Raw genomic sequence first — 56,634 nt, 5'->3', positions numbered from 1 at the left:
GATCGTAGGAGCGGGCAGCGGACGGGGTCATCGGCCCGGAGATGTACGACCTGGGTCGACACCGGCGGGGTGGGTGACCGTCCTTCCTCCGTCCGGTTCCGGGGACGGTTCCGGGGTGCGGTCCGGTTCCGTCGCCTCCCACAGCACGTTGAACCGGTTGATCCGCTCCTCCACGTGCTCGCGCGTCAGCTTCAGTGTCGTCTTGGCCGGCATGACGTGGATGTCCGGCTCGGTCTCGTAACAGAGTTCGCCGTCGAAGACGATGAAGTCGTTCAACGAGTTCATCTGGGCCGTCGGTTCCAGCTGGGCCCGGACCGCGATACGCGCCTCGATCCCGAACTTGTGGTGCCGCTCGCAGAGTTGGCGGAGGCTGCCGGTGACCTCCGCCTCGTCGTCGACGAGGAACACCCGCCGGACCTGCACCCGCCGGGTCTTGATGGCCGTCTCCTGGGCGGCGAGATAGCGGCGTGCGGGCTCGCTCGACCAGAAGTCGCGGTCCACGGACGTGCTGGTGGCGAAGAGTGTCCGCTTGACGCACTTGGTGAGGTCGATCAGCCACTCGTGATTCTCGCCGGGGCAGTCCGCCGTGCCGTTGCCGAGGTTCTCCATCAGCAGCGCGAGGCGGCCCAACTCCTCCTCGGCGAAGGCCTTGACGATGTCCGCGCCCTGCTCGCCGACTTTCGTGTAGCCCAGCACCAGCCGGGTCACCTCGTCGGAGCGCAGCACCGAGCCGTCGACCTTGCTGTACAGCTCCGTCGCGGCGTTGATCTTGGCGAAGCTCTCGTCGACCGCTGCCCGCATCTCCGTGTGATGGCTGGACAGGCTGTCCTTCATGTCCCGGATACGCCGCTTCTGGCTCTCCTGGACGGCCTCCAGTCGCTCGCCGAAGTCCACGAGCAGTTGCACGATCAGGGTCGCGCTGCCGAGGACGATGGACATCGTCCACTGCCACAGGTCCCCGTTGTTCTCGTTCAGAACGTTGGTCACGAAGAAGGCGGCGCCTCCCGCTAAGATCGCGAACAGCGTCTTGAGGAACAGCTTTGATCTGCGCTGCACCTGGTCCTGTTGCGGTACGGACCGCAGTCCGCCCGACCCTGTTGTCGTCACTCCGTTCATGTGAACCTCTCCCCCGTCGGATGTGCGGTTCGTGCCGCCCCGTCAGCGCGTGCTCAGCGCCTGGTGCAGCAACGGGATGGCCTGTATGGCCAGTTGGTCCCGGATACGCTGGCGAAGGTTCTCCCATTGGCGGCTGAAGCCCGGTTCCCGCTCCAGTACGTCCCACAGGTGTCCCAGCGTGCGGTCCACGTGCGCGCGCGGCATCCACAGATGCAGCAGGTGATCCACGGCCGGTCGCAGCGCCAGGACCGCCGCGGGCCCGTCCGCCGCACCGAGCCGGCTGTTCTCCAGCATGTGCACCACCGTCGTCAAAAGCCAGTCGTGCAACGCGAGGTCTTCGCAGAGCCCCGCGACCGCGGTCGCCTCGATGCCTTCCGGCACTCTCAACTCCACTGTCCGCAGGCCGTCTTCGGCCAGCGTGAAGCGGTCCAGTGACGGTCCCTCGCTCTCCGGCGCCCGTCGTGCGGCCCAACGCAGTTGTGTACGGCGGGACTTGAAGGGTGCCTTGTGGTCGAGGAGGGGGTGGCGCACCAACTGCGCCAGTAGGCCCTCGGCGATCATCCCCAGGTCCAGTTCGCCGCGTCCGCCGCCGCGCAACACGCCCTCGGCGGTGGCCTGTTCGGGCAGTTTCCCGAACGGCTCGACCACCCCGGGGCGGACCAGGTAGTGCCCCCACGGCTGGCGTACGTCGGGTCCGGCGGACGGGGTGCTGAAGTAGGCGGTGGACTGGAGGACCCGGCCTTCGGTGAGCGCGGCGCGGGCGGCCACCGTACCGACGGCCCTGACCTTGGCGCCGTTCGAGGTGGGCAGCCGGCAGTCCACGCCCGTGAGGACCTCGGGCGAGAGGGCGTAGAGATTGGGCCGCTCGGAGACCCGGACCTGTTCGTCGGCGCGCAGCCGCAGGAGTTGGGCGGCGGTGCGGCCGTCCAGTGCCTGGAAGGACGGCAGCAGGCCGGTGCGCACCTCGCCGCAGGCGAGGACCGGACGCGGTGTCCTTCCCGGGGTCGCCACGTCAAGTCCCGTCGGGGAGTGCGGAGTTGGCGGGCTCCTCGTAGAAGACGTAGGTGGCGCGCTGGGCCACCGCCTCCGGTACCGCGACGCCCTCGCCCGCGGACCTCTTGGCGACCTGTTCGAGCGCGACGGAGTCCACGTCCACCTGGTCGAGGATGAGCCGCACGGCGTCCTCTACGGCGACGAAGCGGTTCGCCATCAGTGTGCAGGTGCGGTATGCGCTGAACGGGACCCGGGTGTCGCTGAGTTGGAGCAGCGGCGGCAGCCGGTCCCAGTCGCGCGGGAAGTCCCCGCCGGTCCACGGCTTCGGCACCAGCACCGGTTCGCCGAGGTGCCGTAGCAGACCCAGGCGGGCCAACTGCCATACGGCGGCCAGGAACGGGCAGGACCACAGGCGGCCCTTGTCCGTCTCGGACCACAGCTCGACGTCCATGAAGACCGAGTGGTTGCGGGCCGCGGTCTCGTGCGGCGGCTGCCAGGTGACAATCTCCGCAAGCGCGCTGCGAGTTGGGGCAGTACGCTCGCCGTTCGCGAGCCAGCCCGTCTGGCTGACCGGGGGGCGGGAACCGTGGCTGCCGGGCGGCGGCGACTCGACGAGGCGGTGCATGACGGACTCGGCCAGTTCGATCCGGTCGGCGACCGCGCACCCCGACTCGCGGGCGAGGTAGTCGATGACGAGGCCGGCCTTCTCGGCCTCTTCGAGGACCAGCGGGACGAGTTCGGCCGGGGTGGAGAAGCGGCTGAAGTAGTCGTCGATCAGGAAGCAGGTGCTGATGCGGGGGCGTTTGCCGCCGGTGCGGCGGGCGGCGGAGGCGCGGGCCGCGTCCACCCAGATCCGTACCTCGGCGAAGTGCTCGCGCAGCCGCTCGGGGCCCGCCTCGAAATCCTCCATGTAGAGGTGGCCCAGCTCCAGCGAGAGATGGGCCAGCGGCACGGACTGGGTGCGCGGGTCCGCGGCGGTCTCCCGGAAGACGGCCTCCGTCATGCCTCCTCCCAGTACTTGTCGTCGGTCAGCCGCGCGGCGAGGTCGCTCAGCGCCTGCCAGGTCTCCATGGTGGCGATCTGGCTGTCCAACACGTCCTCGTCGGTGATGAGTTGCTCCCGCCACTGGAGCACGGGCTCCAGCGGCACCGAGCCCAGCACCTGGCTGTAGCCGATGCCGTGGTGCGAGGCGAGATGCTTCAACTCGGTGTCGCACTGCTCCATCCACGCCGACTGGGTGGGCGTGGCCTGCGACCACAGCGCCGAGTCGGGATCGGGTACGGCGGCCCGTACGAAGCGGATCGCGCCGCGCAGCGCGTCCTCGTCGTGGCCGCGGGCGACGCCGCCGGCGATGATGCCGCGCTTGCCGTAGACGAGGCTGGCCGCGGCCTCCACGTGCTGCCGGGTCCAGCGGTGGAAGACCAGCCAGCGGGCCAGGACACCGCTCATCGCGCGCTGCGAGGTGGCCGCGAGGACCATGTCGACGGCGTAGCTGCGGCCGGCGCTGAGGTCGACGATGATCAGGTCGAACTCGCCGTTGAGGCGCAGGAGAAGGTCCACGCAGCGGCGCAGGTTGTCGCCGGAGGTGGCGAACTCGCCGCCGCTGAGGTCACCCGGCATGAGGATCAACCGGCCTGCTCCGGGCGGCTGGTTGCGCAGGACGCGGTGTTCGGTGTCCGCCCAGACGTCGATACGGACGGGCTCGCTGATCTCGCCTATCAGGTACGAGTGCAGTCCGCGGTCCTCGGCCGCCTGGCGGGCCTCGGGCACGTCGAAGACGGCCGAGGCGGTGGGCGAGCCGAAGTCGAAGTCCAGGTAGCAGACGTCGTCCCCCGTCAGGGCGCGCTGGTAGGCGAGGTTGGCGCTGGTGACGGAGCGGCCCGTGCCTCCCTTGTCGGAGGCCGCGAAGATCAGCACGGGTCACACTCCCTGGACCGCGGCGGCTTCGCGGGCCCGGGCGAGTGCGTCGAGCTGGCCCAGTACGTCGAGGGTCAACGAGTAGGCGGTGCCCGGCTGTTCGTCGACGAGCGTGCGGGCGCGGCGCAACTTGACCTCGATTCCCCTGAGTTGCATGCCGCGTTTTCCGTCGGCGTTGGGCGCCGGCGCCATCTGCTCGTTGCCCAGGAGGTGCGTGGACTCGCTGAGCAACGCCCGTGCCAGCTCGGTGAGTTCGAGGCTGCGGATCGGGGGCTGCGCGTACATGTTGTGGACCTGGACCATCACCTCGGTGACCCGCTCGGTGATGCTCCAGGACACCGGCCCCTCGGTGAGGGCGGTCTCCGGGTAGATGGCGTGCACGTTGTCCCACAGACCGGCGCCCTCGCCGTCGCCCATCCGGCGCCGCCACACATGGCCGAAGATGTCCTCGGCCAGCCTGAGCAGCCGGTCGTGCGCGGAGAGGTTGCGGGAGAGCGTGCACAACTGGACGGTGCGTTTGAGGAGTTGGGCGGAGAAGTCGCTCATCGTCCAGTCCATCGGCGGGCCGATGGTGCCGCCGCCCTGGAGGGGCAGGGTGACGCCGGGGTTGTGCAGCTGGATCATCGGGTCGTCGCGCGTCATCCGGCTGGTGATACGGCCGCGTTCGGCGAGGCGCTCCATGACGCGGACGGTGCGGGTCAGGTCGTCGTCGGTGGCCCGGCGGCGCATCAGGTCGTGCACGAGGATCGCGGCGACCGAGAGCGAGAAGTACTCGGACTCCAGCCGCTGTCCCGTCGTACGCCAGGGGATGTCCTCCAGGGGCCAGCGGTCGCCGTCGAAGCGGGCGATGCGCGACCAGTACTGCTGCGTGATCTCCCAGCGCAGTCGTAACGCCTCGGCGAGCTTCTGCTGTTCGGCGTTGAGCAGGCCCAGGGTCAGGGTGCGGTCGGAGAACAGGTCCTGGATGCCGTCGAGCGCGACCACCGTGAAGTAGAGGTACGGCACCGGGTTGGCGACGCCGACGGGCTGCGCCCCGATGGTCTCCTCGGTCTCCACCTCGGGCGCGTCCCGCACCAGACTCCAGGCCCAGCCGCACTCGAAGAGCTGGCTCTCGTCCTTGAGTGCCTCCTGGACATCGAGGCCGAGGATGAAGCTCTCGATGATAGCGGCACGCAGCGGCCGGAACCGCCGCTGGAACTGCTCCAGCACCTGCCGCGTCGACAACTGCCCCTGGCCCAGGAGCTCGCAGAGCGTCTGGCCCTGGGAGGAGTCGGTGTCGTAGACGTTGACCGTGAACGACCGCAGCAGACTCACCATGGCGGCGGTGAGCCGGTTGCTGGTCGCGGCCTTCAGCTCTTTGATCGTCTCCTGCATGTCGCCGCGGCGGGTCTTGGACTCGTAGACCTTGAGGAAGCCGAGCAGGGCGAGACAGAGGGTGATCGACATCGAGAACGAGTCGGTGACGCCGAGTTGGCGCTGCTCCTCGGTGAGGTCCTGCTCCTTGTCCCGGGACTGGAAGTAGTAACCGCCCGCGAACGTGGGCCGCTTGTCGTCGGTGTGGGTGCGCATGAACTCGACCGCGGCCGTGACGAGGTTGGCCGGGATCTCCAGCCGACCGCCGGCCCGCTTCAGCGTCTGCTGTACGTCGGTCAGCGTGGTGTCGGGGTCGTCCAGCCGGAACGAGGGCAGCTCGGTCGCCGGATACAGCAGGCAGAGCAGCCGCTCCGCGTCGGCGACGCTGCTCTCACCGCCCCATTTTCCCCACGCCCACTCCCCTCCGTCGAAGGAGTGGCGGGCGATCGCCTGCCAGATGTCCAGCAGGTGCTGCCGCGGCTTGATCTCCATTCCATGCCCCTCACACAGACCGCACTGCCCTCAGCCGAGGAATATCCCTCTTCTGTTGTGAAGACTCACCGGTGGACCGCCCTGTCAGCGCATCGGAACCTGTGCGTCCGAATTTCCGCGCCAGCCATAGGAGAGGATCATTCCGGAATATCCGTCCCGCACCGTGGCCTCGGTTTCCAGGCGGTGCACCTTGAGCCCGTCCGCGAATGCTTCAAGACTCTCCCACACCTCGTTCTCCCCCACGTCGCACGCGGGGAAAAACTGCTCACCCGTGTGATAACCCTTGGAGTGTTCCATAAAAGCGGCGGCAAAAGGGGCCCCGGGGGCCAGGGAGCGCATGAAACGCTCCACACCCAGGGTGAACTCCTGATAGGAGGAGGTCATCGACTCGGCGACGAAGAACATCGTCCCCACGGACCACCGACCGGCGAACCGCTCAAGATCGAAGATATCGCCCTGCTGGACCTTGACGACCCTGCGGAATCTCTCGCGGGGGTCGGCGTCGAGGGCGTCGTACTCCTCGTTCCCGCGCAGGGCGTCCCAGAACTGGTCCCAGTTCTTCGCGTACGAGTCGACCTGGCTCGCCAGGTAGGCCACGTTCGCGGGCGAGCGCTCGTAGAGGGTGATCTCGTCGCACCACGGCAGCATGGACAGCGCGGGATAGAGATTGGCGCCGGCGCCCACGTCGATGCCGTACACCGGGCCGACGCCCGGATTCCGGAAATGGCCCGCGAAATGATCCCGGAGAATGGGCAGGATCTCGGCGTCCTCCGCTTGCAGGTCACGGTAGTTGTGATCCACATATGCGATCGAATCGAACGCGCTCCAGGCGACTTCCGCGTTTTTCACCAGCCCAAATTACATCATCCCGGGCGCGACGTACACCTCGACGTCAATTTCGTAGGGCAATCTACGCCAACTCACAGCTGCCGCCGGGGCGCACAGGGGGCGCATCGTCGCGAATTCGCTCATGCGACCTGATTCGGCCTTGAACTGCCGGATTGCCCCACTCAAGATGTTCGGAACCCTGTCGAACAAACCAAAAAGGAAGATCGTTCGCGTCTCACCCGTACCACCCGTACGAGTGGCAACACGCACTTGGCCCTCTTCCAGCAGGAGGCAGTATGACGGTTTTTCCGGAGGAACGTTTCCCTTCTCGCGGTCACCGCACTGAACAGGCGTTCTTCGCCGACCGCGACGACCGGCCACTGACCCTGAGGGGCATCACCGAGGCCGATCTGCCCGAGCTCCTGCGCGTGGACAGGGAGGCCTTCCCCGAGGAGCCGTACCCCGCCTTCGTGCTCCGGCAGTTCTGCGACATCCTCGGCGACCGCATCCTCGTCCTTGACGACGGCGAAGGCATCCTCGGCTACATCCTCTTCGTCAACACCTCGGACGGCTACGTGAGTTGGATCATGAGCCTTGCCGTCACGCCCCACCAGCAGGGCCAGGGGCTGGGCCGGCGCCTGATGGTCGAGGCCCTGCGCCGGCTGCGCACGGAGAGCGTCCACCAGGTCCGCCTGACCGTGGAACCGACGAACGCCGCCGCGATCATGCTGTACCGCTCGCTGGGGTTCTCGTCCGAGCGGGGAGTGCTCAAGGACTACTTCGGGCCGGGCGAGCACCGCCTCCTCATGACACTCGCCCTGTGACCGTAGTGCCGGGCCAGCGCGCGGAACGCCTCCTTCGGTTCCCAGTGCCAGGGTGAACTCGGGTCGTACGGGCGGTCCTTGACGGTCCTGGTGATGGAGTAACTCGCCATGTCGAGGTCGTGGCGGGGGTCGTGGGCGCGGTGCGGCGCGTCCGGGGTGACGAACTCGAAGGCCATCGCGCCGTAGAGGTTCATCGACTCGAAGACCTCCAACAGGTCGACCACGTACGCCGCTTGGGTGTGCTCGCTGCGGATCAGGTGGCCCTTGATCTCCTCCGGGTCCTTGTCGTAGTCGACGACGTTCCAGCCCATGCCGGCGGTCTTCTCGGCGCCCTTGTACGCGCAGGTGCCGAACTCGGTGATGGTGACGGGCTTGCCCCAGCGCTGATAGGCGCTCAACTCCCGTACATACTCGTCTGGTTGGCGGAAGTAGGAGTAGTAGTCGATGCCCACGATGTCGAAGAGGTCCCAGTCGACCTCGTCGTCCTGGGCGGCGGCGTAGCTGAGGTTGCCGTGGAAGACCGAACGGCCCGTCGCCGCCGCCTTCTTGGTGAAGGCGTTCAGCCTGCGCTGCATCTTGGCCGGATCGAACGTGCCGTTCAAGATGTTCTGGACGCGGTCCAGGACCGTCGCGCCGGGCACGATCCCGGGTACGAACAGCCAGAACTCGCAGCCCACACTGAGGTCGACGCTCGCGCCCTGACGCCGGAGGCGTTCCGCGAACCGGCCCGTCTCCGCGAGGTGTTCGAGGATGTCCCGCTCCGGGACGTCGGCGAGGGTGGGCTGGAGCCAGATGTGCAGGCCCAGTTCGGCGGCCTCGGCGGCCGTCGCGTTGAGGCGGTCGACACCGTCGCCGGTGACGTCGACCGTGTCGGCGTGCAGCTCGTCGCGGATCGCGCGGAGGTCGGCGCGCATCCGGCGCGGGTTCCAGGCGGTGGCGGGGGTCTCGCCCTCGCCGACCGTGTAGACGACGCCGTGGTGGCGCAGGCCGGGGCGGCGGCCATGTGTCGGGTGCGGTCGCGTCCGCGGTCGCGCCGTCGCCTGCCCTGACGGCAGCAGCGCGCCCGCCGCTCCGAGGGCCAGCGCCCCCGTCAGGAACTGGCCCCGAGTGATCCCCTGTGAGTTCGCCATGCGCCCACTGTGCCGAGCGCGGGCCCGTCGCGGTGTCCGCCGATGGTCTAAGGCGGCGCAACCAAGGAATGACGCACTGCGTCGGTCAATGGAGAGATCGTTGACGGAGATCGACCGATCGTCGACGGATACCGAACAAAGGAGAGCACGATCTCAGGCTCCGAACAGTCCCCTACGACCCCTACGACCACCCGCCGCACCCTGCTCACCGCAAGTGCCGCCACCGCCGCGACTCTTCTCGCCGGTGCCTCCTCGGCCCAGGCGACAGACGGCACCGGCACCGACGTCACGACGGGCCTGCGCGCCCTTGAGGAGCAACACAGCGCCCGTGTGGGCGTGTTCGCGCATCACCTCGGTACGAAGAAGACCGTCGTGCACCGTGCCGACGAACTCTTCCCGATGTGCTCGGCGTTCAAGACACTCGCCGCCGCGGCCGTCCTGCGGGACCTGGACCGGCACGGCGAGGTTCTCTACAAGGTCGTGCACTACACGGAGGCCGATCTGGTCGACGGTTCCAACCAGACCCGGGCGCATCTGGCCGACGGCATGACGGTCGAGCAACTCGCCGACGTGGCGATCCGCTACAGCGACAATGGCGCCGGCAACCTGATCCTGCGCGAACTCGGCGGCCCCACCGCCGTCACCCGCTTCGCCCGTTCCCTGGGCGATCGGGTCACCCGGCTCGACCGCTGGGAGACCGAGCTGAACTCGGCCGAGCCGGACCGGATCACCGACACCACCAGCCCGCGCGCGATCGCCGGCCTGTACGGCAAACTCGTCCTCGGCGACGCCCTGCGCCGCCCCGACCGCGACCGGCTCACCGCCTGGCTGCTCAACAACACGACGAGCGCCGCCCGCTTCCGCGCCGGACTCCCCGCGACCTGGACGATCGCCGACAAGACGGGCAGCGGCGCCTACGGCACCGCCAACGACGTCGGCATCGCCTGGACGGAATCCGGTGACCCGGTCGTCCTCGCGGTCCTGACGACCAAGCCGACGCTGCCCGACGCCCCGTACGACAACCAACTGGTCGCGGAAACAGCCAAGTTGGTGGCGGAAGCGGTCAGCTAGTACGGAGCCAATACCACCGCTGGCGCGGGAAGTACTGCCTCGGCGTCACCCCGACCACCCGGTGGAACGCCGCCGTGAAGGAACTCGCCGAGGCGTACCCCACCCGCCGTGCCACGGCTTCCACCGGCAGGCCCTCGGCGAGGAACGGCAACGCGGCCTGCATCCGCAGCCGTTCCCGCCACTGGCCGAACCCGAGGCCCGTCTCCGCGACGAAGAGACGGGCCAACGTCCGGGCGCTTGCGCCGACTTGACCGCCATGCTCCGCCAGGGTCCGCCCGTCCGCCGGGTGGGCCCGGAGCACCTCGGCCACCGACCGCGCCCGGGGATCGCGCAGTTGGGGCACGGACACGCTGGTCACCGGTACCGGACGCAGCTCGTCGAGGAGCACCAGTTCGGCACGCGCGCGGGCGTCCGGTGTCAGGTCCGTGTGGTCCAAGTGTTCGACGAGCGCCCGGAGAAGCGGGGTGACCGCGACGACCGTAGGGTCCCGCCAGTCGATGTGCGGGCAGCTCACCGGGTCGACGTACGCACTCCGCATGACGGCATCACCCTCGGACTCCGTCGCGTGCGGAACGTCCGCCGGAATCCACAGGGCCAGCGACGGCGGCAGCAGCCACGTCCCGTGTTCACTCCGGATGCGCAGCAACCCGCGCTCGGAACAGGCGAGTTGATGGACTGGATGCCAGTGTGTACCGAAGGCCGTCCCGCGCGGCATGGCGAACTGGCCAACGAAGATCGCCGTGTCGAACACGCGGCCCCCGCCACCCCCGTGCCGCCCGCGCTGTCCGTTCTGCGACATGACACGGCAGCCTAGCCCGTGGCGGACAACCACCCGCCCCGCCTAGCGTCGACGTATGCCGATGAACCGAGCCCACCGCAAGCTGTGCAGCTCCGAGGGATGGGCGCAGACGACGAAGGACCGCATCCTCCCCTGGGCCCTCGAACACGTCGAACTCGGCGCGGACGTACTGGAGATCGGCCCCGGCTACGGCGCCAACCTCCGTGTCCTCGTCGAGCAGGTCGAGCACCTCACCGCCGCCGAGATCGACACCGAGACCGCACGGCTGCTCCAGTCCCAGTGGGGCAACCGGGCCACCGTGCTCCACGCGGACGGTGCCGAACTACCGTTGCCCGACGCGTCGTTCGACTCCGTCGTCTGCTTCACGATGCTGCACCACGTGCCCACGACCGATCACCAGGACCGCATCTTCGCCGAGGCGTTCCGCGTGCTGCGGCCCGGCGGCACATTCGCGGGCAGCGACAGCCAACCCAGCTTCCGTTTCCGGGTGTTGCACCTCCGGGACACGATGAACACCCTCGATCCGGCGACGCTCCCGGCCCGGCTGGAGCGGGCCGGTTTCACGGACGCGACGGTCGACCTGCACCCGGAGAGCGGCGGCCTACGCTTCCGGGCCCGCCGCGCCTGACACCGGCCCGAACCCCGCTACGTACCGCCGCTGCCACGGCGTCTCCACCGCGTGCCGGTCGTAGTGGGCGCGGACGTAGCCGACCGCCTCCCCCGGCGGCACCCCGTCGAGGACCGCGAGGCAGGCGAGTGCCGTGCCGGTGCGTCCCCGGCCGCCGCCGCAGGCGAGCTCGACGCGCTCGGTGAGCGACCGCTGCCAGGCCTCCGTCAGGACGGCGCGCGCCTCGACGCGGTCGGCGGGCAGCCGGAAGTCCGGCCAGCGCAACCACCGTGCCGGCCAAGGGACTTCGGGCGGTCGCCTCCCGAGCAGATACACGCCGTACGTCGGGACCGAGCTGTCGGCCGGAAGCGGTCGGCGCAGGCCGCGGCCCCGGACCAGGCGGCCGGAGGGCAGCCGTAGGACGCCGGTGGCGGTCGGGTTCCAGGGCTCGGTCATGCGGCCAGCGTAGAGATGACGGGACGCTCGCCGCCCCCAAAGGTCAGCCCACTCCCCGTGACTCCTGGGCCGCGCGCGCCTCGATGCCGTGGAAGTGGTCCGCCATCGCGTGCTGCGCGCCCTCGACATCGCGGGCGCGCAGTGCGGTGACGATGTCGCGGTGGCGGCGGACGGTGAGTCCGGGGGCCGGGTCGTCGGTCCAGCCGCGGGCGCCGGCGACGCGGCGGAACACCGTCCAGAAGGCGCCGAGGAGTTGGGGGACGAGTTCGTTGCCGAGTGAGGCGTAGAGCAACTCGTGGAATTCGCGGTCGAGTTCGGGGAAGGGGCGGCCGGCGCGGCCCGCCTCCTCCATCCGGTTCACCACCGCTTCCAGTCTGTCCAGTTCTGGTTCGGTGACGGTGGCGGCGACCCGATGAATCAGGCCTTCCTCCAGCACCTCGCGCACCTGGAGGATCTCGGCCAGCGCGTCCGCGTCGTCCTCGTGGCGGGCGAGGGTGCGGAAGGTGAGGCCGTCGACGAGCGGGGTCAGCGAGGCGCGGCCGACGTAGGTGCCGTAGCCGTGTCTGATCTCGACGATGTCCAGGGCCTGGAGCGCCTTGAGGGCCTCGCGGACGGAGTTCCTGCTGATGCCGAGGGCTTCCATCAGCTCGGCCTCGGTGGGCAGCGGCGCACCGGGCGGGAGTCTGCGGTCGAGGATCAGCTGGACGACCTCGCGCTGTATCCGACTGTTCCTCGGCTCCCCGGACATGCGCGCATCGTAGCCGCATCAGAAGTCCCACGTCCCATGTCTGACCTCGGCCGGATCGGAGAGGGCGTCAACTTGCGCCATTCACGGGCGTTTTCGCACGCCTCTTCAAACTGCCATTGGTCCGACCTCTGACGGCTACGCCATTCGTGTGCGATGCCTTGACCGCCCCCACGGCCGCTCTTATGGTCGCGCTGACCGCAGGACGTAGGACGTCGTACCTCCTGGAGTAACCATGCGCGAAGACGTGACCCAGAACGTGCCCGCGCTGCACCGCCGGGCGTTCCTGAAGTACTCCGGCGCGCTGGGCGCGGCCGCCGCGATCTCCTCGTCCCTGACGGCCTGTTCGTCGGGGCCGCAGTCGACGAACGACACCGGCGGCGGGGGCACCGGAAAGAACCGGACGCTGACCGCGGTGATCGGCTACGGCAACGACGGCAGCTGGGATCCGACGCAGACGGCGTCGGCGTTCGCCATGGCCGGCAACAACCACATCTACGAGGGGCTGATCGACACCGACCCGATCACCCGCGCGCCCTACCCGGCGCTGGCGACCGCCGTGCCGAAGGACACCGGCGGCACCTCGTGGAAGTTCACGCTGCGGGCGGGCGCCACGTTCCACGACGGGCAGCCGGTCACCGCCGACGACGTCGTCTTCGTCTTCGACCGCATCCTCGACCCGAAGACGACGACGCTCGCGCAGGGCTTCTTCGCCAGTTGGCTGAAGGAGGTCCGGAAGATCGACGCGCGGAACGTCGAGCTGGTCCTCAAGTTCCCTTTCCCTGACGGGATTTCACGCCTCACTCTCGCGAAGATCATGCCGAAGCACATCTTCTCGAAGCCCGGTGCCTGGGACGACGCGATCCAGGGCAAGGCGGTCGGCTCGGGGCCGTACCGGCAGACCGCGCACCACCCCAAGTCGAACACGACCTTCGCCGCGTTCACCGGCTACAACGGCCCGCGCCCGCCCGCCTTCAAGACCATGAACTGGCTGACGATCGTGGACGCGGCACCGCGCGTCGCCAAGATCTCCGGGTCGAGCGCGGGCGCGCAGATCGCCGACAACATCCCCTACGCCAACATCCAGCGGCTGCGCGGCGGCGGGATGACGGTCGCGGGCGGCGCCGGGATGAACAACCTGTTCCTGATGTTCAACACGCGGCACAAGCCCTTCGACGACGTACGGGTGCGCCAGGCGCTGCACTACGCGATCGACACCGGCAAGATGGTCCAAGTCGCCCTGCGGGGGCACGGAAAGCCGTCCTCGTCGTTCCTCGACACGGGCAACCCCGCCTACCGGCGCGCGAAGACGGTCTACGACTACGACCCCGACAAGGCGAAGGCACTGCTGAAGGCCGCCGGGGTCAGCGGGCTGAAGATCAACATCCTTGCGGTGAACGTGAGTTGGATCGTCGACTGCCTGCCGACCATCAAGGCGTCCTGGGACGCGATCGGCGTCAGGACGACCCTCTCCCCGCAGGAGACCACGGCCGTCTTCACCAAGATGGACCAGAAGCAGGACTACCAGGTCGTCGCCGCAGCCTCCAACCCCAACCAGTTCGGCATCGACGCGGACCTGATCATGCACTACAACTACGGCCCCCAGAACCTCTGGATGGGCTACGCCCGTTGGGCCGGAAACTCCGTCGCCAAACAGCTCTTCAAGGACATGGACCAGGCGACGCGGGAACCGGACGCGGCGAAGAAGAAGACGATGATCCAGGACTACATCGACACCGTCGCCGAACAGGCCGTGCTCTACCCGGTCGTCCACAACGAGCTGATGACCGCCTGGGACCCGCAGAAGCTGACAGGGATAAGGGCACAGCCCTACCCCGGCATCAACGTCCTCCAGGCCAAGTGGGTCTAGCCGTACAGGAGTTGGCCCATGGTCACCGTCGTCAGGATTCTGGCCCGCCGTATCGTCCTGCTCGTGCCGCTGATGCTCGGCATCGTGCTGTTCGTGTTCGTGGTGATGCGCTTCTCGGACGTCGACCCGGCGTCCGCGTTCTTCCAGGGCGCCAACCCGACCCCGCAACAACTGCACGACTTCCGCGAGCGGAACGGCCTGCTCGATCCCCTGCCCCTCCGCTACGTCCATTTCGTGGGCGCCCTCCTCCACGGCGACCTGGGCACCAGCGCGCTGACCCGGGCACCGGTCGTCGAGCAGGTCACCACCGCGCTGCCGCTCACCCTCCAACTCACTTTCCTGGGACTGGTGATCGCGGTGGTGCTGTCGCTGCTCGGCGGGGTGACGGCGGCCATCTACCGTGACCGGCTGCCCGACCAGATCATCCGGGTCGTGTCGCTGACCGGGGTCGCCGCGCCCGGCTTCTGGCTGGCGCTGCTGATGATCCAGTACCTGGCCGTCGACCAGGGCTGGTTCCCGACCGGCGGCTACATCAACCCGGCGGACTCCCTCACCGGTTGGCTCAAGACGATGGCCCTCCCGGCGCTGGCGCTCTCACTCCCGGTGGCGGCCCAACTCACACGCATCGTACGGACGTCGGTGGTCGAGGAGCTGGACAAGGACTACGTCCGGACGGCGATCGGCAGCGGTCTGCCACCACGGGTCGTGGTCGGCCGGAACGTGCTCCGCAACGCCCTCATGAACCCACTGACCGTGCTGGGCCTGCGCGTTGGATACCTGCTCGGCGGTGCGGTCGTCATCGAGACCATCTTCTCCCTCCCCGGGATGGGCAAGTTGATGATCGACGCCGTGCAGAACGGCGACCCGGCCGTCGTCCAGGGCGTGGTGCTCACGACGGCGACCGGGTTCGTCGTCGTGAACCTCGTCATCGACATCCTCTATCTGCTGGTCAACCCGCGCCTGAGGGATGCCTCCTGATGTTCGCTCAGTTCCCCCAGTTCCCCCGGTTCTCCCGCAAGGGCCTCGCCGAGACCCTGTCCCGACCCGGCATCCGGCTGCGCGGCCGGCACCGGCTGCCGCTGCTGTCGAAGGTCGCGGTGTGCTTCCTGGCGGTCGTGGTGCTGGTGGCGTTGCTCGCGCCGCTCATCGCCCCGCACGACCCGCTGGACCAGCAACTGCCCGTCGACGGCACCGGGCACCCGTCCGCCGACCACTGGATGGGCCAGGACAGCCTGGGTCGGGACATCCTCAGCAGGCTGATGTACGGCGCCCGTTGGTCCCTCGCGATCGGGCTCGGGGCGACCGCGCTGGCCCTCGTCGTCGGCGCGCTGATCGGCGCGGTCGCCGCGACCTCCCGCAAGGGCGTCGACGAGACGCTGATGCGCTGCCTGGACGTGGTGATGGCGTTCCCCGGCATCGCGCTGGCGGCCGTACTGGTAGCGGTGTTCGGCGGCGGGATCACCGTGCTGATCTGCGCGATCGCGTTCCTGTTCACCCCGCCGGTGGCAAGGGTCGTACGGGCCAACGTACTTGACCAGTACGGCGAGGACTACGTGACCGCCGAGCGGGTGATCGGCGCCCGCACCCCGCACATCGTGATCCGGCACGTGGCCGTCAACTGCGCTGCTCCGATCCTGGTGTTCTGCACGGTGCAGGTCGCCGAGGCGATCGTCTTCGAGGCGTCGCTGTCCTTCATCGGGGCGGGCGTAAGGCCCCCGGACCCGTCCTGGGGCAGTGTCATCGCGGACGGCAAGAACATGGTGCTGACCGGGGGTTGGTGGGCGACGGTCTTCCCCGGCCTGCTGATGCTGGTCACGGTCCTCTCGCTGAACATACTGTCCGAGGGAGTCTCCGACGCGTGGGCGGCCCCGGCCCCGCGCGAGGTCGACGTACGACACGACGAGGACCCGCTGGACGCGCCCGAGCCCGGCTGCGGCGAGGTGCTCCCGCTCCCCGGCCTGACGGAGGCGGCGCTACGACTCCGGTCCCGCGCACGGCCGTTGCCCGACCCGGACGGCCAACCGGTCCTGGCGGTCGAGAACTTGGCGATCGGCTTCGAGGGCCGGCACCACGGCGTGGACATCGTCGACGGCATCAGTTTCGAGGTGCGGGCGGGTGAAGTCCTGGGCCTGGTGGGCGAGTCGGGCTGCGGCAAGTCGCTGACGGCGCTCGCGGTGATGGGCCTGGAGCCGAAGGGCGCGCGGGTTCGGGGCCATGTCCGTTTCAACCAGCGGCAGTTGGTGGGCGAGCCGATGAGAGCCCGCCGCAAACTGCTGGGCCACGAGATGGCGATGGTGTACCAGGACGCGCTGTCGTCCCTGAACCCGGCGATGACGATCCGCGCCCAGCTCAAGCAGGTGATACGGCGTGGAGGGCACCGTGGGGCGGGCGAGTTGCTGACGATGGTCGGCCTCGACCCGGACCGCACCCTGCGCAGCTACCCGCACGAACTCTCCGGCGGGCAGCGCCAACGCGTCCTGATCGCCATGGCGTTGTCCCGCGACCCGAAACTGATCGTCGCCGACGAACCGACGACCGCCCTGGATGTCACCGTGCAGGCGCAGGTCATAGAGCTACTGCTGCGCCTGCGCGAGGAGTTGGGCTTCGCGCTGATCCTCGTCTCGCACGACCTCGCGCTGATCGCCGACGTCACCGACCGGGTGGTGGTGATGTACGGCGGCCAGATCGTCGAGACGGGCGTGACCGCCGACCTGGTGGAGTCACCGGCCCACCACTACACGCGCGGCCTGCTGGGCAGCGTGCTGTCCCTGGAGTCGGCGGCCGAGCGGATGACCCAGATCAAGGGCGTCGTCCCCTCCCCCGCCGACTTCCCGGCCGGCTGCCGCTTCGCGGACCGCTGCCCGCTGGCGAGCGACCTGTGCCGTATGACGGCGCCGGGGCTGGTGGGCCCGCGTACGCACGCGGCGGCGTGCCACCATCCCGCGGTCGACCTGGTTTCGACGGAGAGGGGGGCGGTCACGTGAGCGGTGCGGGTGGGTTGTGGGGCGGGATGGGGGTGGGTGGTTTGGGTTGTGTGCGGGGTGCGGGTGGGTTGGGGGTGGGTGGTTTGGGTTGTGTGCGGGGTGCGGGTGGGTTGGGGGTGGGTGGTTTGGGTTGTGTGCGGGGTGCGGGTGGGTTGGGGCTGGTCGCGCAGTTCCCCGCGCCCCTTAGGGGGTTGGGGTGGGGCGGGGTGAAGAGTGCGGGTGTCGAGCGGAGGGTGGTCAAGTGAGCGGTGCACTGGTCGAGTTGGCGGATGCCCATGTCGTGCACAAGGCGCGCAGCGGTGGGCTGTTCAGCCGCGATCGGGTCTATGCCCTGACCGGCGCCGATCTCACCATCGCGGCCGGCGAGACGGTCGGCGTGGTCGGCGAGTCGGGCTGCGGAAAGTCCACGCTGGCCAAAGTGTTGGTGGGCGTACAGCGGCCGACGTCCGGCACGGTGTCCTTCCGGGGCCGGGACCTGTGGTCGATGCCGGAGGGCGAACGCCGGGCGGCCGTCGGCACGGGCATCGGCATGATCTTCCAGGACCCGTCGACCGCGCTGAACCGACGTCTGACGATTCGGCAGATACTGCGGGACCCGCTGGACGTGCATCGACGCGGGACGAGGGCCGAACGGGATGACCGGGTAAGGGAGTTGATGTCACTGGTCGGCCTCCCGCGCGCGCTCGCGGACGGCCTCCCCGGGCAGCTCTCGGGCGGCCAGCGCCAACGAGTCGCGATCGCAAGGGCGTTGGCGCTGGACCCCGACCTGGTGGTGGCCGACGAACCGACCAGCGCGCTGGACGTATCGGTCCGGGCCCAGATCCTCAACCTCCTCCTCGACCTGAAGGAACGGCTGGGCCTGGCCCTGGTGTTCGTGTCCCACGACATCCAGACGGTACGGCGGATGAGCGACCGTGTGATCACCATGTACCTGGGCCGGATCGTCGAGGAGACCCCGGCCGACCAGGTGACCGACCGGGCGCGGCACCCGTACACCCGCGCCCTGTTCTCGGCGACACCCGGGCTGCTCCACCCCATCGACCCGATCCCGCTGATCGGACCGGTTCCGTCGGCGACGCGACCGCCGAGCGGCTGCCCGTTCCGCACCCGCTGCTGGAAGGCGGACGAGGTGTGCGCATCCGCCATGCCGGACTTTTCGCCCGCGTCGACGCCGGAACATCGCTACCGCTGCCACCATCCTGTGGAGGAGGACCTGTCGACCCGAGACCTCGTTCGCCAAAGCCGCCCCCTGGAGCCTTCATGACCTTCCCCGCCCCGCTCACCGGTGTCGTACCGCCCGTCTGCACGCCCCTGACACCGGACCGCGAGGTGGACGTCCGTTCGCTTCTCAGGCTTGTCGATCATCTGGTCGAGGCGGGGGTGCACGGGCTGTTTCTGCTCGGGTCGACGTCGGAGGCGGCGTATCTGACGGACCGGCAGCGGAGGTATGTCGTCGAGTCGGTGGTGGCTCATGTCGGCGGCCAACTCCCGGTGCTGGCAGGGGCGATCGACATGACCACGCCTCGGGTTCTGGACCATGTGGCCGCCGTGACGGACGCGGGTGCGGACGCGGTCGTAGTGACCGCGCCCTTCTACACGCGCACCCATCCCGCCGAGATCGCCCGCCACTACCGCCTCATCGCCGCCGCGTCGTCGGTCCCTGTGGTCGCCTACGACCTTCCCGCCTCCGTCCATACGAAGTTGCCGTCCGACCTCGTCCTCGAACTCGCCGCCGAGGGGGTTCTGGCCGGGCTCAAGGACTCCAGCGGAGATCTTGGGGGCTTTCGTACGGTGGTGACCGGCGCGCGTGTCCATCCGGACATCACCGGGTTCAGTGTCCTCACCGGTTCCGAACTGTTCGTCGACTCCGCGTTGGCGCTGGGCGCGGACGGGGCGGTGCCCGGTCTCGCCAACGTCGATCCGCACGGGTACGTCCGTCTCGACGCGCTGTGCCGGGCCGGCGACTGGTCGCGCGCGCGGGCCGAGCAGGAACGGCTGTGCGCGTTGTTCGGGCTGGTGGGTGTCGGTGATCCGGCGCGGATGGGAGGCAGTTCGTCGGCGCTGGGGGCGTTCAAGGCGGCGCTGCATCTGCGGGGCGTGATCGAGTGCGCGGCGACTGCGGAGCCTCAGGTGTCGTTGTCGGCGGGTGAGGTGGAGCGGGTGGGGAAGTTCTTGGCGGGGGCGGGGTTGTTGTGACCGCCGGGGGCTCCGTTCCCAAGCAGTCGCCGCAGCACAGTCCGAGCCCGATCGGTTTTCTGCGCTACTCCGTGGCGACCCCTCTGTGTTCGACCCACGTCTGGCATGCGTCGGCCATGGCCTTCAACCAGTCCACGTCGGGCTTCCGGCCGGCAGCGGCCCGGTACATCCGCAGGTTGGCGGCGGCGAAAGCATCGACCGCCTGCGGGGCCGCCTCACGCCATGCGGGCAACCGCTCCGCCCACTTCTCGGCACTGCCCGGGGTGTGCCCGGCCGCAACAAGCTGGAGGACCAGGAGGGCAGGATCGATGAACCCCGCGCCTCGGGTCGGCCATGCCCAGTCCACGGCCCACACTCGCCGGTTCACCATGATGAAGTTGCTTGGATTGATGTCCGTGTGGAGAAGCGAGTCGCCCCGGAACAACTCGGCCTCAGAGCTGTCCGAGGCGAACCGGTCCCACCGCGTCTCGGTCCAGTCCTGGGCGATCCGGGGGAGGGACAACCGACCGATCTCGCCGATCGCATCAATCACCAGGGCCAGGTCAGTCGAGTCCGGCGCGAAGTCGGACGACCGGCCGTCGACTACTTCGAAGCCCAGGACCAACCAGTCTTCGACTTCCACGTCCCACAGCAGGTGCGGGGAGATGTGCCCGAGGTAGGCGTTGATCCGCCTTTCCCTGATGAGGGACTCCCGCCGGCCACCCGACCGGTTGCGCATGGCCTTGACGAAGAAGGGACCCCTGGCACAGTCGGCCAAGGCCGTCAGGTCCGAGCTGAAGCCGCGCTCGGTCCGGTGGATCCCAGCCACGGGGCCCGTGTGCTCCTCGATCAGGGGGAGGATCGCGGATTCGGGGAGATCGGTGTCCATGGTCCGTTCAGTTCCTCGGGGTGCACTCACTTCCGGGTGTCCCCGGAGAGCACTCGTCGTCGGTGTCGGGAGTACAGGATCGGGCGTCGTCATTGTCCGGGCCGCAGGGGCTGTCGGGGGCACAGCTGCGAGAGCCGCCGAAGTTGCGCCCCGCTCGGATGGTCGCGTTGGCCTGTGCGATCTCGGGGCCGCTGAGGATAGCGCCCAGGGGCGCATCCTGGACGTTTCCCACGTTCAGCCAGGTGGAGAACACGCACGGCGACACCAAGCCGTTCGGACCGACGGACGCGCGCCCGTCCCCGCATCGCCCGCAGAGTCCGTCCGTGCACGGCTCTTGCCCGTTCGCCGCGCGCCCGAAGGGCCGGACGTGATCGACACGAACGTTACGCACGCCCAGGGCCGCCAGCTCCCGCTTCGCCTCCTCTCCGGTGTCAGACGGGGCGGAGACGATCACAGACACACGGATCGGGATGTTGTGCGTCACCGCCTTCACGATGTTCGCCCGGGTGCGGGCGTGACTGTTGCGCTCGGTCACCGCGTTGTGCGCTCCCTCCCGGCCGTAGTACGAAGTGGCCAGACTGACGTGCTCCCGCCGGAGTAAGCCCCACCAACTCTCTTTCAGGTGGACCATGTTGCTGTACACCTCGACAGCCAGGCCGAGCTTCAGTGCGTGCGCGATCAGGGTAGGCGCGTCGGGGTGCATGGTGACCTCACCCCCGGTGAACTGCACGCGGGGGACGCCGGCCGCCGCGGCTTCGTCGAGCACGCGCGTCCAGTCGGCGGTGGTCATCGAGCCGTGCGTTCCGTCCGGGCCGGACTCGTTGTGGCAGTGGCCGCAGGCGAGCTGACACTTCCGGGTGAGGTCCAGCCACACCAGGCCGGGGGTGCCCGTGCCCTGGGTGATCGGCGCCTCTGCAACGACAGTCATGCGCTTCCCTCTCGTTTGTCGTTTCTGATTCGAGGTGTTGCGTATTGCGCCTCGTTCCAGGCGAAGCGTGCGCGGTCTGGCCTGCCAAGATCGGAAGTTCAACTGACAGGCTGCTGGCCCCGGTTGGGACAGGACTTGGGCCTCGTCCGTCCGTCACGGGAGGCGATGGACGGACAACGAATTCAGGAGTCGTTGCGGGAGGCCGGCGCCGAACGGGGACGGGGCATCACAGGCCGTCCCTGCTGTTGGCGTTCTTGATGGCCAGGCGGACGCTCAGTTCCTCGCGCGCGGTCGGCGCCACCACGTTGTCCGGCAGGGCGTCCCACTCGACCCCGCCGCCGACGGGCCTTATCTGCACCCGGGTGCCGACCTCACCCATGACGATGCCGATTCGTCCGCGGGAAGTGTCTTTCGCCAGTTCGCCGATGCCTGGTCTGGTCTGCTGGTTGCTCGCCATACACACGAGGATCCTGCTGCTCATCAGGACGTTGGAACCTCCCACAAACCCCACTTCGGGACGTCCAACGTCGGGTAGAACGTCCCTAGTGCCGTCCCCGAATGTTGGGAGAGATTGAGATGCCGAACGAGAGGCTGCGTGCTGCCATGGCGGCCGGCGGCTGGACGTACAGCGCCCTCGCGAACACAGTCGAAGTCGATCCCAAATCCGTCGAACGATGGGTCAACCTGGGGCGTACGCCGCGCCACGGCCATGTCGGCAGCGGAAACGCTAGGAGAAGATGTGCACGCTCTATGGCCCGCGCTCCGGCAGGCACGCCCTGCCCGCGCCGTCAGTCCGGAACTCGTGGCTCTCTACGACCAGCGGGCGGACATCCCCATGTCCACCTTTGTGGACATGCTGGCCCAGGCCCATGAGCACATCGATGTGTTGGTGTATGCCGCCGTCTTCCTGCACGAGGCGTACCCGCGGCTCAACGACCTGTTGCGGGAACGAGCCGCCGACGGGTGTGCGGTGCGTATCGCGATCGGCGATCCGGACAGCGTGAATGTCCAACAGCGCGGCACGGAAGAGAAGTTCGGCCACGGGATCGAGTCCCGTTGCCGACTTGCCCTCATGCACTACCGCCCCCTTGCCGAGGTATCCGGCATCGAGGTGCGGACCCACGCCACCACCCTCTACAACTCGATCTACCGCGCGGATGACCAAGCCTTGGTCAACGCCCACGTCTGGGGCGTGAACGCCTACGGTGCTCCCGTGTGGCATCTTCGGCGCAGCGGAGAGGGCGGCATGTTCGACACCTACGCCGGCAGTTTCGACGCGGTGTGGGAGACCGCCACGCCGACAACAGAAGGGTGACCATGGCACGGACCGAGTACTACGACGACCCGGCAGCACCGGAGCCGAACAGCCTGGTGGTCGCCGCATCCGCCGTGGTCACCGACGACGAAGGGCGCGTACTCCTTCAGCGCCGCCGGGACAACGATCTCTGGGCGCTCCCCGGTGGCGGCATGGAGATGACCGACTCGCTCCCGGGAACGGCCGTCCGCGAGGTGAAGGAGGAAACAGGTCTGGACGTGGAGATCACCGGGCTCGTGGGCACGTACACCGACCCCCGCCACGTCATCGCCTACTCGGACGGTGAGGTACGCAGACAGTTCAACGTCTGCTTCACCGCCCGCACGGTCGGCGGCGAACTCGCGATCTCGGACGAGTCCACAGAACTGCGGTTCGTCCAGGCGCAGGAGATCGATCAACTGCCGATGCACCACACACAGCGACTCCGGATCCGCCACTTCCTGGAGCAGCGCGATCGGCCATATCTCGGTTGAGCTCGTGGATCAAGGTGACGGCAACAACGAAGGTGAACCTCTAAAACGCCCGAGACGGGCGGGTGGGTGGGAAATGGGGGGTCCTCAGCCCCCACTCAGCCCGTCCACGCCCACCCGCCGGAACTCGATCGTGTCGTACGCACTCGTCCCCCCGGTCTCATAAAGCACCCCAACGGTGTCCTCGTCCACCGCCACCAGATCCGAGTAGCCCGCCCACTCCCCCGACAACGTAACCGCCTTCGCGAAGCTCCCCCCGCCATCCGCACTCCGCCAAATCGCCATCCCCTGACGGACATTGGGCACGGACGGCGCCGAGAAGAGCAACGGAGCGCCCTCACCCGCCAGTTGCAGCACGCTCCCCTCAACCACAGGCACATCGTCCAACGTGTGCTGCACCGCGTAGGGCCGATCCAGACTCACACCCCCGTCACTGGAGTACGTGTCGAGCCGATTCCCCGTGCTCGTCCCCAGCTGATCGCGGGAGCTGAAGTACAGCCTGCCGTCAGGGAGTTCGGCCGCCGACGACTCGTTCGCGTTGTCGACCCCGTCGTACGCGGCATCCACGAACCCCAACCGCCACGTCTCGCCCCCGTCGTCGCTGTACAGGTCGTGCCCGCCGTAGTACTTCGCCTCCTGCCCGGTGTCGGTCGACCCGGCGGCCGGTGCGGCGGAGTGGTTGGCCGGGATCACCAGTCGCCCCGCATGCACGCCCCGCGTGAGCGCGACGGCGTGACCCGGCCCCGTCGCGTACCACCGCCAATCCGGCAGCTTCACCTCCCCCGTGATGTCCCGCGGAGCGGTGAAGCTCCGCCCGTCGTCCCAGCTGCGCTGCACGAACACCCGGCGGCTCTGGTCCGGCGTGACCTCGCCCCGCATGATCTGGCCCTCGGTGACGGCCCCGCTGTTGTAGGAGGTGACCAGCACGATCGCACCGGTGCGCGGGTCGACGACGGGCGCCGGGTTGCCCCGGGTGTCCCCGTCCCCCGCGGCCACCACCGACAACGGACCCCAGGTGCAGCCGCCGTCGCCGGACCGCCGTAGAACGACGTCGATGTTGCCGGTGTCGCCCGCGCTGTTGTGGCGTCCTTCGGCGAAGGCGAGGACCGTGCCCCGGTCAGTGGCGACGGTCGCCGGGATGCGGTAGGTGTCGTAGCCGCCGCTTCCCGAGACGTAGGGCACGGAGGACGTGCAGCCGGAGCGCGCGGAGGCGTGCCCGGCGAAAGTGATCGGGGCGACCAGTACTGCCGTGACAAGAAGCGTGCGGCTCAGGATGGTCATCGCTCTCCCTCATGGAGGTCGCCCCTCGCGGAACGACGCCGACCTGTCTGTCCGTCATCCGTCACAGCCTCCCCGGTGTCACCATCCCGGACTCGTACGCCACGATCACCAATTGCGCCCGGTCGCGCGCCCCCAGTTTCCCCATGATGCGGCTGACGTGCGTCTTCGCGGTGAGCGGACTCAGGCCCAACGCTTCGGCCACCTCGGTGTTGTTGAGGCCGCGCGCGACCAGGGCGAGGACTCCGCGTTCGCGTTCGGAGAGGCACGCGGGGCCGCCGGTGGTGGGCGTCGCGGGACCGCGCAGGAAACGGGCGATCAGCCGGGACGTGGGGCCCGGCGACAGCAGCGCCTCTCCGGCCGCCACCGTGCGGATCGCGTCGAGGAGTTCGGCCGGACGGGTGTCCTTGACCAGGAATCCGGAGGCGCCGGCGCGCAGCGCGTCCACGACGTTCTCGTCGGTGTCGTAGGTCGTCAGGACGAGGATCCGCACCCCGGCGAGGTCCTCGTCGGCCGCGATCAGGCGGGTCGCCTCGATGCCGTCCAGGTCCGGCATGCGGATGTCCATCAGGACGAGGTCGGCGCGGGTCGTGCGGGCGAGCGCGACCGCCTCGCGTCCGGTCGCGGCCTGTCCTACGACCTCCATGTCCTTCGCCGACTCGACGAGCATCGCGAACGCGGCCCGTACGAGGGTCTGGTCGTCGGCGAGCAGCACCCGGATGGCGGTCACCACTCCCCTTCCTCTCCGCGCGCCCGCAGCGGCAGTACGGCGCTCACCGTGAAGCCCGCCCGCTCGCCCAGCTCGTCCAACGGCCCGGCGTCCAGCGTGCCGCCGACGCTGCGGACCCGTTCGCGCATGCCGACCAGACCGAAGCCGGGCGGAGCGGAACCGCTCCCCGCGCCGTCGTCCGTGACGTCCACGCGGAGCGCGCCGTCCCGCTCGTGCACACCGACCCGGACCGTGAGGTCGGCGCGCCCGCCATGTCGTACGGCATTGGTGAGTGCCTCCTGGACTATCCGGTACGCGGCCGCGCCCACCGCCGCCGGGATGCCCGCCCCGGTCCCCACCGACAGGTCGACCTTCGCGCCCCCGGCCCTGGCCGTCGCGGCGAGGTCGGGCAGCGCGTCGAGACCCGGGAGGGGCCCCCGGGTGTCCGCCGTGCCGTGCTCGCGGAGCACCTCCAGCGTGGTGCGCAGTTCGCCGCGTGCGCTGCGGCAGGTGTCGGCGATGTCGTCCAGGGCCTTGGCCACGGCGGCGCGGTCGAGGCGGCCTGGGTCCTCGGCCAGTACGTGCGCGGCCACCGACGTCTGAACGCCGATGAGGGTGATGCTGTGCGCGAGGAGGTCGTGCAGGTCGCGGGCGATGCGCAGGCGTTCCTCGGCGACGCGGCGGCGGGCCTCCTCCTCGCGGGTGCGTTCGGCGCGTTCGGCGCGTTCCAGGGCCGCCTCCGTCAGCTGACGGTGGACGCGGAGGTACCCGCCGAGGACGAGCATCGACACGATCCAGCCGGTGATCTGGAAGCTCACGGCGACCCCCGCCATGCCGTGGCCCGCCTTCAGCACCAGCATCAGCGCGATCACCGCACAGCCGATGGTCACCGTCCGCCGGGTGCTGCCGGTGACGGCCACCGTGTAGAGGAGAACCATCGAGGCGGCGGTCGGCGCCGAGTGGTCGTACTCCTGCTGGTGGTAGAACGCGATCAGCGGGATCATCACGCACAGCACCGTCAGCGGGGCCCGCCGCCGCCACGCCAGCGGGACGTGCAGCGCGAGCAGCAGCGTCCAGCCGAGCGCGTCCGGCCGCCGTCCGCTGCCGAAGCTGACGGCGACGACGGACGCGAGCACGGCGAGCCCGACGGCGAGGAACACGTCCTGCCGCCGGGCACTCAGCCTCATCGCCTGCACGGGGTCATCCTCCACCGGTCCCGTACGAGCACCTCACACCGGCTCCGGCTGCCGCTCCGGACGTACGGCCTCGGGCTCCCTCGACAGCCGCCCCGGCCACCACACCTTCCGCCGCAGCAGCACACTCGCGCTGGTCACCAGGTACGTCCGCACGAGGAAGGTGTCCAGCAGCACGCCCACCGCGATCACGAAGCCCAGCTCGACGAGTTGCACGAGCCCCATGTTCGTCAGCACCGCGAAGGTCGCCGCGAGGACCAGCCCGGCGGAGGCGATGACCCCGCCCGTCGTCCGCAGGGCGGTCAGCGCGGCGGCGACCGGTTCGGCGCCCCGGATCGCCTCCTCCCGCATCCGGTGCATGAGGAAGATGCCGTAGTCGACCCCGAGAGCGACCAGGAAGACGAAGGACAGCAACCCCGTCCCCGGATCGGTCCCGGCGAAGCCGAACACCGGCCCGAACACCAGCCCGCCGATGCCGAGTGCCGCGCCCCACACCGCGATCACGGCGGCCACCAGCATCAACGGCGCGACCAGCGAGCGCAGCAGCACGATCAGGATCAGCAGCACGGACACGAGCACGATCGGCACGACGACCGTCCGGTCCCGCGCGTTGGTGTCCCGCAGGTCCAACTGCTGAGCGCTCGGCCCACCGACGTAGGACCCCTTGAGCGTGTGACGGAGGCCCTCAATGGTGCGCGTCTCGGCTGCCGACTGCGGCGCGCCCACGGCGGTCACGGAGATCTCCGTCCACCCCTTTCCGCTACGGCCCCGCTGGGCGCCCGCGACACCGTGCGTGGCCCGGATCGTGGCGAGGGTCGCGTCGGCGCGGGCGGCCGGGGTGATGACGTCGATGGGCTGCGCGGAGCGTTCGGGGTAGGCCGCGGCGAGGGTGCGCATCGCGGTGACGGAGTCGGGGCGGTCGACGAAGGAGTCGTCCTGCTTGAGGGAGCCGGGGAGGTTCAGGGTGCCCAGGGCGAGTGCGCCCAGTACGGCGGCGCCGGCCACGAGGACGAGCAGCGGGCGGCGTCCGGCGGAACTGCCCATCGCGGTGAACAGGGACCGGCGGGCCTTGGGCGTGGAGCCGTGGGCCGGGACGAGTGGCCAGAAGACGCGGCGGCCCAGGAGGACGAGGAGTGCGGGGAGGAGCGTGAGCATCGCGGCGAGCGCGGACAGGACCCCGACCGTGCCCAACGGGCCCATTCCGCGGCTGGAGTTGAGGTCGGCGGCGAGCAGGCAGAGCAGGCCGGCGGCGACCGTGCCGGAGGAGGCGAGCACGGCGGGGCCGCAGCCGCGCAGGGCGGCGCGCATCGCGTCGTAGGGGCGCTCGATACGGCGGAGTTCCTCGCGGTAGCGGGAGATGAGCAGGAGGGCGTAGTCGGTGCCCGCGCCGAAGACGAGGATCGTCATCACGCCCGTGCTCTGGCCCGAAATGGTCGTCCCGAAGGCGTGGTTGAGGCCGTAGGAGATGCCCATGGAGAGGAAGTCGCCCACTCCCGCGACCGCGAGGGGGACCAGCCAGAGGACCGGGCTGCGGTAGATGATGATCAGGAGGACGGCGACGACGGCGACGGTCGTGTAGAGCAGGGGGCCGCCGAGCGAGTCGAAGACCTTGCCGGAGTCGGTGGCCAGGGCGCCGGGGCCGCCGACGTCGACCGTCAACCCGCCGGCGTCGTGGGCGACTTGGCGGATGTCGTCGACGAGGGCGGTGCGCTTCTTCTCGTCGGTGCCGGGCCAGTTGCTGGTGACCGGGTACATGAGGGTGGTGCCGTCGGCGGAGGGGACGCCTCGCGGGGTCGCGGTGAGCGGGTGCAACGTGCTTATCCGCGTGAGCTGTTGGGCCGCCGTGGCTTTGTCGGTGGCCGTGAGTCCGGTGTCGCGGTGGTAGACGAGGACCAGTTCGGTGGTCTGGCCGCCCGGCAACTCCTGCTGGATCTTGGCGACTTGGGTGGAGTCGGCGCTCGCGGGCAGGTAGTCGGTCACCCGGTCGTGCGTGACGTCGCCGAGCTTCGACGCGAACGGCGAGGCGAGCGCGAGCACCCCGATCCAGAGCGCGAGCATCACCCAGGGGATGGCTCGTCGGCGTGTGCTGTTCCTCTGTTCGGCCCCCATGGAACGGGCCCCCCTCCGGCGCGGATGTCTGGTTGCGCTCTCCAGACTTCCGGCGCGGGAGGGGCGAATCGTCGCGCGGGAGGGCGAGTTCGGGACTACTGCCGGGGGTGTCCGTGCGGCCGTATTACTCCCTGGGGAGTACTGGCCGGGGTCATGAGGGCGTGCGCGCCGCCGCCAGCAGCCGTGTCACGTCGTCCGCGCAGATGGTGAGGGCGGCGCCCACCGTGGCGAGGGCGTCGCGTTCCGCCGGTGTGTAGGGGCCGTCGGCGAGGGCGATGCGGGCGCCCTGGAGCAGGATCGATTCGCGTCCTGCGGGGGCGAGATGGGGAGCGAGCGGGTCCAGGGCCTCGTGCAGCTCTATGGCGAGGCCCGCGCCGCTGGGTTCGCCGTAGACACGGCCGGTGTCGGCGGCCAGGGCCTCGACGAGCGCGCCGAGCTGTTCCTCCGTGCACTCCTGGAAGCCGGCGGCCCGCACGGTGCCCGCGGCGGCCTCCAGGGACGTACGGGCGCAGCTGCCGCCCGCCGCGAGGACCGCGAGGGCGACCGTGTGCACGGCGTCGCGGAGCATCGCGGAGAAGCGGGTGGTGGTGGGGTGGTCGAGGACGTCGGTGCCGTAGTGGCCCTGGCAGGCGGCGCACTCGACGACGGGACCGGTGTCGCCGCGCGGCAGCACGGGCATGCCGAGCAGAGTGAAGCGGCGGCGCCCGGTGAGCCGCTGGTAGTTGCGGTCGCCCCCGCACCCGGGGCAGAAGAACTCGCCGTCTCCGACGCTGGTCCACGCGGTACGGATGCCCAGCACGCGCGCCGCTCGGCCCTCATGGACCACTCGGCCGTCTCGTCCCCGTTCAGGCAGCACGTCGCACCTCCGTAACGCCGCGGCAACATCGCCGCGCTGGCGTGATGTTAGCCACATTGTCGAGCCGGAGTCAGTACCCCGGACGAGACCTCTCCGTGACCTGCACATGGAATGGCCGGGAAACGACGGGGCCCCGGCCGCCGGAGACCGGCGTACGGGGCCCTTCGACGACGAGTAAACCGCCGGTCAGGATGGTTCAGCGGGTAGCGCGGTTGACGGCCGAGACGACCGCCTTCAGGGACGCACGTGTCGTATTCGCGTCAATGCCGATTCCCCACAGGATCTTGTCGTCGATCGCGCATTCGATGTACGAGGCGGCCTGCGAGGAGGCTCCCTCGCTCATCGTGTGCTCCTGGTAGTCCAGGAGCCGTACGTCGATGCCGACGGACCCCAGGGCGTCGAAGAACGCGGAGATCGGGCCGTTGCCGGTGCCCGTCAGGACGGTGTCGACGCCGTCGACGCTCGCCTCCACCTTGAGCGTGTCCACGCCGTCGGTGTCGGTGGTCGACTGGCCGGTCTTCACCTGGATACGGCCCCAGGCGTTGTCCGGGTTCGGCAGGTACTCGTCCTCGAAGGTCGCCCAGATCTGCTTCGGGGTGACCTCGCCGCCCTTGGCGTCCGTCTTGGCCTGAATCAGCTTGGAGAACTCGATCTGCATCCGGCGCGGCAGGTCCAGCTTGTGGTCGTTCTTCAGGACGTACGCGATACCGCCCTTGCCCGACTGCGAGTTGACCCGGATGACGGCCTCGTAGGAGCGCCCGACGTCCTTCGGGTCGATCGGCAGGTACGGGACCGCCCACTCGATGTCGTCGACGGTGACGCCCTTGGCCTTGGCGTCGGCCTCCATGGCGTCGAAGCCCTTCTTGATGGCGTCCTGGTGGGAGCCGGAGAAGGACGTGTAGACCAGGTCGCCCACGTACGGGTGGCGCGGGTGGACCTCCATCTGGTTGCAGTACTCCCACGTACGACGGATCTCGTCGATGTTCGAGAAGTCGATCTGCGGGTCGACGCCCTGGGAGAACAGGTTCATGCCCAGGGTGACCAGGTCGACGTTGCCGGTGCGCTCGCCCTGGCCGAACAGGCAGCCCTCGACGCGGTCGGCGCCGGCCATCAGCGCCAGCTCGGCGGCGGCGACGGCCGTACCGCGGTCGTTGTGCGGGTGGATCGACAGCACCACGTGCTCGCGGCGGGACAGGTGACGGCCCATCCACTCGAAGCGGTCCGCGTGGGTCGAAGGGGTCGAACGCTCAACCGTGGCAGGCAGGTTGAGGATGATCTCGCGGTCCGGGCCGGGCTGCCAGACGTCCATGACCGCCTCGCAGACCTCCAGCGCGAAGTCCAGCTCGGTGTCCGTGAAGATCTCCGGCGAGTACTGGTACCCGAACACGGTCTCGGGGCCCAGCAGCTTCTCGGCGTACTCCATCACCAGGCGGGTGCCGTCGACGGCGATCTGCTTGATGTCGTCCTTGGAGCCGCGGAAGACCACGCGGCGGAAGACGGGCGCGGTCGCGTTGTAGAGGTGCAGGGTCGCGCGCTTGGCGCCCTTCAGGGACTCCACGGTCCGCTCGATCAGGTCCTCGCGGGCCTGCGTCAGCACGGAGATCGTGACGTCGTCCGGGATCGCGCCCTCTTCTTCGATGATCGAGCGCACGAAGTCGAAGTCGGTCTGTCCCGAGGCCGGGAAGCCGACCTCGATCTCCTTGTAGCCCATCGTGACCAGCAGGTCGAACATCGCACGCTTGCGCGCCGGTGACATGGGGTCGATCAGGGCCTGGTTGCCGTCGCGCAGGTCCGTGGAGAGCCAGCGGGGGGCTACGGTGATCCGCTGCGAGGGCCAGGTGCGGTCGGGGATGTCGACCTGCTCGTACCGGCCGTACTTGTGGATCGGCATGGAACTGGGCTGCTGGCGATTGGCACGGCTGTGGCTGGTTGCCATGATGCGGGGGCTCCTCGTGGTGTCCTGAAGGACGGCCGACGGCGCAACGCCAGACTCCGCGGGGAGGGGGTCGGCCTACGACTACAGGCCCTCGCCGCGGCAGCTAAGGAGAAGCAGCCCGAAACGCATGATGCGAAGCATGCTAGCCGAGCCGTACGCCGTGCGGGGGGCCGTATCACTATGCGGGATATTCGCCGTCGTATACCACTCTCCGCTACGAGACTGTGATGAATGTCCGCGTTTTCCACCAATCATGGTTGCCGGTAGTGACATCCGCGTCACTCGGTGCCAGGGTGCCGACCATGACGACTCACGGGGGCTTCGAGCCCGTCTTCTGCACGATCATCCCGCCGCACGTCCTCGACCGACTCGCCCAGCACGAGGACCCCGCGCTCGCCGGTCCCGCCCGCGAGACCCTGGAGCGCGACGCCTACGAGCGCACCCACCGCCGGCTGACCACCGTCATCGGCGCCCCGACCCTCGCCGCGCCGGTCGTGTCCGACAAGCCGCAGCGCACGATCTACGACGCGAAGCACAAGCAGGACCTGCCGGGGAAGAAGGTGCGCGCCGAGGGCTCCGACCCCGGCAAGGACGCCACCGTCAACCGCGCCTTCGCCGGGCTCGGCGCCACCTTCGAGCTGTACCTCAACGCCTTCAACCGCCACTCCATCGACGGCCAGGGCCTGCCGCTCAACGCGTCCGTCCACTACGACGTGAAGTACGACAACGCGTTCTGGAACGGCGAGCAGATGGTGTTCGGCGACGGCGACGGCGAGCTGTTCCTCGACTTCACCATCCCGGTCGACGTCATCGGCCACGAACTCACCCACGGCGTCACGCAGTACACCGCGAACCTGACCTACTTCGGCCAGTCCGGCGCCCTGAACGAGTCGATCTCCGACGTCTTCGGCTCGCTCATCAAGCAGTACACGCTCGGCCAGACCGCCGCCGACGCCGACTGGCTGATCGGCGCGGGCCTCCTCGCCCCGCGCGTCTCGGGCGTCGCCCTGCGCTCCATGAAGGCCCCGGGCACGGCCTACGACGACGACGCCCTCGGCAAGGACCCGCAGCCCGCGACGATGGACGACTTCGTCAACACGGGCAGCGACAACGGCGGCGTGCACATCAACTCCGGCATCCCCAACCACGCCTTCTACCTGCTCGCCGACGCCCTCGGCGGGCACGCCTGGGAGAAGGCGGGCCAGATCTGGTACGACGTCCTGACCGGCGGCGAGCTGAAGAAGGACGCCCTGTTCGCGGACTTCGCGACGCTCACCGTGGCCGCCGCGAAGACGCGGTTCGGGGACGGCGGCGAGGAGTTGCAGGCGGTGGAGAAGGCGTGGGAGCAGGTCGGGGTGCCCACCACCTAGGGATTCCTCCACCCAGGGATTCCTCGCCTCGTCACCGCATCCGATCCGTACTAGACAGGGACCATGCGTATTCAAGTACGGCGCACGGGCGGTTTCGGCGGTATCCAGCGCCGCGGCGAGGTCGACACCTCGACGCGGCCCGACGCCCATGAGTGGCACGCGCTGGCCGAACGGGCGGTCGCCTCCGGCCACAGCGCTCCCACGACGGGGGTACCGGACGGCTTCCACTACGAGATCACGGTGGACGGAAAAACGGTGCACACGGCCGACCCCCGGCTCACCGACGATCAACGGGAGCTGATCTCAAGGGTGTTGAAGGAAGGCGCGTGAGCTGATGTCCCCGGGCGGGCGTAACTGCTTGTTCACGCCCGCCCGTTGACACCCGTTACCGCCGGTACCCATGATCCGGCGCATGGCGACTGATGCAGGCAATCCGATACCTCGGTTCCCGGCCGACTTCCTCTGGGGCGTCTCGACTTCGGCCCACCAGATCGAGGGCGCGGCGGACGAACGCGAACCGTCGGTCTGGGACAGGTTCGAGGCCGAGCCGGGCCGGATCAAGGACGGCTCGACGGCGGCGGTGGCCTGCGACCACTACCACCGCCACCGCGAGGACGTGGCCCTCCTGACCGACCTGGGCGTGGACGCGTACCGCTTCTCGATCTCCTGGCCGCGCGTGAACTCCCCCGGCGGCCTCGACTTCTACGACCGCCTCGTCGACGACCTGTGCACGGCGGGCGTCCGTCCGGTCCCGACCCTGTTCCACTGGGATCTCCCGGTCACGCAGGACTGGTTGAACAGGGACACGGCGTCCCACTTCGCGGAGTACGTGTCGGTGGTGGCCGACCGCCTCGGTGACCGGGTGAAGAAGTGGATCACCCTCAACGAGCCCGCGGAACACACCCTGTTGGGCCACGCGCTGGGCGCCCACGCCCCCGGCAAGACGCTCCTGTTCGACGCGCTCCCGGTCGCCCACCACCAACTCCTGGCCCACGGCCTGGCGGTACGGGCGCTGCGCGCGGCCGGTGCCACCGACATCGGGATCGCCAACTCCCACGGCCCGACCTGGCCGGCCTCGCAGGAGCCGGAGGACATGGAGGCGGCCAACTTCTACGACCTCCTCCTGAACCGCCTGTTCGCCGATCCTCTCCTGCTCGGCGAATACCCGTCCGGCTTGGGCGAGTTGATGCCGGGCGACGTGGAATCGGACCTGAAGGTGATCTCCGAGCCGATCGACTGGTACGGGATCAACTACTACGCGCCGAGCAGGGTCGGTGCACCCCAGGGAGCGGAGATCGAGTTCGGCGGTCTGACGCTCCCCGCCGAACTCCCCTTCTCCGTAAGGGAGATCGAGAACGTCCCGGTGACGGACTTCGGCTGGCCGGTGGTCCCCGAGGGCCTCACGGAACTCCTCACCACCTTCCGCGACCGCTACGGCGACCGCCTCCCACCGGTCGTCATCACGGAGAACGGTTGCTCCTACGACGGCATCGACGACCAAGACCGGATCACGTACCTCGACGGCCATGTCCGGGCGCTGCACGGGGCGTTGGAGGCGGGCGTGGACGTGCGCGGGTACTTCGTGTGGTCGCTGCTGGACAACTTCGAGTGGGCGGAGGGCTACGAGCGCCGCTTCGGCCTCGTACACGTGGACTACGAGACACAGGCGCGCACTCCGAAGGCGTCGTACGGCTGGTTCCAGGGCATGCTCCGGGCTCAGAGATGACGACGACGGGACGTTCTTCCGTGGCTGCCCTGGATGCCTTGGCCGAGCCCGTCGAACGCGTGGGCCGGGGCTGGACGTCCGCGCTGTCGCTCGCCAACGGGGCGATCTGGGTGGGCTGGTACGGCCCGCTGCAGATCCTGCTGGCCTCGCAGGCGAAGGACTTCGCGCCGGGCACCGGCATGTCCAAGGAGTCGATGCTCGCGTGGGTGACGGGCGCGGGCGCGCTGGTGTCGCTGGTCGCCAATCCGCTCTTCGGCGCGCTGTCCGACCGTACGACGGCGAGGTGGGGCCGCCGTACGCCGTGGATCGTGGGCGGGGCCGCGGGCGGGGCGCTGTCGTTGCTGCTGCTCGCGGGTGCGGGCGGGGTGTGGACGATGGCGGCCGGCTGGTGCCTGGTCCAACTCACCTTGAACGCCGCCTTCGCGGCGGTCACGGCGGCCGTGCCTGACCGGGTGCCGAGGCTCCAACGGGGTTCTGTGGGCGGCTGGTTGGGCGCCGCGCAGATCCTGGGCGTGGTCGGCGGTACGGGGCTGGCGACGGCGGCAGGGGGCATCGGGGCGGGCTACGTGGCGTGCGCGGTGTTCACGGCGGTGGGCGTGCTGCCGTACGTACTCCGGTACAAGGACCTCCAACTCCCGCCCACGGAACGGCCGGTGTGGTCCTGGCAGGGCTTCTTCAAGGGCTTCTGGCTGAGCCCGCGCCGCTACCCGGACCTGGGCTGGGCCTGGCTGACCCGCTTCCTGATCAACCTGAGCAACGCGCTGGTGTTGCTGTACCTCCTCTACTACCTGCGGGACCGCCTGCACTACCACGACCCCGACCAGGGCGTCCTGATCCTCACGGCGGTGAACGGCCTGACGCTGCTGGCCACGGTCGTGGTCGGCGGGGTCTGGTCGGACCGCGTCGGCCGCCGCAAGCCGTTCGTGCTCTGGTCCGGCGTCCTGATGGCGGTCGCGACGGCGGTCCTCGCGGGCTGGCAGACCTGGCCGGGCGCGGTCGTCGCGGCGGCGGTCCTGGGCATCGGCTTCGGCGTCTTCACGTCGGTCGACTTCGCCCTGATGACCGACGTACTCCCGAAGGCCGTGGACCGCGGCAAGGACCTCGGCGTCATCAACGTCGCCAACGCCCTTCCGCAGGTGGCGGCGCCCGCCCTCGCCGCGCCGATCGTGACGTATCTGGGCGGGTACCGGGTGCTGTATCTGGTGTCCGCCGTGATCGGGATGGCGGGGGCGTTGTTGGTGCGGCGGATTCGGGGGGTGGACTGAGGCGGGGGACGCCGTATGCCATATCTCGGTATGGTCGACGTATGGCGAGCAAGAAGATCACCATCACCGTGCCCGAGGAGCTCGTGGAGGCCGCGCGCGAGCTCACCGACAACGTCTCCGGCTACGTCGCGGAGGCGTTCGCCCGCAAGATCCGCAACGACCTGCTGGCCGAGGAGGTACGCCGCTACGAGACGGAGCACGGCGCCTTTACCGACGAAGAACGGGCCGAGGCCGACGCCCTGCTCCACGGGGAGCCGCTGCCGAAGGACCGCGCCGCGTGACACAGCTCGCCAGCCTGGTCCTGGATTCCGAAGGCCTGTCCGCCTGGATCGAGGAGTACCGCAAGGTCGCCTCGATCGTCGAATCGGCTCAGCGGAGCAAGACGGACATCGTCGTCTGCGCCAACACCGTCATCGAGGTCACCCATGCGGGTACGAACATGCCCCGGCTGAACGGGCTGCTCTCCCAGGTGAAGATCGAGCCCGTGACCGCGCAGGCCGCCAAAGCCGCCGCGAAACTCCTCAAGGACACCGGGCTGCACGGTCACAAGTACGCGATCGACGCCACCGTCGCAGTCACCGCGCTCAACCAGCCCGGCCCCGCCGCCATCCTCACCTCGGACGTCGACGACCTGACGAAGCTGTGCGGCGGGCAGCGGGTCAGGATCGTCGCCCTGTGAGTCGCCGTCAGAGCACGCCCGCGTCCCGTGCCGACCACGCCGTCGGGAACAGCGGGCGGTAGCCCAGTTCGCGGCGGATACGTTCCGTGGACATGATGCCCAACCACGGGTCGGGGTCGGTGCGTTCGTGGAGTTCCGCGGGGATCTCGACGCCGTTGAGCAGATGGAGTTCGACCGCGGTGACCGGGGCGTCGTCGGCGATGTTGTAGATCCGGCCGGCGATTCCCGGCGCGTGCAGGATGCGGAGGAGGCCCTGGGCGACGTCCGCGTGGTGGCCCATGTGGAGGCGTTGGTTCGAGGCCCAATGGGCGGCCCAGTGCAGGGAGTTGGCGAGGTGGGGGTCGCCCTCGCCGTAGACGAAGGGGAGTCGGGCGACGCGGACGTCCATGCCGTCCAGGGCGAGCAACTCCCGTTCCGCCGTCGCCTTCGCGTCGGGGTAGGCGCCCCACATCTCGCCGCCGGGGCGGCTCTCGTCCTCCTCGGTCATGGGGCGGCCCCGCCCGGTGCCGTACACGAGCCCCGTGCTGACCTGGACGAAGCGCCGTACGCCGGAGGCGAGTGCCGTCTGTCCCAGGGCGACCGCCGCCGCGTGGTTGACGGCCCAGGCCTCCTCGTCCGGTACGCCGCGGAAGGACGCGGCGACGTTCACGACCGCGTCCACGCCGGCGACCGCCTTGCCGAGGGCGTCCGGGTCGCGGAGATCTCCGAGTACGACTTCCGCGCCCAGGTCGGCGAAGCGTTCGGCGCGGGCCGCGTCCCGCACCAGCACGCGCACCCGCTCCCCCGGCCTGGCCTGCGCCAGCAGCCTCGGCACGAAGCGGCGTCCGACCTGGCCCGTCGAGCCTGTCACCAGTGTCAGCATCATGTGCTCCTCTCGTCCCGTCTCTTCTCGTCCCGACCAGCTTTGGGCGGGCGGGCCGGTACCGGGAGAGACCTTCCGATCAGGGGATCAGCAGTCCCTGGATAAGCCGGGCGGACTGCCGCACCCTGGAAGCGTGAACCGAGCCGAACTCGCCGACTTCCTGCGCCGCGGCCGGGCCCGCCTGGACCCCGCCGACGTGGGCCTCACGGCCGGCGCCCGGCGCCGTACGCCGGGGCTGCGCCGCGAGGAGGTGGCCCAGCTGACGGGCATGTCCGTGGACTACTACACGCGCCTGGAGCAGGCCCGCGGCCCGCACCCGTCCCGCCAGATGCTCACGGCGCTGGCGCGGGCTCTACGACTCACGGAAGACGAGCGCGACCACCTCTTCCACCTCACCGGCGAGGAGCCACCGCGGCGGGGAGGGGGTTCCTCGCACCTACGCCCGGGCCTTCTCCTGGTCCTGGACCGGCTGCACGACACCCCGGCGCACGTGTCGAGCGACTGCGGCGAGATGATCGCGCAGAACGCGATGTCGAGAGCTCTGACGGGTGACGTGTTCGCCCGCCCGCCCCAGGACCGCAACCTGCTCCGGCGTTTCTTCCTGAACCCGACGGCACGGGAGATGTTTCCCCCGGAGGACGTCCCGGACCACGCGCGCTCCCACGTCGCGAACCTACGGGCGGTCGCCGCGGCCCGCCCCGACGACCCCGAGCCGGCCGCGCTGGTGGCCGAACTCCGGTCGTCCAGCGAGGAGTTCGCACGGCTGTGGGAGGAACACGAGGTGGCGGTACGCCGCCAGTCCACGAAGCGCTTCCGCCACCCCCTGGTCGGCCTCCTGGAACTGGACTGCGAGATCCTCCTGAACCAGGACGCGCACCACCTGCTGATCATCCACACGGCCCGCCCCGGCACGGAGTCGCACGAACGGCTCCAACTGCTGCGGGTGATAGGCGTGCAGGACATGACCCCCACCGCCTGACGGGCTGAGAAATCAGCCCCTCCGGCGATTGAGGAGCGGGGCCTGGGGCGGAGCCCCAGAAGGATGGGACGGGTAAGGGCGGCGGGGGCGGAAAAAGCCCCCCAGAACCCCAACTCCCCCTCTAGAACCCCAACTTCCGCAACTGCCGAGGATCCCGCTGCCAGTCCTTCGCCACCTTCACATGCAGGTCGAGAAACACCGGCGTACCGAGCAACGCCTCGATCTGCTTACGCGACTTGATACCGACCTGCTTCAGCCGCGCACCCTTCGGCCCGATGATGATGCCCTTCTGGCTGGGCCGCTCGATGTAGACAAAGGCGTGGATATCAAGGAGCGGCTTGTCGGCAGGCCGGTCCTCGCGAGGGAGCATCTCCTCCACCACAACGGCGATGGAGTGCGGAAGCTCGTCCCGCACACCCTCCAGCGCGGCCTCCCGGATCAACTCCGCGATCATGACCTGCTCGGGCTCATCGGTGAGGTCACCCTCGGGGTAAAGGGCCGGCCCTTCAGGCAGCAGCGGAATGAGCAGATCGGCCAGCAGACCCACCTGCTGGTCCGCGACGGCCGACACCGGCACGATCTCCGCCCACTCGAACCCCAGCTCCTTACCGAGCTGATCGATGGCGATGAGTTGCTCGGCAAGCGTCTTGGAGTCCACCAGGTCGGTCTTCGTGACGATCGCGATCTTCGGCGTCTTCTTGATGGACGCCAGTTCCTTCGCGATGAAACGGTCACCCGGGCCGAGCTTCTCGTTCGCGGGCAGGCAGAACCCGATGACGTCGACCTCGGCCCACGTCGTCCGGACGATGTCGTTCAGGCGCTGCCCGAGCAACGTGCGCGGCTTGTGCAGCCCAGGTGTGTCCACCAGGATCAGCTGCGCGTCCGGCCGGTGGACGATGCCGCGCACCGTGTGCCGCGTGGTCTGCGGCTGGTTGGCGGTGATCGCCACCTTCTGGCCGACCAGAGCATTCGTAAGGGTGGACTTGCCCGCGTTGGGGCGGCCCACGAAGCAGGCGAAGCCGGCGCGGTGGGGGGCTTCCGACGACGCAGACGGCTTGGATGACGGGGTACGAACGCTCATGGCGCCCATTGTCCCTGATCCACAAGCTCCCGCCGCACAACAGTCCACCCGCGCCCATCACGGTGAGCTTTCGGAAACCCCATCGCAACGAAACACCACGGAAACACCCTCGTGCACAACCGGAAACCAGCGCCGGTGACCCTCTGACGAGCCCCCACACCGTTGGAGACAACCGTGCCCCTCTCCGTCACCGAAGCCGCGGAAGCCACCTCACGCATCGACACCGGCGACACCGCCTGGCTGCTCGCCGCCACCGCCCTCGTCCTGCTGATGACCCCGGGCCTGGCCCTCTTCTACGGCGGCATGGTCCGCACGAAGAGCGTCCTCAACATGCTGATGATGAGCTTCGTGTCGATCGCCCTGGTCACGGTGGTCTGGCTGACCGCCGGCTACTCCCTCGCGTTCGGCGACGACATCGGCGGCGGACTCATCGGCGGCGTGAAACACCTCGGCATGGCGGGCCTCGGCCCGAACTCCGTCCACGGCACCGTCCCCACCCTCCTCTTCGCCACCTTCCAGCTCACCTTCGCGATCATCACCGCCGCCCTGATCAGCGGCGCGGTGGCCGACCGGGTGCGGTTCGGGGCGTGGCTGGTCTTCGTACCCGTCTGGGCACTCCTCGTATACGTTCCCGTCGCGCACTGGGTCTGGGGCCCCGGCGGCTGGATCGCGGCGCACCTCGGTGCCCTCGACTTCGCGGGCGGCCTCCCCGTCGAGATCACGTCCGGCGCCTCGGGCCTGGCCCTGTGCCTGGTGGTCGGCCCCCGCCTCGGCTTCAAGAAGGACGCCATGCGGCCGCACAACCTCCCCATGGTGATGCTGGGCGCGGGCCTGCTCTGGTTCGGCTGGTTCGGCTTCAACGCGGGCTCCGCGCTCGGCGCCAACGGCCTCGCCGCCGCGGCCTTCCTCAACACCCTCACCGCCGGCTGCACCGGCCTCCTCGGCTGGCTCTTCGTCGAGCAGAAGCGCGACGGTCACCCCACGACCCTGGGCGCCGCCTCGGGCGCGGTCGCCGGCCTGGTCGCGATCACCCCGTCCTGCGGCTCGGTCTCGCTCCTCGGCGCGCTGGTCGTCGGCCTCGCCGCCGGTGCCGTCTGCTCGTACGCGGTCGGCTGGAAGTTCAAGCTGAACTACGACGACTCCCTCGACGTCGTCGGCGTCCACCTGGTCGGCGGCATCATCGGCACCCTCCTGATCGGCGTCTTCGCCACCACGGAACTGACCGGGAAGACCGACGGCCTCCTCTACGGCGGCGGGCTCGCCCAGCTCGGCAGGCAGCTGGTGGCCGTGGTCGCCGTAGGGGCGTACGCGTTCCTCGTGACGTACGGGATCGGCAAGCTGCTGGACCGGCTGATGGGCCTGCGGGCGAGCGAGGAGCAGGAGCAGACGGGTCTGGACCTTACGGTGCACGCCGAGACCGCATACGATCACGGCGTCCTGGGCCACGGAGCCCCGGTCGGCGCGTCCCTCACCTCCGCCTCCTCCGCTCAGAAGGTCAAGTCCCAGGCATGAAGCTCATCACCGCGATCGTCAAGCCGTACCGCCTCGACGAGGTCAAGACGGCGCTCCAGGAGCTCGGCGTGCACGGCCTGACCGTCACCGAGGCCAGCGGCTACGGCCGGCAGCGCGGCCACACCGAGGTGTACCGCGGCGCCGAGTACCGCGTCGACCTCGTCCCCAAGGTGCGGATCGAGGTCGTCGTCGACGACGCGGACTCGGACGCCGTGATCGACGCGATCGTCAAGGCCGCGCAGACGGGGAAGATCGGGGACGGGAAGGTGTGGTCGATCCCGGTCGAGACGGTCGTACGGGTTCGGACGGGCGAACGCGGCCCCGACGCGCTCTGACCGCGAGCACTCCCCCGACGAACCCGACCGCGAGCAGCAGCGCCGCCGCGAGCCACGGCAGCGCGAAGAACGACGCGCTCGCCGACTGCTTCGTGCCCGGCGCGCTCGCGGTCAACGTGATGTCCCCCCAGTCGAGTTGGGGCGACCCCTTCCACGGCTCGCTCAGCTTCACGCGCTGCCCGGGCAGCAACTCGGCGGGGATACGGGTCAGTCCGCGCGACAGCAACGTACGACCGAACAACCCCTGCGCCTTCAGCGTCACCTTCGGATCGAGGGTGACGTTCCCGGTGTTGTGCAACGTGTAGGAGATCGTCGCGCCGCTGTCCCCCAACCCCGGTACCAGCGGCTGGTGATGGGATACGTGGACGTGCTCGACGGCGAGTGCGGGCAGCGTAGGGCCGCTCACCCGCAGGTATACGCGGGCGCCGACGGCCCGCTGCACACCGAGCGCGAGCGACCCGTCCCCCTTGTCGACGCGTTCGTCGAGGGCGACCAACGCGCCCGGGTGGTCGCCCGGTTCGGCCCCTTCGGGCACATGCAGCGTGAACGGCACGGCAACTGTCTTGTGGGCGGGCACAGTTACCCGGGTTTTCGCGGGCTTCGCCCACGCCCCCACCCCGTGCATCGCCTCCGTCACGGTCCGCACGGCGAACCCGCCGTCACGCGCGGTGTTGTAGGCATCGGCCGCGTACAGCCGGAAGGTGAGCGGCTTGGCCGTCTTGTTGGCGACGACCACCTTGTCCTGGATGGTCTGGCCGGGATCGGCGGAGAGATAGAAGTACGGCCGTGCGGCGACCTGCGAGGCGGCCGGGTAGACGGACCAACTGCCGTTGTCCGCCGCGTAGGTGGCGGGCGCGCAGAGCACGCCGAGGCAGAGGCTCAGGAGGAGGACGTACAGCTTGCGCATGGGTGCGGACCCCCACGGACGAGGTGTGGCGGTCGGGCGGGTGCGAGCGCCCGGCCACCGGAAATGAGTGGGACGGTCAGGTGAGCGTCAGCGTGAGCACGCCGGAGTACGCGCCCGGAGGCGTGAACGCCGGTACGTTCAGGGAGAGTCCGGCGTCGACGGTGAACTGGCCGCCGGTGAGCGTGCCGTCGGGCGTGGACGCGAGCGTCGCTCCCGAACTGCCCACCGTGCCCGCCGAACCGGCCGCGCAGGTGCTCGGGCTGCCCGCCTTGGTGGCGCAGGCGGGTGTCCAACTCAGCGCCCCGGCATCGATCTTGGCGCCGGGACCGGTGAAGTCGGTGACCTTGCCGGTCAGGGACCAGCCCGCGGGTCCGCCGCGGAAGTCCTGGACCGTCACCGTGTTCAGGGCGCCCGTGGAGGCACCGCCCTTGCCGAAGTCGACGGCGGAGAGACCTACCGCGTCCCCGGCCTGTGCCATCGACAGCGTGCCCGCCTTGACGGTGGTCGTCAGCTTCTGACTCCCCGGCGGAACGGGCGTGGTGTCGTTGACGACGTAGGCGGCGGGACCGGCACCGAGGTCGGCACTCCACGCACTGCCCTCGTAGGCCACGACCCCGGTGGTCGTCTTGTCATTGACGACGAGCGAACCGCTGATGGCACCACTCGCGCTGGCCGTGACGGTCGCCGTGTCCGCGGTCTGGGCGGTTCCGGACCGTCCGGCCAGGGTCACGGAGGCACCCGGGGTGAAGTTGCCGCCGGTCACGGTGACGCTGTCACCGGCGTTGCCGGAGGCCGAACCCAGGCTGATCGCACGGGTGTTGACCGGAACGGTGGCGGTCGCGGTGACGGTCTCGGAGACCGGCGCCGGCGGGTTCGTCACCGTGCAGGGGGTGTCCAGCTCCAGGATGTAGCTGGTGTGGATGTTGTAGTCGCCGGGCGAGAGGGTGATCGCGCCCGGGGTGGTGACCGTGAAGGTGCCGGTCATGGAGAACGACGGGAAGGCGCCGTTGCCCGGCACCGGGTCGTTCTTCTTGGGTCCGGCCACCGTGAGACTGCCGGTCTGGGCACCGCCGAGGGTGACCTTCCCGGTGGGCGTCATGATGTCGGCCGGCAGGGCGATCGCGGTCGGGTTGCTGGCGGCCGGCTTGACCACCGTGTACGTCACGGTGACGGTGTCGCCGACCTTCGGCGCGGTGTTGTCGACCGTGATCGCGGCGGTCGTGGTGCCGTCGATCGGCGGGATGCCCGCGATCGCCGGCGGGATGCAGTGCGTCGCGAAGTCCACGTTCGTGGACGCACCGGCCGGACAGGCCAGCGCACCGCCCGTGGCGACCGCGAGCGCGGTCACCCCGAGCAACGACGCCCAACGGCGTCTTCGGAATGTCGTAGCCATGGCTGTGCCCCCTCCTGAGGACGATGGGCGCAGCGGCTCGTCTGCGCCCACAGGGGGCATTGATGTGGGGATCGCGTGAGAAGTCAATGGACACAGACAAATAAACTGATGGGCCGTCAGCTCCCGCCAACGACGGGAACCGACGGCCCAGTTGAGCCCGTGGGGGGAATTCTCAGGCGACTACTCAGTCGACTTCTCCGCCGACTTCTCAGTCGAACACGAACGGACCCGGCGACTGGGCCCCGGTGGCCGTGCACGTCACGGCGATACCGAAGATGGTCATCTGCAGCGACCCGCCGTACGCCTCCAGGCTGTCACCGGAGGCGACGGTGCCACTGAGCGGACCGACGGTGACGGCGTCGCCGGTCGCCATGGCCGGGTTCTCCGTACCGCTGAAGACGGTCGTGCCACCGCTCGCGTTCACGAACGTGAAGGTGGAGGCGATGGAGTCGGCCGACAGGGCCAGCGGAGCGGTGATGGACGAGGTGACGGTGACCGTGGCCGCCGTTCCGTCCTGTGTGGCGGTGATGGTGGCGGCGCCGCCACCGAAGATGCCGCAACTCGCGGTGATCGTCGCCGTCTGGGGAGTGACGGCGAGCGCGCTGGGCGCGAACGCCAGCGAGGCGGCCGCGAGGACCCCCGTCACCAGTGCCGCACCCGTACCGATTCGCTTGCTTCTCAGCTTGCCTTTCATGGGTCTGGTTCCCTTCCCGTGTCTGGGAATGCCATGTGGGGACGGACGGAAGAAAAACCCCAGAAACCCCTCACGGACGCGGTGCGGTGCGCCACGCGAGCGAGAATCTGACGGTCCGTCGGAACTTACGGTTCCATTGATGCGCGGGAGACGGGGGGAGAGCAAGGGCGAAATCCGGACGGGTTACTTCCGGACAGGGGGGCCTTTCAGGCACGGGTCGGCACCATTCAGCCCGTCCGGCACTTCTCCACACAGGCCCACAAAATCAGCCCGTCCAGCATTTGAGGACGAGGCTCCTTCAGGGCCGATGGGGGTCTGGGGGCGCAGCCCCCAGCACCACCTCAGCCAGCAGCCACCGTCAGACGAACAACCCCGTCCGGCGAAGCCACGTGCACCGGCGTCTCCGCCCCACCCAGATCCCGTACAGCCGCCAGATCCTCCGCAGCCACGGACTCCGCCTCCGTCACCACCGCCGCCGCTTCCAAGGACTTCGCCCCCGACGCCACAGCCATCGCCACAGCCGTCTGCAACGCGCTCAACTTCAGCGACTCAAGAGCAACCGTCCCGGCGACATACGTCCGCCCCGTCTCGTCCCGCACGGCCGCACCCTCCGGCACACCATTGCGGGCCCGAGCCGAACGGGCCAGGGTGACGATCTTGCGGTCCTCGGGGTCAAGCGCGCTGCTGTCGGTCATGCCCCGAGCATACGGAGGCACGGAACGCCTACCCGGCCACGGGGTACATCGCCCCCCGCCGCCCCTCGGGCGACGCCAGCCACTCCAGTTTCTCCGCCGTGTCCGCCTCGCCCAACGGCGTATGCAGCACGATCGTGAGATCCGGCCGGGCCGGCACCTTCATCGCCGTGGATTCCACGACCAGCAGCCCCGCCAACGGATGATCGAGCTCCTTACGGATCTGCCCGGCATCCTCGATGTCCCGCTCCGCCCACAGCACCGCGAACTCGGCGCACTCCGCGAGCTGTTCGAACACCGCCCGATACCCCTCGTCGTCCGGCCGAGCCGAGGACGCGGCCCGGAACTGCGCGACGACGGTCCGAGCGTTCCGCTCCCAGCTCTTCGACCGCGACCGGTACAGCGGATCGACGAAGAAGTCCACGAGACAGTTCTGCGTGTTCCCCGGACGCATCCCGAGGACGATCGCCGCCGCGGCGTTGTACATCACGCAGTTGTAGTACATGTCCATGATGTGCGCCGGATACGGCATCCACGTATCGATCAGCCGCCGCAGCCCATCACACATGTCCCGCTTCTCCGGCGCCACCTCCGGCGCGGGCGGATTCAACCCCGCCAGCAGATACAGATGGCGCCGCTCGGCATTGCTCAGCCGCAGCACCCGGGCGACGGCGTCGAGCACCTGCGGCGACACCGAGATGTCCCGCCCCTGCTCCAGCCACTGGTACCAGGACGCCCCCACCCCGGCCAGCACCGCGACCTCCTCGCGCCGCAACCCCGGCGTCCGCCGCCGCGCCCCGCCGTCCGGCAGCCCCGCCTCGGCCGGGGACACCCGCGCCCGGCGGCTCATCAGGAACTCCCGCAGCTCACGCAGCCGTTCACTCTTCAGCGCGTCCTCGGACACGTACAGATCCCCCTCGTACAAGGCTGGTGGTGCCACCACCAGCACAACTTCCGGCTCCCCACGGCTATTCCGACGGCCGGAAGCTCGACACATGGCGACCGACACCACGACTCCCACCCACGAACCACTCGGCACCCCACACCTCTCGGCCCGCGACAGACTCGTCCTCTTCGTCCTCTGCGCGGCCCAGTTCATGGTCGCCCTGGACTTCTCCGTCCTGAACGTGGCCCTGCCCACCCTCGGCGCCGACCTCGGCATGAGCCGGTCCGGACTCCAGTGGGCGGTCACCGCGTTCGCGCTCCCGTCCGGCGGCTTCCTGCTCCTCTTCGGCCGCATCGGAGACCTCTACGGCCGCCGCCGGCTGTTCCTCACCGGCCTGGCCCTGTTCGGCGCGGCCTCACTGCTGGCGACCTTCGCCTGGGACCCGGCATCGTTCCTGACGGGGAGGGCGCTGCAAGGCCTGGGCGCGGCGGCGATCGTCCCGACCGGCATGAGCCTCCTCACCACCACGTTCCCCGAGGGCCCGGCCCGCGACCGCGCGCTCGGCATCTCCGGCACCCTGCTCTCGCTCGGCTTCACGGTCGGCATGGTGGCCGGCGGTGTCCTGACCGACGCGTTCGGCTGGCGCTCGACGATGGCCCTGCTGACCCTGTTCGCGGTCCTGGTCCTCCCCCTGGCCCCCGCCCTGCTCCCCGAGTCCCGCACCCCGGACCGCCCGCGCCTGGACGTCCCCGGCGCGATCGCGGTCACCGGCGGCCTGCTGGCCTTGATCTACGCCCTGTCGACGGCGGCCGACCACGGCTTCGCCCGCACGGACGTCATCGCCACCCTGATCGCGGGCGTCCTGCTCCTCACGACCTTCGCGTACATCGAGTCCCGCACGCCCCAGCCCCTGGTCTCGCTCCCGATGCTGCGCCGCCGCACGGTGGCGTGGGGCAACCTGGGCGGACTGGTCACCTTCTCGATGATGTCGACGGTGGTCTTCGTCCTGACCCTGTACCTCCAGGAGATCCTGCACCTGTCGTCCTTCGAGACGGGCCTGGTCTTCGGCGTCCAGGGCATCCTCTCGGCGGTGGCCGGCGTCTACGCCCCGAAGGTCATCGGCCGCATCGGCGCCCGCCGCACCCTGATCGCGTCCCTCACCGGCCAGGCGGCTTTCACGGCCACCCTCCTCACCCTCACCACCCACACCTGGTCGGTCTGGGTGGCGACGGCCGCCGTCTCCCTGGCGAGCATGTGCCACCTGGGCGCGATCATCTCCTACGGCCTGACGGTCACCTCGGGCGTCCCCGACGAGGAACAGGGCCTGGCCACCGGCCTGGTGACCTCCACCCAGCAGGTCGGCATCACCGTAGGCATCCCGCTCCTGGGCGTCCTCGCCACCACTTCGGGCGATCTGATGTCGGGGGTCCACACGGTCGTGGGCATCGACGCGACGATCGCGCTGGGGGCGGCGGTGCTGGTGGCCGTAGGACTCGGCGGGAACCGGAAGGCCCACCCGGCCGCCGTATGAGATGTCAGTCCAGGGTCTGGACGAGTTCGGAGCGCGCGGCCGTGTGGACGACCCGGCCGCGCGCTCCGTTCACGAGCGGCAGATACGGCGGGACATGACCGCACTCGACATCGGCGACCACCGGCACGCCCAACGGTCCCAGCGCGTCCATGACGGCCTCGTGCTGGGTGAGCGTGGGGCTGTCGGGCGCGTGGGTCCGGCCGACGAGCACGGCGTTCGCCGCGTCGAAGAACCCGGCCAGCCGCATGCCGTGCAGGTTCCGGCAGATGGTGAACGCGTTGTCCTCGCAGGCCTCGACATACACGAGCAGCCCCTCGGGGGCCGCGCTCCGCGCGAAGGCGGCGACGTCCAGGTACGGCGTCCCGGCGAGATTGGCCAGCGTCTCGACGCAGCCGCCGATCAGCCGGCCCTCGATGTCGACGTCACCGTCACCGTCGAGACGGGTCCAGCTCCCCGGGGTGTCGAGGGTGAGGTCCCGGACCTCCGGGTGACCCACGAAGTCGTCCCGGCCCGGGCTCCGATGACGGCCCGGCGGGGTCTGGGTGAACGGCTCGCCCTGCGCCGCCGCGACGACGTCGAGCCAGCACAGCAGCCCCTCGGGCGCCCGATAGGGCGTCTCCATAAGGGAGTTGCCGTGCACGGTCGCGGTCCCGGTGAGCAGGGTCAGCGGCGCGAGCAAGGTCGAGATGTCCGAGTAGCCGACCACCCAGGTCGGTTCGGCGCGCCCGATCCGCTCGAAGTCGAGCAACGGCATCAGGTCGATCGCGGTCTCCCCGCCCCACGGAGGAACCACGGCCCTGATGCCGGGGTCGGTGAGCATGTCCATCAGCTCGGCGGCCCGCTCACCGGCCGGGGCGCTGACATGGCCCGTCCCGTCCATGCACCGGCCGACGACGACCTCGTACCCGCGCGCCTCGACATCACGGACCGCGACATCGAGGCGCTTGCGCAGCGCGTCCGGGACCCCGCTGGACGGAGACGTGACACCGACACGGTCACCGGGGCGCAGAGGACGCGGATATCGCACAGCAGCAGCCATACGCCGGATTCTGACACGCCTTCACCAGTCGCTCACCGGGTTTTACGGCCGGTCGAGCCGCAGCCGCTCGGCCCTCGGCAGACCGGCCACGACCAGGTCGTACGAGTCCTCGATCAGTTCCTTGAGGAGCCGGTCCGGGAGTCCCCCGTCCACCGTCACCGTGTTCCAGTGCCGCTTGTTCATGTGGTACCCGGGGATGATCAGCCCCTCGTGCTTCTCCCGGAGCCGGATCGCGTCCTCCGGGTCGCACTTGAGGTTGACCGTGAGGGGGCGGGCGTCCAGCCGGGTCAGGGCGAAGAGCTTGCCCAGGACCTTGAAGACGGACATGTCCGGGTTGAACGGGAAGTCCTCCACCGTCGCGTTGAACGACAGGCAGAACGCGCGCAGTTCCTCGGGGCTCACTCCGGCTTCGCCTCCTCCCCGGACGGGTCGCCCGGCACCACCGGCTCGACCAGCACCGTCACGATCTTGTTCCTACGGCCGGCCGAGGCCTCCGCCGTCAGCCGCAGTTCGCGCCCGTCCGGCAGCTCCACGACCGAGGAGGCGCCGGCGATGGGGACGCGGCCCAGGGCCTTCGCCAGCAGCCCCCCGACCGTCTCCACGTCCTCGTCGTCGTAGGCCTCGAAGCCGTACAGCTCGCCGAGGTCGCCGATGTCGAGGCGGGCGGTGACCCGGTAGCGGTCGTCGCCCAGTTCCTCCACCGGAGGCAGTTCCCGGTCGTACTCGTCGGTGATCTCGCCGACGATCTCCTCCAGGATGTCCTCGATGGTGACGATGCCGGCCGTGCCGCCGTACTCGTCGATGACGACGGCGACGTGGTTGCGCTCCTGCTGCATCTCGCGCAGCAGATCACCGGCGTTCTTGGTGTCCGGCACGAAACTCGCGGGCCGCATGGCCGTCGAGACGAGTTCGGACTCGGCGTCGCGGCTGATGTGCGTCTTGCGGACGAGGTCCTTGAGGTACACGATGCCGACGATGTCGTCCTCGCTCTCCCCGGACACCGGGATCCGTGAGAAGCCGGAGCGGAGCGCGAGGGTGAGGGCCTGACGGATCGTCTTGTACCGCTCGATGACGACGAGGTCGGTCCTCGGCACCATCACTTCCCGGACCAGGGTGTCGCCGAGTTCGAAGACCGAGTGCACCATCCGGCGCTCCTCGTCCTCGATCAGCGACTCCTTCTCGGCGAGGTCCACCAGCGCCCGCAGCTCGGCCTCGGACGCGAACGGACCGCGCCGGAAGCCCTTTCCGGGGGTGAGCACGTTGCCGATGAGGATCAGCAGATACGGGATCGGGCCCATGATCCGCGCGAGCGGCAGCAGCACGTACGCCGCCGCCGTGGCCGTGTTCAGCGGGTGCTGGCGCCCGATCGTGCGCGGGGAGACCCCCACCGCGACGTACGACACGAGAACCATGACGCCGATCGCGGCGAGCAGCGCGGGCGCGGTGCCGTGGATCACGTGCAGGCACTCGTAGGTGACGAGCGCGGCGGCGGCCATCTCGCAGACCACCCTGACCAGCAGCGCGACATTGAGGTAGCGGGTCGGGTCGGCGGCGACCTGCGCGAGCTTGGCGCTGCCGCGCCGGCCGGACCGTACGGCCTCCTCGGCGCGGAAGCTGGAGACGCGCGCGAGGCCCGCCTCCGCGCAGGCGGCGAGCCAGGCGACAACGACAAGGGCGATGGCCCCGACGACGATCTGAGGACTCATGAGGCGTACGTACCTGTGCCCTAACCCGTGCCCTAGGAGACCGTCGGAGCCGGAGAGGGGCCGTCGACGCCCTTCTCCGCGCGCCAGCCGTCCACGATGGCGGCCTGGAGGCCGAACATCTCGGCCTTCTCGTCCGGCTCCTCGTGGTCGTAGCCGAGGAGGTGCAACACACCGTGGACGGTGAGGAGTTGGAGCTCCTCGTCCATGGTGTGCTGCGTCTCGGCCTCGGCCCCCTGCTTCGTGGCGACCTCCGGGCACAGCACGATGTCACCGAGGAGCCCCTGCGGAGTCTCCTCGTCGTCCTTGCTCGGCGGACGCAGCTCGTCCATCGGGAAGGACATGACATCGGTCGGCCCGGGCAGGTCCATCCACTGGATGTGGAGCTGCTCCATGGCGTCCTCGTCCACGACGATCACCGAGAGCTCGGAGAGCGGGTGGATGCGCATCCGCGCGAGGGCGTAGCGGGCGATGTCGAGGATCGCCTGCTCGTCGACCTCGGTTCCGGACTCGTTGTTGACGTCGATCGACATGGTCGTGCTGATCTACTTCCGCTTGTCACGGGCACCCTTGTGGGTGCCGTTCTCCGTACCGTTCTCGCTGTCGTACTGCTCGTACGCGTCGACGATACGGCCGACCAGCTTGTGCCGGACGACGTCCGCCGACGACAGGCGGGAGAAGTGCACCTCGTCGAGCCCCTCCAGGATGTCCTGCACCTGCCGCAGCCCCGACTTCGTGCCGCTCGGCAGGTCGACCTGCGTCACGTCACCGGTGATCACGATCTTCGACTCGAAACCGAGCCGGGTGAGGAACATCTTCATCTGCTCGGGGCTCGTGTTCTGGGCCTCGTCCAGGATGATGAAGGCGTCGTTGAGCGTGTTGTGCGTCAGCAGGTAGTCCTGGGTGACGTACAGCGAGTCCTCGGCCGCCACCTGGATGCAGACGGTCTCCTCCGTGCCCGCGGGCTCGATGCTGTCGATGAACCGCATCGGGCGTCCGCCGCCTCCGGCCACGTGGTACTCGTCGCGCTTGCGGGCGAGGCGGAAGGGTTCGATGCCTTCGGGGAGGCGGATGTCCACGACATGGGTGTCATAGCGGTGGGCTGCCAGGACCGTGCCCTGTTTGCGGCCTTCGGCAGGACGACGGCGCGTGTAGGCGACGCCACCCAGCGACTGGACCAGGGCGATGATGTCGTCGCGCAGAAGGATCGACGCAGTCGAGTACTGGATTCGGCAGGTGCTGTCGGCCTGGGTGACCGGTCCGCCATCGGAATCCAGCAGTCCTTGGAGAACAGCCAGTCGTACGTCGGCGGTGTTGTACAGGTAGTCGTCCGGGACGAACTTGGTGTGCGAGCGGGTGCGCAGCAGATCCAGCTCGCGCAGAACCCGTGTGACCGGGTTCTCCAAGGTGACCACGTCACCAGGGGTCTTGATCCGGTTGAGGACGTAGTCGGGTCCGGCCCTGTGCCGCACGGTGACACCGGGCAGCGCGTCTTCCAGCGCCTCGGCCAGCTCGCGATCCTCCGTCGAGAAGGATGGAGTCGTCGAGCCCGTGAGGCAGCCGTCACCCAGCAGCAGTCCCAGTGCGTACGGATCCATCGGGACCTCACGCTCAGGGAAGCAGACCGGTGCCGTGAGCATGGGCAGCTCGTACCGGCGAGTGTGGGCCGCCCGCAGGTTGCCGATCATCTCCTGGGTCTCCAGGACCCGCCACGGCTTGTCGCGGCGCTTGTCCGAAGCCGTGCGGACCGTCCACAGGTGCTCGCCGCAGCACAGGGTCCAGGAACCGTCCTGGGCGCTGACGCGGTAGATGTCCTTCTCGCCCTGCGGATACACGCCGAGGATTGGGGTCGGCTCACCGTTCGAACCGATGACCAGGTCACCGACCTCAAGGTCGCCGATAGGACGCCAACCGTCCGGCGTGAGGACGTTCGTGAAGACAGGCTGCGCACGCCCACGCATGTAGGCCAGCGGTGCCACCTCGATCGTGCCCGCCGCCATCAGCTTCGGGATCGACTCCGGGTCGAGCATGTCGTGCAGCGCGTCGTACAGGGGGCGCAGGTACGGGTCGATCTTTTCGTAGAGGGTGCCCGGGAGGAAGCCCAGCCGCTCGCCCGCCTCGACCGCGGGGCGGGTCAGGATGATCCTGCTGACCTGCTTGGCCTGGAGGGCCTGGACCGCCTTGGCCATGGCGAGGTAGGTCTTGCCGGTGCCGGCGGGGCCGATGCCGAAGACGATCGTGTTCTTGTCGATCGCGTCGACGTACCGCTTCTGGTTGAGGGTCTTGGGGCGGATCGTGCGGCCTCGCGAGGACAGGATGTTCTGGGTGAGCACCTCGGCCGGTGTCTCCTCGGGACCATCCCCGTTCTCACTCGCCCGCAGCATGGCGATCGAGCGTTCCACCGCGTCCTCCGTCATCGGCTGCCCGGTGCGCAGCACCAGCATCATCTCGTCGAACAGGCGCTGGACGAGGGCGACTTGGCGGGCGTCGCCGACCGCGCTGATCTCATTGCCCCGGACGTGGATGTCGGCCGCCGGGAAGGCCTTCTCGATCACGCGCAGGAGGGCGTCTCCGGACCCCAGGACGGTGACCATCGGATGCTGGGCGGGGACGGTGAACCGTGCCTTCGCCTGCTCCTGCGCGGGGGTGTGAGCTGTGGGTGTCTGAGTCATGGGCCGGCTCTGTAGGCCTTGCTCGTCCTCCTCGAAAAGACTCGCCCGCCACAAGGGCGGCCTGGTGATTCCAGGGTACGCCGGGCCACTGACAACGCCGTAGGGCTTTTCGGTGACCGTCGGGCCACGAAATCCGAACCCGTCCCGGCTTGCCCCGGGAGCGTGTCCGGCGCAGAGGAGGCGCGCGGGGTGCCGCCGTGAGCCCTGTTCGCGCCCCCTCGCTTGTACGGACAATGTGCTGGGTCAGCCAAGTGTCAGCAGGAGATCCGGCCGGTGGGCCGTGGCTCCCACCGCCGGGCCGTACAGGGAAAGCAGGTCGGCCGCTGTGTTCGTGCGTCTGCCCACGTCCGTGTCCGAAGCACAGGAGTGCCTGGTCGAGGGGGCGGTGCCCGTCGGCGGGGCGACGCTTGTGTGGGCCTCCTGGCAACGGGACGGGTTCCCCGAGCAGGCGGTGTCCCTGCGGGAGCTGCCCGAGGCGAAGGTGATCGGGGACGGGACGCTGGGCGCGGCGGTACTGCTGCACGAGATAGACGAGCGGGTGCCCGAGGTGCTGCGGCGGGCCGCGGCGGGCGTCGGAACCGGGGCCGTACGCCGGACCGCGACCGTCGGCGGCAACATCGTCGGCAGCACGCTGCGCTGTCTCCTCCCCGCCGCACTGGTGCTGGACGCCCGCCCGGTGGTCCTGGAACCGGACGGTCCCGTCGAGACCGACCTCGCCGAGCTGCTCGCGAAGCGGCCGGTGCTGTTGAGCCTGCGCTGGCCCGAGCCGGTCGCCAGCGGCTATCGCAAGCTGACCGGTGTGCTGAGGGGCGAGGTCCCGTTCGTGGTGGCGGTGGCGGTGGGAGCGGCGGAGGGCACGGAAGCGCGCGTCCTGCGGGTCGCGGTCCGTGACGGCTACGACGTGCTCAGCGAGACCGTTCCCTACGGCACGGACGCCGCCCGGGTCCTCGGCGCCCTGGCGCTGACACCGCTCGGCACCTTGCCCGAGGCGGTCTTCGAGGCGGTACGGGAAGAGGTCACCGGTGTGCTGGAGCGTGCGGGAGCCCGCTGAGCGGAACGGTTCGCCTCCGGGACTACGGGACTGCGGGACTGCGGGACTGCGAGGCAGGCGACGAGTGCCCGGCCGCCACGCCCCTCATTGACCCTCATCGCCGCTCATCACCGTGCCTAGGCCGACCGGCCGAACCCGATCGTCGGCACCGCCCGCCGCAACGGCCACGGGCTGCCGCTGCCCTGCTCCTCCGGTACGAGTCCCGCCAGGAACGCGTACCGGCGCAGGGCCGTCGGGTCCTGGCCCTCGACCGACTGCACCTTGCGCCACCAGGCGCCGAGCTCTGACCAGCCCGGCGCGGAGAGGGAGCCGCCGAACTCCTGGACGGAGAGGGCGGCGGTGAGCCCGGCGAAGGCGAGCCGGTCGGCCAGCGGCCAGCCGGCCAGGGTGCCGGTGACGAAACCGGCCACGAAGACATCGCCCGCGCCGGTGGGGTCGAGGGCCTCGACGGCGATCGCCGGGACCTCGGCGGACTCTCCGGTACGGCGGTCGACCGCGTAGGCGCCGTCCGCGCCGAGGGTGACGACGGCGAGGGGTACGTGTTCGGTGAGCGCGTGGGCGGCGGCGCGGGGGCAGTCGGCGCCGGTGTAGCGCATGGCTTCCTCGGCGTTCGGCAGGAACGCCTCGCAGTGCGCGAGGTCGGCGAGTCCGGCGAGGTCCCAGGCGCCGGTGTCGTCCCAGCCGACGTCGGCGAAGATCCGGGTGCCCTCGCTCGCGGCCTGCGCGACCCAGGGGGCCTGCTTGCCGGGGGTGAGCGAGGCGACGGCGGCACGCGCGCGTGGCGGGCAGTCAGGTGCGCCCCCTTGCCCGAACACGACCTCCGGGGGCGGCTCGTGACCATGGGACACCATCGTGCGCTCGCCCTCGTAGGCCATCGACACGGTGACCGGCGAATGCCAACCGGGCACGGTCCGGGAGGCGGAGAGGTCGATGCCCTCGCCCTGTTGCAACGCGTCCCAGCAGTACTCGCCGTAGTGGTCGTCACCGAAGGCCGCGGCAAGGGAGGTCCGCAGCCCGAGGCGGGCCAGCGCGGTGGCCATGTTCGCCACGCCACCCGGACTGGACCCCATCCCACGCGCCCAGGACTCGGTGCCGCGCACCGGGGCGGATTCGAGCCCGGTGAAGATGATGTCGAGGAAGACGGTGCCGGTGAGATACACGTCCCAGGGCGGATCGTCCGCCGCGCGCAGCCCGGCCAGCGGATCGACCCCGCAGGACGGCCCTTCGCTGCGGGACGACGGTCCTTTTCCGGTGGACGCGTTGGACGCGGTCACGGTGCGCTCCCTGACGTGATACGGATCAGGCCAGTCTGCACCACCACGCGCGCGTGGGGGCGGCTCCCGCTCCGGGCCCGCCCGTCGCACGGGTATCAGGCAGTCGCAGGTCCCGGCCCTACGACACGCACGGCACCGGTCGCAGTCCTGTCCACCGCGGTCGCGGGCACACCACCGACCACGTCCGGATCCGGTCGCAGCGCCCACCGCCGCCCACCAAGAGGACACCGGACGCGGCCAGAAACCCGACGGCCCTCACGCCCACCAGATCGGCACCCACCACAGTCGGACCGCCGCAGACCCGGTCCTACGACGCACGCCGCACCCGGAGCCGCCCCGGTCGCGGACGCCGTCACCGAACGCAGCCGAACCCGATCAGGGCACCCTCCACCGCGTACCAACAGGACACCGAACACCGCCAGAAACCCGACGACCCTCACGCCCACCAGATCGGCCCCGCCCCCATCACACCGCCGCAGACCCCGGCCCCACGACGCGCGCCGCACCCGGAGCCGACTTCCGCACCGCAGCCCCAGGCACCGTCGCCGGGCGCGTCCGGAGCCGGTCGTTGCGGCCGCCGCCGCGTACCAAGAGGACGCTCAGGGCGGCCAGGAAGCCGATGACCGTCAGGCCGACGAGGCCTGCCTTGGTGGAGCCGGTCGCGTCCTCGATGATTCCGAAGGCGGTCGGGGCGACGAACCCGCCCAGGTTTCCTATGGAGTTGATGAGCGCGATGCCGGGAGCGGCGGCGCGGGCGTCGAGGTAGCTCTGCGGGATCGTCCAGAAGATCGGGGAGGCGGGCTTGAAGCCCATCGCGGCCAGGCAGAGGGCGCCGAGGCCCGCCCAGGGCGACACGAATACCGCCAGCAATGTGCCGCAGCCGCCCAGGACCAGGAGGCCCATCAGGATCGGGCGGCGTTTGCCGATGCGGTCCGAGACGCGTCCGCTGACGTACACCGCCGCGATCGCGCACAGCCACGGCACGGATGTCAGCAGGCCCACCTGGAAGTCGTTCAGGCCGCCGATGTCGTCCACGATCGACGGCAGCCAGAACGTCACCGCGTACAGCGCGACGTTGATCGCGAAGTAGATCCAGAGGAAGAGCAGCATCTGCGGGTCGGCCAGCAACTTCCAGCGGGAGACGCGTACTTGGGCGGCGGTACCCCGGCCCTGTTGTTCGGTGTCGATCACCTCGGCCAGGCCGGTCTTCTCCTCCTCCGTCAACCAACCCGCCGACTCGATGTCGTTGTCGAGGTAGCGGTAGACCACGAAGCCGAGGACGACCGAGAAGACGCCCTCGATGAAGAACATCCACTGCCAGCCGGAGTGGCCCCAGACCCCGTGCATTTCGAGGAGCGCGCCGGAGATCGGGCCGACGATGACCGTCGCGGTGCCCGAACCCATCAGGAAGATCGACGTGGCGCGGCCCCGGTGGGAGTCGGGCAGCCAGCGGCTGAAGTAGTAGATCACCGCCGGGAAGAAGCCGGCCTCGGCGACGCCCAGCAGGAAGCGCAGGGCGTAGAACATGCCGGGGGTGGTGACGAAGGCCATCGCCGTCGCCACGACACCCCAGCTGATCATGATCCGGGTGAGCCAGATCTTCGCCCCGAAGCGCTCCATCAGCATGTTGGAGGGGACTTCGAAGATGGCGTACGCGATGAAGAAGATCCCGGCGCCGAGCCCGAAGGCCGCCGCCGAAAGGCCTACGTCGGCCCTCAACTGGTCTTGCGCGAAGCCCAGGTTGACGCGGTCCATGTAGTTCGCGACGAACATCACGAAGAACAGCGGGACCACTCGGCGGAAGATCTTGTGAATGGCGGACCGGACGGCCGGCGGGTGGGCTTCGGGGGCGGGTACGGGGACTACTGCGTTCACGAGCGGCTCCGATCGTGGGCAGGGAAATCAACAGACGGGGCAGGAGTAAGTCACCTAAGAGAAAC

At 69.5% G+C, this 56,634-nt stretch carries 53 protein-coding genes and 1 pseudogene; 21 read left to right on the top strand and 33 right to left on the bottom strand.

From position 1 onward, the window contains the following. Window positions 1–27: 27 nt before the first annotated feature. The 6 genes from OG194_RS31835 to OG194_RS31810 all read right to left on the bottom strand — a co-directional run bounded on the left by OG194_RS31835 (window position 28) and on the right by OG194_RS31810 (window position 6,720). Window positions 28–1,116, bottom strand: coding sequence for a hypothetical protein (locus OG194_RS31835; RefSeq protein ID WP_327404218.1), 1,089 nt, complete (start codon window positions 1,114–1,116; stop codon window positions 28–30). 42 nt (window positions 1,117–1,158) lie between these two features. Continuing rightward, entirely contained in the window at window positions 1,159–2,127 is a 969-nt protein-coding gene (locus OG194_RS31830) for an SCO2521 family protein (RefSeq protein WP_327404217.1), read from the bottom strand. Between the two features lies 1 nt (window position 2,128). Then, the gene (locus OG194_RS31825) at window positions 2,129–3,112 is read right to left on the bottom strand and encodes an SCO2522 family protein (protein WP_327404216.1); all 984 of its coding nucleotides are present in this window, start codon (window positions 3,110–3,112) and stop codon (window positions 2,129–2,131) included. Continuing rightward, window positions 3,109–4,026, bottom strand: a complete 918-nt coding sequence (locus tag OG194_RS31820) for an SCO2523 family variant P-loop protein (protein WP_327404215.1) — start codon at window positions 4,024–4,026, stop codon at window positions 3,109–3,111. Before OG194_RS31820 ends, OG194_RS31825 begins: the two co-directional genes overlap by 4 nt. Before the next feature lie 3 nt (window positions 4,027–4,029). Further along, the gene (locus OG194_RS31815) at window positions 4,030–5,871 is read right to left on the bottom strand and encodes an SCO2524 family protein (RefSeq protein ID WP_327404214.1); all 1,842 of its coding nucleotides are present in this window, start codon (window positions 5,869–5,871) and stop codon (window positions 4,030–4,032) included. A gap of 84 nt (window positions 5,872–5,955) precedes the next feature. Next, complete coding sequence (locus OG194_RS31810; RefSeq protein WP_327404213.1) at window positions 5,956–6,720, bottom strand: SCO2525 family SAM-dependent methyltransferase; 765 nt, start codon at window positions 6,718–6,720, stop codon at window positions 5,956–5,958. A 275-nt stretch (window positions 6,721–6,995) separates the two neighbouring features. Here OG194_RS31810 and OG194_RS31805 point away from each other — a divergent pair, with 275 nt between their 5' ends. Continuing rightward, window positions 6,996–7,523, top strand: coding sequence for a GNAT family N-acetyltransferase (locus OG194_RS31805; RefSeq protein WP_327404212.1), 528 nt, complete (start codon window positions 6,996–6,998; stop codon window positions 7,521–7,523). Here OG194_RS31805 and OG194_RS31800 read toward each other — a convergent pair. Next, window positions 7,475–8,653, bottom strand: a complete 1,179-nt coding sequence (locus OG194_RS31800; RefSeq protein ID WP_327404211.1) for an abortive phage infection protein — start codon at window positions 8,651–8,653, stop codon at window positions 7,475–7,477. The two genes, OG194_RS31805 and OG194_RS31800, sit on opposite strands and share 49 nt — an antisense overlap. Before the next feature lie 150 nt (window positions 8,654–8,803). On the opposite strand from OG194_RS31800, the gene bla reads away from it, so the two are divergent. Continuing rightward, window positions 8,804–9,724, top strand: a complete 921-nt coding sequence (bla, locus tag OG194_RS31795) for a class A beta-lactamase (RefSeq protein WP_442811814.1) — start codon at window positions 8,804–8,806, stop codon at window positions 9,722–9,724. On the opposite strand, the gene OG194_RS31790 is transcribed toward bla, so the two are convergent. Next, window positions 9,717–10,523, bottom strand: coding sequence for an AraC family transcriptional regulator (locus OG194_RS31790; protein WP_327404210.1), 807 nt, complete (start codon window positions 10,521–10,523; stop codon window positions 9,717–9,719). The two genes, bla and OG194_RS31790, sit on opposite strands and share 8 nt — an antisense overlap. 55 nt (window positions 10,524–10,578) lie before the next feature. On the opposite strand from OG194_RS31790, the gene OG194_RS31785 reads away from it, so the two are divergent. Then, window positions 10,579–11,151 (top strand): class I SAM-dependent methyltransferase, encoded by a 573-nt coding sequence (locus OG194_RS31785; RefSeq protein WP_327404209.1) that lies wholly within the window; start codon window positions 10,579–10,581, stop codon window positions 11,149–11,151. Here OG194_RS31785 and OG194_RS31780 read toward each other — a convergent pair. After that, window positions 11,125–11,586 carry a phosphatase domain-containing protein gene (locus OG194_RS31780; protein ID WP_327404208.1) on the bottom strand — a complete coding sequence of 154 codons (462 nt, stop codon included), beginning with the start codon at window positions 11,584–11,586 and terminating at the stop codon, window positions 11,125–11,127. The genes OG194_RS31785 and OG194_RS31780 overlap by 27 nt on opposite strands. 43 nt (window positions 11,587–11,629) lie before the next feature. Next, window positions 11,630–12,334, bottom strand: coding sequence for a FadR/GntR family transcriptional regulator (locus tag OG194_RS31775; protein ID WP_327404207.1), 705 nt, complete (start codon window positions 12,332–12,334; stop codon window positions 11,630–11,632). A gap of 232 nt (window positions 12,335–12,566) precedes the next feature. Here OG194_RS31775 and OG194_RS31770 point away from each other — a divergent pair, with 232 nt between their 5' ends. From OG194_RS31770 to OG194_RS31750, 5 genes are all read left to right on the top strand, one after another. Further along, window positions 12,567–14,201 carry an ABC transporter substrate-binding protein gene (locus tag OG194_RS31770; protein ID WP_327404206.1) on the top strand — a complete coding sequence of 545 codons (1,635 nt, stop codon included), beginning with the start codon at window positions 12,567–12,569 and terminating at the stop codon, window positions 14,199–14,201. Window positions 14,202–14,219: 18 nt separating this feature from the next. Further along, a complete protein-coding gene (locus OG194_RS31765; protein ID WP_327404205.1) occupies window positions 14,220–15,179 on the top strand; it encodes an ABC transporter permease in 960 nt (319 codons plus the stop codon). Further along, window positions 15,179–17,185, top strand: a complete 2,007-nt coding sequence (locus OG194_RS31760; protein WP_327404204.1) for a dipeptide/oligopeptide/nickel ABC transporter permease/ATP-binding protein — start codon at window positions 15,179–15,181, stop codon at window positions 17,183–17,185. The genes OG194_RS31765 and OG194_RS31760 overlap by 1 nt, the downstream gene beginning before the upstream one ends. Window positions 17,186–17,426: 241 nt before the next feature. After that, on the top strand, window positions 17,427–18,449 hold the full coding sequence (locus OG194_RS31755; RefSeq protein ID WP_327404203.1) for an ABC transporter ATP-binding protein: 1,023 nt from the start codon (window positions 17,427–17,429) through the stop codon (window positions 18,447–18,449). Then, the gene (locus OG194_RS31750; RefSeq protein ID WP_327404202.1) at window positions 18,446–19,381 is read left to right on the top strand and encodes a dihydrodipicolinate synthase family protein; all 936 of its coding nucleotides are present in this window, start codon (window positions 18,446–18,448) and stop codon (window positions 19,379–19,381) included. The genes OG194_RS31755 and OG194_RS31750 overlap by 4 nt, the downstream gene beginning before the upstream one ends. A 64-nt stretch (window positions 19,382–19,445) precedes the next feature. Here the strand turns inward: OG194_RS31750 and OG194_RS31745 are convergent, their stop codons facing one another. The 3 genes from OG194_RS31745 to OG194_RS31735 all read right to left on the bottom strand — a co-directional run bounded on the left by OG194_RS31745 (window position 19,446) and on the right by OG194_RS31735 (window position 21,658). Next, a complete protein-coding gene (locus tag OG194_RS31745; RefSeq protein WP_327404201.1) occupies window positions 19,446–20,249 on the bottom strand; it encodes a phosphotransferase in 804 nt (267 codons plus the stop codon). Between the two features lie 7 nt (window positions 20,250–20,256). Beyond that, the gene (locus OG194_RS31740; RefSeq protein ID WP_327404200.1) at window positions 20,257–21,177 is read right to left on the bottom strand and encodes a radical SAM protein; all 921 of its coding nucleotides are present in this window, start codon (window positions 21,175–21,177) and stop codon (window positions 20,257–20,259) included. A 226-nt stretch (window positions 21,178–21,403) separates the two neighbouring features. Next, entirely contained in the window at window positions 21,404–21,658 is a 255-nt protein-coding gene (locus OG194_RS31735; RefSeq protein ID WP_327404199.1) for a hypothetical protein, read from the bottom strand. 95 nt (window positions 21,659–21,753) lie between these two features. Between OG194_RS31735 and OG194_RS31730 the strand changes: the two are divergent. Both OG194_RS31730 and OG194_RS31725 read left to right on the top strand, forming a co-directional pair. Continuing rightward, a pseudogene (locus OG194_RS31730) lies at window positions 21,754–22,492 on the top strand (XRE family transcriptional regulator). Between the two features lie 2 nt (window positions 22,493–22,494). Further along, window positions 22,495–22,965, top strand: coding sequence for an NUDIX domain-containing protein (locus OG194_RS31725; protein WP_327404198.1), 471 nt, complete (start codon window positions 22,495–22,497; stop codon window positions 22,963–22,965). Window positions 22,966–23,049: 84 nt separating this feature from the next. Here the strand turns inward: OG194_RS31725 and OG194_RS31720 are convergent, their stop codons facing one another. The 6 genes from OG194_RS31720 to leuA all read right to left on the bottom strand — a co-directional run bounded on the left by OG194_RS31720 (window position 23,050) and on the right by leuA (window position 31,043). After that, window positions 23,050–24,243 carry a sialidase family protein gene (locus OG194_RS31720; protein ID WP_327404197.1) on the bottom strand — a complete coding sequence of 398 codons (1,194 nt, stop codon included), beginning with the start codon at window positions 24,241–24,243 and terminating at the stop codon, window positions 23,050–23,052. A 61-nt stretch (window positions 24,244–24,304) separates the two neighbouring features. Beyond that, on the bottom strand, window positions 24,305–24,970 hold the full coding sequence (locus tag OG194_RS31715; RefSeq protein WP_327407274.1) for a response regulator transcription factor: 666 nt from the start codon (window positions 24,968–24,970) through the stop codon (window positions 24,305–24,307). Then, window positions 24,967–26,136, bottom strand: a complete 1,170-nt coding sequence (locus OG194_RS31710) for a sensor histidine kinase (RefSeq protein ID WP_327407273.1) — start codon at window positions 26,134–26,136, stop codon at window positions 24,967–24,969. The genes OG194_RS31715 and OG194_RS31710 overlap by 4 nt, the downstream gene beginning before the upstream one ends. Before the next feature lie 42 nt (window positions 26,137–26,178). Beyond that, a complete protein-coding gene (locus tag OG194_RS31705; protein WP_327404196.1) occupies window positions 26,179–28,251 on the bottom strand; it encodes an MMPL family transporter in 2,073 nt (690 codons plus the stop codon). A gap of 151 nt (window positions 28,252–28,402) precedes the next feature. Continuing rightward, entirely contained in the window at window positions 28,403–29,107 is a 705-nt protein-coding gene (locus tag OG194_RS31700) for a TerB family tellurite resistance protein (RefSeq protein WP_327404195.1), read from the bottom strand. Between the two features lie 196 nt (window positions 29,108–29,303). After that, entirely contained in the window at window positions 29,304–31,043 is a 1,740-nt protein-coding gene (leuA, locus tag OG194_RS31695; protein ID WP_327404194.1) for a 2-isopropylmalate synthase, read from the bottom strand. 302 nt (window positions 31,044–31,345) lie between these two features. Between leuA and OG194_RS31690 the strand changes: the two genes are divergently transcribed. The 6 genes from OG194_RS31690 to OG194_RS31665 all read left to right on the top strand — a co-directional run bounded on the left by OG194_RS31690 (window position 31,346) and on the right by OG194_RS31665 (window position 36,083). Continuing rightward, the gene (locus OG194_RS31690; protein WP_327404193.1) at window positions 31,346–32,413 is read left to right on the top strand and encodes a M4 family metallopeptidase; all 1,068 of its coding nucleotides are present in this window, start codon (window positions 31,346–31,348) and stop codon (window positions 32,411–32,413) included. 63 nt (window positions 32,414–32,476) lie between these two features. Beyond that, window positions 32,477–32,743: a protealysin inhibitor emfourin gene (locus OG194_RS31685; protein WP_327404192.1), complete on the top strand. Its 267-nt coding sequence runs from the start codon at window positions 32,477–32,479 to the stop codon at window positions 32,741–32,743. Window positions 32,744–32,813: 70 nt separating this feature from the next. Beyond that, complete coding sequence (locus OG194_RS31680; RefSeq protein WP_442811660.1) at window positions 32,814–34,139, top strand: GH1 family beta-glucosidase; 1,326 nt, start codon at window positions 32,814–32,816, stop codon at window positions 34,137–34,139. Then, window positions 34,136–35,404 (top strand): MFS transporter, encoded by a 1,269-nt coding sequence (locus OG194_RS31675; protein WP_327404190.1) that lies wholly within the window; start codon window positions 34,136–34,138, stop codon window positions 35,402–35,404. The genes OG194_RS31680 and OG194_RS31675 overlap by 4 nt, the downstream gene beginning before the upstream one ends. A gap of 41 nt (window positions 35,405–35,445) precedes the next feature. Continuing rightward, window positions 35,446–35,685 carry a type II toxin-antitoxin system CcdA family antitoxin gene (locus OG194_RS31670; protein ID WP_327404189.1) on the top strand — a complete coding sequence of 80 codons (240 nt, stop codon included), beginning with the start codon at window positions 35,446–35,448 and terminating at the stop codon, window positions 35,683–35,685. Further along, window positions 35,682–36,083, top strand: a complete 402-nt coding sequence (locus OG194_RS31665; RefSeq protein ID WP_327404188.1) for a PIN domain-containing protein — start codon at window positions 35,682–35,684, stop codon at window positions 36,081–36,083. The genes OG194_RS31670 and OG194_RS31665 overlap by 4 nt, the downstream gene beginning before the upstream one ends. Before the next feature lie 7 nt (window positions 36,084–36,090). Here OG194_RS31665 and OG194_RS31660 read toward each other — a convergent pair whose 3' ends face one another. Further along, a complete protein-coding gene (locus OG194_RS31660) occupies window positions 36,091–36,945 on the bottom strand; it encodes an NAD-dependent epimerase/dehydratase family protein (protein ID WP_327404187.1) in 855 nt (284 codons plus the stop codon). A gap of 133 nt (window positions 36,946–37,078) precedes the next feature. On the opposite strand from OG194_RS31660, the gene OG194_RS31655 reads away from it, so the two are divergent. Continuing rightward, a complete protein-coding gene (locus OG194_RS31655) occupies window positions 37,079–37,924 on the top strand; it encodes a helix-turn-helix transcriptional regulator (protein ID WP_327404186.1) in 846 nt (281 codons plus the stop codon). Window positions 37,925–38,045: 121 nt separating this feature from the next. On the opposite strand, the gene era is transcribed toward OG194_RS31655, so the two are convergent. Then, window positions 38,046–39,014, bottom strand: a complete 969-nt coding sequence (gene era, locus OG194_RS31650; RefSeq protein ID WP_327404185.1) for a GTPase Era — start codon at window positions 39,012–39,014, stop codon at window positions 38,046–38,048. A gap of 165 nt (window positions 39,015–39,179) precedes the next feature. Here era and OG194_RS31645 point away from each other — a divergent pair, with 165 nt between their 5' ends. After that, window positions 39,180–40,517 carry an ammonium transporter gene (locus OG194_RS31645; RefSeq protein ID WP_327404184.1) on the top strand — a complete coding sequence of 446 codons (1,338 nt, stop codon included), beginning with the start codon at window positions 39,180–39,182 and terminating at the stop codon, window positions 40,515–40,517. Beyond that, window positions 40,514–40,852 carry a P-II family nitrogen regulator gene (locus OG194_RS31640; RefSeq protein ID WP_200682139.1) on the top strand — a complete coding sequence of 113 codons (339 nt, stop codon included), beginning with the start codon at window positions 40,514–40,516 and terminating at the stop codon, window positions 40,850–40,852. Before OG194_RS31645 ends, OG194_RS31640 begins: the two co-directional genes overlap by 4 nt. On the opposite strand, the gene OG194_RS31635 is transcribed toward OG194_RS31640, so the two are convergent. The 5 genes from OG194_RS31635 to OG194_RS31615 form a co-directional block, all read right to left on the bottom strand. Next, the gene (locus OG194_RS31635) at window positions 40,746–41,759 is read right to left on the bottom strand and encodes a WxL protein peptidoglycan domain-containing protein (protein WP_327404183.1); all 1,014 of its coding nucleotides are present in this window, start codon (window positions 41,757–41,759) and stop codon (window positions 40,746–40,748) included. The two genes, OG194_RS31640 and OG194_RS31635, sit on opposite strands and share 107 nt — an antisense overlap. A 76-nt stretch (window positions 41,760–41,835) precedes the next feature. Continuing rightward, the gene (locus OG194_RS31630) at window positions 41,836–43,152 is read right to left on the bottom strand and encodes a beta-xylosidase (protein WP_327404182.1); all 1,317 of its coding nucleotides are present in this window, start codon (window positions 43,150–43,152) and stop codon (window positions 41,836–41,838) included. Between the two features lie 208 nt (window positions 43,153–43,360). Next, entirely contained in the window at window positions 43,361–43,846 is a 486-nt protein-coding gene (locus OG194_RS31625) for a hypothetical protein (RefSeq protein ID WP_442811658.1), read from the bottom strand. 341 nt (window positions 43,847–44,187) lie between these two features. Further along, the gene (locus OG194_RS31620; protein WP_327404181.1) at window positions 44,188–44,541 is read right to left on the bottom strand and encodes a cytidine deaminase; all 354 of its coding nucleotides are present in this window, start codon (window positions 44,539–44,541) and stop codon (window positions 44,188–44,190) included. A 28-nt stretch (window positions 44,542–44,569) separates the two neighbouring features. Continuing rightward, the gene (locus tag OG194_RS31615; protein WP_327404180.1) at window positions 44,570–45,442 is read right to left on the bottom strand and encodes a helix-turn-helix transcriptional regulator; all 873 of its coding nucleotides are present in this window, start codon (window positions 45,440–45,442) and stop codon (window positions 44,570–44,572) included. Window positions 45,443–45,533: 91 nt separating this feature from the next. On the opposite strand from OG194_RS31615, the gene OG194_RS31610 reads away from it, so the two are divergent. Continuing rightward, window positions 45,534–46,955 (top strand): MFS transporter, encoded by a 1,422-nt coding sequence (locus tag OG194_RS31610; protein ID WP_327404179.1) that lies wholly within the window; start codon window positions 45,534–45,536, stop codon window positions 46,953–46,955. 4 nt (window positions 46,956–46,959) lie between these two features. On the opposite strand, the gene OG194_RS31605 is transcribed toward OG194_RS31610, so the two are convergent. From OG194_RS31605 to OG194_RS31585, 5 genes are read right to left on the bottom strand one after another with little or no spacing between them, the layout of a single operon-like run. Beyond that, window positions 46,960–47,994 carry a S66 family peptidase gene (locus OG194_RS31605; protein WP_327404178.1) on the bottom strand — a complete coding sequence of 345 codons (1,035 nt, stop codon included), beginning with the start codon at window positions 47,992–47,994 and terminating at the stop codon, window positions 46,960–46,962. Between the two features lie 42 nt (window positions 47,995–48,036). Continuing rightward, entirely contained in the window at window positions 48,037–48,396 is a 360-nt protein-coding gene (locus OG194_RS31600) for an MmcQ/YjbR family DNA-binding protein (protein WP_327404177.1), read from the bottom strand. Beyond that, window positions 48,393–49,700 (bottom strand): hemolysin family protein, encoded by a 1,308-nt coding sequence (locus tag OG194_RS31595; protein ID WP_327404176.1) that lies wholly within the window; start codon window positions 49,698–49,700, stop codon window positions 48,393–48,395. Before OG194_RS31595 ends, OG194_RS31600 begins: the two co-directional genes overlap by 4 nt. A 32-nt stretch (window positions 49,701–49,732) precedes the next feature. Further along, the gene (gene ybeY / locus OG194_RS31590) at window positions 49,733–50,230 is read right to left on the bottom strand and encodes an rRNA maturation RNase YbeY (RefSeq protein WP_327404175.1); all 498 of its coding nucleotides are present in this window, start codon (window positions 50,228–50,230) and stop codon (window positions 49,733–49,735) included. Window positions 50,231–50,242: 12 nt separating this feature from the next. Then, the gene (locus tag OG194_RS31585) at window positions 50,243–52,369 is read right to left on the bottom strand and encodes a PhoH family protein (protein WP_327404174.1); all 2,127 of its coding nucleotides are present in this window, start codon (window positions 52,367–52,369) and stop codon (window positions 50,243–50,245) included. A gap of 325 nt (window positions 52,370–52,694) precedes the next feature. On the opposite strand from OG194_RS31585, the gene OG194_RS31580 reads away from it, so the two are divergent. Continuing rightward, a complete protein-coding gene (locus tag OG194_RS31580; RefSeq protein ID WP_327404173.1) occupies window positions 52,695–53,420 on the top strand; it encodes an FAD binding domain-containing protein in 726 nt (241 codons plus the stop codon). A gap of 116 nt (window positions 53,421–53,536) precedes the next feature. On the opposite strand, the gene OG194_RS31575 is transcribed toward OG194_RS31580, so the two are convergent. Together OG194_RS31575 and OG194_RS31570 are read right to left on the bottom strand one after the other, a co-directional pair. Next, entirely contained in the window at window positions 53,537–54,694 is a 1,158-nt protein-coding gene (locus OG194_RS31575; protein WP_327404172.1) for a carbohydrate kinase family protein, read from the bottom strand. A gap of 465 nt (window positions 54,695–55,159) precedes the next feature. After that, a complete protein-coding gene (locus OG194_RS31570) occupies window positions 55,160–56,488 on the bottom strand; it encodes an MFS transporter (protein WP_442811813.1) in 1,329 nt (442 codons plus the stop codon). Between the last annotated feature and the right edge of the window lie 146 nt (window positions 56,489–56,634).

Origin of the sequence: Streptomyces sp. NBC_01288 (genome assembly GCF_035982055.1) — a bacterium.
In the GTDB taxonomy this organism is placed as follows: Bacteria; Actinomycetota; Actinomycetes; order Streptomycetales; family Streptomycetaceae; genus Streptomyces.
Note: the sequence above shows the minus strand (reverse complement) of the source record. Positions and strands in the feature narration are given on the sequence as shown.

Coding starts and splice junctions, on each gene's coding strand:
- OG194_RS31835 (WP_327404218.1), bottom strand. CDS start 1,116: ATGAACGGAGTGACGACAACAGGGTCGGGCGGACTGCGGTCCGTACCG.
- OG194_RS31825 (WP_327404216.1), bottom strand. CDS start 3,112: ATGACGGAGGCCGTCTTCCGGGAGACCGCCGCGGACCCGCGCACCCAG.
- OG194_RS31815 (WP_327404214.1), bottom strand. CDS start 5,871: ATGGAGATCAAGCCGCGGCAGCACCTGCTGGACATCTGGCAGGCGATC.
- OG194_RS31805 (WP_327404212.1), top strand. CDS start 6,996: ATGACGGTTTTTCCGGAGGAACGTTTCCCTTCTCGCGGTCACCGCACT.
- OG194_RS31800 (WP_327404211.1), bottom strand. CDS start 8,653: ATGGCGAACTCACAGGGGATCACTCGGGGCCAGTTCCTGACGGGGGCG.
- OG194_RS31790 (WP_327404210.1), bottom strand. CDS start 10,523: ATGTCGCAGAACGGACAGCGCGGGCGGCACGGGGGTGGCGGGGGCCGC.
- OG194_RS31785 (WP_327404209.1), top strand. CDS start 10,579: ATGCCGATGAACCGAGCCCACCGCAAGCTGTGCAGCTCCGAGGGATGG.
- OG194_RS31780 (WP_327404208.1), bottom strand. CDS start 11,586: ATGACCGAGCCCTGGAACCCGACCGCCACCGGCGTCCTACGGCTGCCC.
- OG194_RS31775 (WP_327404207.1), bottom strand. CDS start 12,334: ATGTCCGGGGAGCCGAGGAACAGTCGGATACAGCGCGAGGTCGTCCAG.
- OG194_RS31770 (WP_327404206.1), top strand. CDS start 12,567: ATGCGCGAAGACGTGACCCAGAACGTGCCCGCGCTGCACCGCCGGGCG.
- OG194_RS31765 (WP_327404205.1), top strand. CDS start 14,220: ATGGTCACCGTCGTCAGGATTCTGGCCCGCCGTATCGTCCTGCTCGTG.
- OG194_RS31760 (WP_327404204.1), top strand. CDS start 15,179: ATGTTCGCTCAGTTCCCCCAGTTCCCCCGGTTCTCCCGCAAGGGCCTC.
- OG194_RS31750 (WP_327404202.1), top strand. CDS start 18,446: ATGACCTTCCCCGCCCCGCTCACCGGTGTCGTACCGCCCGTCTGCACG.
- OG194_RS31745 (WP_327404201.1), bottom strand. CDS start 20,249: ATGGACACCGATCTCCCCGAATCCGCGATCCTCCCCCTGATCGAGGAG.
- OG194_RS31740 (WP_327404200.1), bottom strand. CDS start 21,177: ATGACTGTCGTTGCAGAGGCGCCGATCACCCAGGGCACGGGCACCCCC.
- OG194_RS31735 (WP_327404199.1), bottom strand. CDS start 21,658: ATGAGCAGCAGGATCCTCGTGTGTATGGCGAGCAACCAGCAGACCAGA.
- OG194_RS31725 (WP_327404198.1), top strand. CDS start 22,495: ATGGCACGGACCGAGTACTACGACGACCCGGCAGCACCGGAGCCGAAC.
- OG194_RS31720 (WP_327404197.1), bottom strand. CDS start 24,243: ATGACCATCCTGAGCCGCACGCTTCTTGTCACGGCAGTACTGGTCGCC.
- OG194_RS31710 (WP_327407273.1), bottom strand. CDS start 26,136: ATGAGGCTGAGTGCCCGGCGGCAGGACGTGTTCCTCGCCGTCGGGCTC.
- OG194_RS31705 (WP_327404196.1), bottom strand. CDS start 28,251: ATGGGGGCCGAACAGAGGAACAGCACACGCCGACGAGCCATCCCCTGG.
- leuA (WP_327404194.1), bottom strand. CDS start 31,043: ATGGCAACCAGCCACAGCCGTGCCAATCGCCAGCAGCCCAGTTCCATG.
- OG194_RS31690 (WP_327404193.1), top strand. CDS start 31,346: ATGACGACTCACGGGGGCTTCGAGCCCGTCTTCTGCACGATCATCCCG.
- OG194_RS31685 (WP_327404192.1), top strand. CDS start 32,477: ATGCGTATTCAAGTACGGCGCACGGGCGGTTTCGGCGGTATCCAGCGC.
- OG194_RS31680 (WP_442811660.1), top strand. CDS start 32,814: ATGATCCGGCGCATGGCGACTGATGCAGGCAATCCGATACCTCGGTTC.
- OG194_RS31675 (WP_327404190.1), top strand. CDS start 34,136: ATGACGACGACGGGACGTTCTTCCGTGGCTGCCCTGGATGCCTTGGCC.
- OG194_RS31670 (WP_327404189.1), top strand. CDS start 35,446: ATGGCGAGCAAGAAGATCACCATCACCGTGCCCGAGGAGCTCGTGGAG.
- OG194_RS31660 (WP_327404187.1), bottom strand. CDS start 36,945: ATGCTGACACTGGTGACAGGCTCGACGGGCCAGGTCGGACGCCGCTTC.
- era (WP_327404185.1), bottom strand. CDS start 39,014: ATGGGCGCCATGAGCGTTCGTACCCCGTCATCCAAGCCGTCTGCGTCG.
- OG194_RS31640 (WP_200682139.1), top strand. CDS start 40,514: ATGAAGCTCATCACCGCGATCGTCAAGCCGTACCGCCTCGACGAGGTC.
- OG194_RS31635 (WP_327404183.1), bottom strand. CDS start 41,759: ATGCGCAAGCTGTACGTCCTCCTCCTGAGCCTCTGCCTCGGCGTGCTC.
- OG194_RS31630 (WP_327404182.1), bottom strand. CDS start 43,152: ATGGCTACGACATTCCGAAGACGCCGTTGGGCGTCGTTGCTCGGGGTG.
- OG194_RS31625 (WP_442811658.1), bottom strand. CDS start 43,846: ATGAAAGGCAAGCTGAGAAGCAAGCGAATCGGTACGGGTGCGGCACTG.
- OG194_RS31620 (WP_327404181.1), bottom strand. CDS start 44,541: ATGACCGACAGCAGCGCGCTTGACCCCGAGGACCGCAAGATCGTCACC.
- OG194_RS31610 (WP_327404179.1), top strand. CDS start 45,534: ATGGCGACCGACACCACGACTCCCACCCACGAACCACTCGGCACCCCA.
- OG194_RS31605 (WP_327404178.1), bottom strand. CDS start 47,994: ATGGCTGCTGCTGTGCGATATCCGCGTCCTCTGCGCCCCGGTGACCGT.
- OG194_RS31595 (WP_327404176.1), bottom strand. CDS start 49,700: ATGAGTCCTCAGATCGTCGTCGGGGCCATCGCCCTTGTCGTTGTCGCC.
- ybeY (WP_327404175.1), bottom strand. CDS start 50,230: ATGTCGATCGACGTCAACAACGAGTCCGGAACCGAGGTCGACGAGCAG.
- OG194_RS31585 (WP_327404174.1), bottom strand. CDS start 52,369: ATGACTCAGACACCCACAGCTCACACCCCCGCGCAGGAGCAGGCGAAG.